Below are 57,671 nucleotides of genomic sequence, written 5' to 3'. Positions count from 1 at the left end.
CTATCTCACCTGAAGCTTGTGCGCTGTGATTTTGGATCACCCGTGAAAAAAACGCACCTCCAATCACGCCCCCGATGGTTCTGAATAGGTAGAAGTTCGCTAAGCCCTCCAAATGTTGTCCCGCTTGAAAATACATAAATACTGAAATGGTTACCGAAACATTAAGTAAACCTACGCCAAAGCCTCTTAGTAGCATTGGTAATAGCAAAGATTCTGTTCCGACAACGCTTGGTAATAGGCTGAATTTGTACACAGAGATTAATATCATCAACACACCAAAAGGCACTGCTGCATCGACTAATGGACGACGGAAATAATATAGCAATACGCTCACTAACATTCCCGCTAGCATGGAATAAAATGAGGGAAGCTGAGCATAGCCAGCATTTAAGCTATTGTAATGCATCGCCATCTTCAGGAAGCTACTAAAGAGTATTGAGCTTGCTATCACAGCGAAACCCGCTAAAAAGGCATTGAACATAAAAACATTGGTTTTCAGCTTACTGTGTAATGCGATTGAAGCTGTATTTAATGATTTGGTTCGTATTAACAGATAAATAACTAACAAGCTAAATATGGCTGCAATCATGGTTAGTTGAGATAACCATGTTGAATCAAACCAATTGTAATACCCCCCTCGCATTAAGATAAATACGATCAGGCTCATCGTCACCGCTAATAGTAAATAAACGAATATACTGGACTTCGCTTTGGCTTCTATTTTTATCGGGAGTGGTTTAAATATGATCACCATTATTAAGGCTGAAAAGTACAACCAAGCTGAGACTGCATATAATAAAGACCAATCGTATTTTTCCACAATAGCGGCCACTAGCCATGGGTAAGCCCCCATAGGTAACAATGCTGAAAATATTAAGATTAAGGCAATGAGTGCAGGTAACCAGCGCTGTTCAAAGGTATGAATCAAATAAACATTTATTATCACGGACAGTGAGCTCATGAAAAACCCACTAACTAACCAAGTGATGATGAATAAAGCCTCGTGATTCTTTAGATAACCTAGTAAAAGGCTACTTGCCAACCCAACTATTAACGAAGCATTTAACGATGTTTTTGTTCCTAATTTACGAGCTAAGATTGGTGTAAATATGAAACCGAGTACTTGGGTTATCATGAAGCCTATTTTCGTTAACTCGATTTCATCGGTCGATAAACCAGAACTTGCAGCCATTTCATGAGATAACTCAGTAAACATCACCGAATTAATGCCAAAAGCTGCGATCGCAAATAAAGAGATAATTAACAGTGGAGAATTAGTTTTCATTGGCTGTTAACCTTGTTTTCTTGTATCAATAGAGACTTCTGCTGACAATCCAGGGTAAATACGTAGCTTTAATTCAGCTGGAATATCTAACTCAATACGGACAGGTACACGTTGCACTACTTTGACGAAATTTCCTGTCGCGTTCTGTGGAGGGAGTAAGCTAAATTGAGCCCCGGTCGCTGGAGTAATGGAAGCGACACGACCATGCAAGATGAGGTCTGGGAACATATCCAGAACAATGTCAACGTCTTGTCCCTGCATCACATTTTTTAACTGAGTTTCTTTGAAGTTTGCTTCTACCCAAACATAGTTTGGAACCATTACAATTAGCCCCATTCCTGGCTGTACAAATTTGCCGACCTGCACTTGTCTATCTGCAATATAACCATCAAATGGTGCTCTAACGATCGTTCTTGCTAAAGCGGTATCCATTAAATGTAATTTAGCTTCTGCTTGTTTTATTTGAGCGGAGATCTGTAATTTTTCCGTAACTAAAGAACTTAATTGTTTTTGCTCGGTTGTTAATGTTAATTTTGCCGTCTCTAAGGTACTTTTTGCTTCAATCGAGCGTGTTTTTTGCCCTTCAAATTGATTTTTGCTTACTGATTGCTTTTGTAGAAGACGTGAAATACGTTTGAATTCAGCGAATTGGTACTTTGAATTTGCAGCAACGCTGTGGATGTTATGTTTAGCTTGCTCTATTTTTACTAACTGTATTTCAGTTTTTATTTGATTGGCTTTTAGTGCTGAATTTGCCACATTTAATGCTGATTTAGCGATTTCTTGGTTTGCAACAAAGTCATTATCATCAATTGAAAACAACGGCATCCCTTTCTTGACCCATTGATTGTCTTTAACAAAAAGTTGATTCACTTGTCCTCCTACTTCTGGAGAAATAGCGGTGACATCTGAGTGAATATAAGCATTATCTGTTGTTATATTATGAGGTAAATAGAAGTGCCAACCAGTAGCAAGTAATGAACCCATAATGAGTGATAATGCGATGACTTTTTTTTTCATTTGTTGTACCTCATGCTAAACATGAAACAACTGTACCGTACAGTACAGCTTTGGTAAAGGTAATTTAATATTTATTAATAATCAGTATTTCATAAATAATAAAAACCTCATGGTGTTATCTGTGAGGTTTTTATTAATGATATTTTTCCAATCGTGAGCGTAATATCAATGCGTAAACAAAAAAAAGCCCCTGAAAACAGAGGCTTTGAATATTTATCATCGATAATGAGTATTGTAATAAATATTACTCAATGTTCTGAATTTGCTCACGCATTTGTTCGATAAGCACTTTAAGCTCAACGCCAGAGGCTGTTACATCGGTGCTGATAGATTTAGACGCTAGCGTGTTTGCTTCACGGTTAAATTCTTGCATCATGAAATCAAGTTTACGGCCACAAGCACCGCCTTTATTCATCACCTTAGTGGTTTCTTTTACGTGTGAATCTAAACGGTCTAGCTCTTCAGCCACGTCAGATTTTTGAGCAAGAAGAATAAGTTCTTGTTCAACACGACCTGAATCTAACTCAATTTTCGCATCTTCAAATTTAGTTAGAAGACGGTTACGTTGCCATTCTAAAATCTCAGGCATACGAGCGCGAACTTTTGCTGCTTCTGTCGTGATCGCATCTAAGCGCTGAACGATCAGTGCTTTCATGTTCTCACCTTCGTTTGCACGTGCTTCAACGAAATCATTTACAGCCAGTTCAAATTCCGCCAATAGTTCTTTATTGATTGAATCGAAATCTTGCTCAGGCGCTTCCATCACACCTTGCCATTGCAGAACTTGGAAAGGATTAATACCACCTTCGCCAGATTCAGTTTTTACCCACTGCGCCGCTTTAATTACTTGGCGAGCTAGGTCTTCATTGATTCTTAATTCGCTGCTTGCTGCATTATTTGCTTCAAAGCGTAAGTGACATTCCACTTTACCGCGAGCAAGACGCTTACGAAAACGCTCACGTAATACAGGTTCTAAACCACGGAATTGTTCTGGCATGCGGAAATACGTTTCTAAATAACGTTGGTTTACTGAGCGGATTTCCCACACAGCTGTTCCCCAATCGCCTTTTACTTCGCGGCGTGCGTAAGCTGTCATACTGTAGATCATGTAAGCGTCCTCAAATCATCAATAGGAAGGATGATGAATAAAATATTAGGCATACTATAACAGATAAGCGCTTTAGGAAGTAAGTGGCGCTTATCAAAGAAACAGATGCGGTATCGGATACAGACGACTCATCCTGATTGGTATTATTCTTGGACTTGGGTATAATCGCCGACAATTTGTCATAATCAAGGTATCTGCCATGCGTCCTAGCGGAAGAACAGCTCAGCAAGTCCGTCCAATTACTATTACTCGTAACTTTACTGCTCACGCAGAAGGGTCTGTATTAGTTGAATTTGGTAATACAAAAGTAATTTGTACTGCAAGTGTTGAAGAAAATGTTCCTCGCTGGTTAAAAGGTAAAGGTAAAGGTTGGGTAACGGCTGAATACGGCATGCTACCTCGCGCTACTCACACACGTAACCGTCGTGAAGCAGCAAGTGGTAAGCAAGGTGGTCGTACAATGGAAATCCAACGTCTGATCGCTCGTAGCCTACGTGCTGCTGTTGACCTAGAAGCGCTAGGTGAGCAAATGATCACTGTCGATTGTGATGTTATCCAAGCGGATGGCGGTACACGCACAGCGTCTATTACTGGTGCAAGTGTTGCATTAGCGGACGCAATCAACCACATGATCGCATCAGGTAAGCTGAAAAAGAACCCAATGAAAGGGCACGTTGCTGCTGTTTCTGTAGGTATCTATAAAGGCGAAGCGATTTGTGACCTTGAGTATTTAGAAGATTCAGCCGCTGATACCGACATGAACGTCGTAATGATGGAAGACGGTAAGATGATTGAAGTGCAGGGCACGGCAGAAGAAGCGCCGTTCTCTCATCAGGAATTGTTAGACATGCTGGCTCTGGCGCAACAGGGCATCAATGATATCATTGAGCAGCAGAAAGCGGCGTTGGCCGAATAATTTATTTTTTAATGGCTCCTGATTCAGGGGCTATTTTTTTATCTACATATTATTAAATTTTAAATATATACATAAAGAGAGAATGAAAATGAAAGCATACCAGCGTGAGTTTATTGAATTTGCCCTTGAGAAAGAAGTCCTAAAGTTTGGTGAGTTTACTTTAAAGTCTGGCCGTATAAGCCCATATTTTTTCAACGCTGGTTTATTCAATACCGGCCGTGATTTAGCACGTTTAGGTCGCTTCTACGCAGCCGCATTAGTAGAATCAGGTATTGATTACGATGTGCTATTTGGCCCAGCATACAAAGGTATCCCAATCGCAACGACGACAGCAGTTGCATTGGCAGATCACCACGATACAGATAAACCATACTGCTTTAACCGTAAAGAAGCGAAAAACCACGGTGAAGGCGGTAACTTAGTTGGTAGCGCACTTGAAGGTCGTATCATGCTCGTTGATGACGTGATCACAGCAGGCACCGCGATCCGCGAATCAATGGAAATCATCCAAGCGAACGGTGCAGATTTAGCAGGTGTTCTTGTTGCGATTGACCGTCAAGAGAAAGGCAAAGGCGAATTATCAGCGATTCAAGAAGTAGAGCGTGACTTTGGTTGCTCTATCATCTCAATCGTAAGCCTAACGGACTTAATTTCTTTCTTAGAAGAGAAAGGCGAAAATGCAGAACAACTTGAATCGGTTAAAGCGTACCGTGCTGAATTTGGTATTTAATTCCAAATTAGTGTAATGCATTAAGGTCTGATGTTAATAACGTCTCTTAAGTAAAGAATGATAAGTGGTTGGCTTCGGCTCAGCCACTTTTTCTGTTTCTGGTTCCGTGATTACTGGCGTCATATCGACATCTAACCACTGCTTCACCTTCTGCCATAAAGGGTTATCTAATTCTGGATGGTTAATCAAAAAGCTGTTCTTTTCCGAAAACATATCTTGATAAGCTTTATCTTCAGACATGATCCCAAGTAAGGGGTATTTCATGTGTTGTAATACTTTATAAACAAACTCTGTTCCTTGCTTATTTTCCTTGCAACGAGTGATCACAAACGCCAATTCTACTTTCGTATTTTTAAAAGCTGGTGACTTGATGAGATCCTTAATGAAACCTAACATCGAATGCACATCAATCGGAGAGGGTTGGATAGGAAAGATAATTTTATCTACCATCGAAATATATTTTTCCATCTCGAATTGACTAAAGTTAGACGGTGAATCAATCACGGTAATTCGAGTATCCGCTTCTAATCGCAACGCTAAAGAAAAAGGCACGTTGGATGACGGTAAAAACTTGGTTGTTCTAACTCCCTCGGTTTTATTACCCCAGAAATGACTAGTACCTTGAGGGTCAAGATCAATAATTTCGGTTTTCACGTTTTGATGGGCATAGAAAGACGCCATTGCAATTGCAAAAGTTGATTTGCCAGCCCCCCCTTTACGGTTGATGACAAGAACCTTTTTACACTGTGCTCGTTTATATCCAACTAACATACTTAACTCACTAACTCGGCGGACCAATTATCACTTATTGACTAAGCAATCAATATGCCATGTAAATAACCTGTAGAACTGCATTCTATACGTAAAATTTGAAGCTGTTACATAAAAAGTAACAATTTAACCTCTCATTATTTATGAAATAGCACTTCATTTGCCTAAAGTTACGCGTAAACTGAAATAAGTTCTATATTGAGGTTAAGCCCATGCAAGAAAAGCATAAGATTATAGTTGTTGATGATGATGCTCGTTTGCGTTCGTTACTGGAACGTTATTTATCAGAGCAAGGCTTTCAAGTACGTAGTGTTGCAAATAGCGAACAAATGGATCGTCTATTAGCTCGAGAAACCTTTCACTTAATGGTATTGGACTTAATGCTACCGGGTGAAGATGGATTATCTATCTGTCGTCGTCTGCGCAGTAACAATAATACGCTACCTATTTTAATGCTAACGGCAAAAGGCGATGAAATTGATCGCATTGTTGGTTTAGAAGTCGGTGCAGACGATTACTTACCAAAACCATTTAACCCACGTGAACTGCTGGCCCGTATTCGTGCAGTTTTACGTCGTCAAGTAACAGAAGCACCAGGTGCACCAAGTGCAGAAGATAAAGTGGTTGAGTTTGGTGAGTTTCGCTTAAATTTAGGAACACGTGAAATGTTCCGCAATGAAGAGCCAATGCCGCTAACATCGGGCGAATTTGCGGTACTTAAATCACTTGTGACGAATATGCGTGAACCAATGTCGCGTGATAAGTTGATGAACATGGCGCGTGGTCGTGAGTATTCAGCAATGGAACGCTCGATTGATGTTCAAATTTCTCGTCTTCGTCGTATGCTTGAAGTTGACCCTAGCCGCCCTCGTTATATCCAAACGGTATGGGGATTAGGCTACGTGTTTGTACCGGATGGTGCCGAAGCGTAGAGCAAAAGCGGAAGATCTAGAATTTAGATCGTCGTGATTGAAGCGTGTAAAATACAGTTCCCTCCCCTTAATAAGGGGAGGGCTAGGGAGGGGTTATTGCGATAAAGGTAGAATTGAGTTCATAGTTAACTTTATTTATTTGCTGTTAGTTCTAGACCCCCTCCCAGCCTCCCCCTTAGTAAGGGGGAGGAGCTAAAAGCCAAAAGCCAAAAGCCAAAAGCGAGTATATCTGGAACCTAGAATTCACCACACCAACCATACTTGCTCTTACTAGTTTCTAGCTAGCGCAGCGTATAGCCTCTAGCTCTCTTCAAATTCATCATCAAACAGAGAACTCCCATGAAAAGTACCTTCGCCAGAACACTTTTACTCCTTGCCTCACTCCTAATCGCCAGTCAAATATTCTCTTACCTTGCGGTATTTAACTACGCTTTATTACCAAGCTTGCAGCAATTCAACCGTATTCTCGCTTATGAAGTGCGCTTAATGTTAGCAGAAGATGTCACTCTAGAAGATGGCGAAAGTGTGCAGTTAGGCCAACCATTGCGTCGTCAGCTATTAGAACAATTAGGCGTAAGCATTCATGATGAACATGATCCTGAAATGAGGGAGTTTTTCCAAGCAAGTCCGGTTGAATTTTTAAGTGAAGAGATGACGCGAGAGCTAAATTCACCAACAGAAGTGCGTTTGATTCTAGGAGCAGACAGTTACGTTCTATGGATGAAGACGGAAGCAATGCCTGAGTTTTATATGCGGATCCCGCTTTCGGAACTGCAAGAAGAAGATTTTGCCCCCTTATTTAGAAACAGTTTATTCATCGCTTTGTTAGTGATCTTGGGTGGGTGGGCATTTATACGCATTCAGAACCGGCCATTGATGGCATTGCAAACCGCCGCACGTAAAGTAGGTAAAGGAGAGATCCCAGAACCACTACCAGAAAAAGGTGCCTCAGAAATTCAAGCCGTGACTCGGGCCTTTAATCAGATGGCGAAAGGAATTCAGCAGCTAGAGCAAGATAGGGCCTTACTAATGGCAGGGGTGAGTCATGATATTCGAACCCCATTGACTCGCATTCGTTTAGCAACTGAAATGATGTCGCCACAAGACGATTATCTCGCAGAAAATATGATTAAAGACACCGAAGAGTGTAATGATATCATCGGTCAGTTCATGGATTATCTCAAACCAGTAGCAAAACAAGATTTTATCGATGTAGACATCAACACCATCGTTAACGAAGTGATTTTGGCTGAAGGCGGTTATGAGCGTGAGATCAAGACGAACTTAGCTGATATACCTCAATCTGTGCATGGTAATGCGATTGCGATTAAACGGGTGATCACTAATTTAGTCGTTAATGCGATCCGTTATGGTGGTGATTGGATTGCAGTATCCACTCGCGTTTCTGCTGACCATAAAACCGCATGGATTATTATTGAAGATAATGGCCCTGGGATTGATGAGGCTCAATTAGAATCGGTGTTTGAACCTTTTACGCGAGGTGATACAGCACGAGGAAGTGAAGGCACAGGTTTAGGCTTGGCGATCGTAAAACGTATTGTCGGTCAGCATCAAGGTGAAGTGAGTTTAGCGAATCGCCGAGAAGGTGGTTTGACGGTTCAAGTGATGTTTCCGCTTGGGAAATAGAGACTATACGCTACGCTAACTAGACCGCTTTGCTTGCAGCGTGCGCAATACAGTTCCCTCCCCTTACTAAGGGGAGGGTTAGGGAGGGGTCATTGCGATAAAGGTAGAGTTGAATTCATAGTTAACTTGATTTATAAGCTGTTAGATCTTCGCTTCTTCCTTCTCCTCCTCAAACACTTCACAGCTTGGAAGAATAATATTCAGAAGAATCGCGGTCACACCACCCGCCGTTACACCTGATGAGAAAATGTTTTTAATCATCTCCGGCATAAACTGAAGAATTTCAGGTTTCTGTGCCAAGCCAAGTCCCATAGAGAAAGACATCGCCATGATTAAGATTGCGCGACGATCTAATTCAACACGAGAAATAATACGCACACCAGCAGCAGCAATCGTACCGAACATCACAATCGTAGCACCACCAAGAACAGGCTCAGGAATGATTTGAACCATGCTTGCCACTCCTGGGAATAAACCAAGGATAACTAACATACCTGCAATGAAGTAACCAACGTAGCGGCTTGCGACACCGGTTAGCAAAATCACGCCGTTGTTTTGGCTGAATGTTGAGTTAGGGAAACTGTTAAACGCTGCGGCAATGGCTGAGTTAATGCCATCGGCTAATACGCCACCTTTAATACGCTTCATGTAAACCGGGCCTTTTACTGGCTGACCTGATACTTCAGAGGTTGCGGTAATATCACCAATCGCTTCCAAAGCGGTGATTAGAAAAATGAGAACCAGAGGAATAAACAGAGACCAATCAAAGCTTAGGCCATATTGCATTGGAATAGGTAGGGCGATTAAGTCAGCCTCATGATTCATACTGGTATTTAACATCCCCATAGCCCATGCCGCTACTGTACCTACGCCCATAGCGATAACGATTGATGCCATGCGCAAGTAAGGGTTAGTCGAACGGTTAAGTACCACAATAATAAGCAGAACCGTACCAGCAAGCGCTAATTTATCTAGGCTACCAAAAGTACCATCACCCATTGCAGAGTAACCACCACCCATCGACACTAGGCCAACTTGGATAAGCGTTAAACCTATCAAGGTAACTACAATGCCAGAAACCAGTGGAGTAATGATTTTTTGAGCGTATTCAAGAACGCGAGATAAGAAGATTTCCGCAGTTGAAGCCACTAAGATAGTACCAAAAATGGCAGCCATCATGGTTGGAACATCAGCGCCACCCGCTTTAAGCGCCAGACCTGCACCAATGATTGGACCTAAGAAGTTAAAGCTTGTGCCTTGAACAGAAAGAAGACCTGAACCAATTGGGCCAAAGGTTTTGATTTGAATAAAAGAAGAAATACCAGAAGCGAATAAAGACATACTAATGATGGTATTAGTTTCAGCAGCAGGAACACCAAGCGTCTGACAAATGATCAGAGAGGGCGTAATAATAGCGACAAACATCGCCAATAAATGCTGAAGAGCAGCAAATAAAGTGTGCGGTAGCGGTGGGCGCTCATCTAACTGATAAATAAGTTCAGATGGTCTTGTAGTGCTGTTTTTAACGGTCATGGCCGATATTCCTAATTGTCTAACGTTGTCTTCATGGTTCGCTGAATGGGAGCATGAAGTGAGAAGGCGTCAATCTGTGATTGCTGTTAATCAGAACCTGTCTCGATAGGGGTTGATTGATTAAAATGAGTGATTAATCAATTGGGACAGGATTCTATAGATAAAAAACCAAAAAGCAATCGTTTGCTAATTATTTTTACTCCGCCCCGTTCGACAAATCGTATACACATCAATTCGCTCAACGCCTGCTTTTCTTAACTCCACACACAACAAATTAATCGTCGCGCCAGTTGTCACAACATCATCCACAATCGCCACGTGTTTTTCCTTAATCGGCTTCATTACCTTAAAAGCACCAAGAAGATTCGTTTGGCGAAAAGATCGTGATAATCCCTGTTGAGGACGAGTGGCTTTGATCCGCTTTATGATTTTTGTATCACAACGAGTGAGGTGTTTTTTATCGCTCAATTCCCTTTCTAATGTCCATCCTAAATGATCGCTTTGGTTATAAGAACGCCACCACAATCGTTTCCAGTGTAAAGGGACAGGGATAATCAGCGGAGCGGGTTCAGCAATGTGTTTACTGAGCAATACACCCAAATCTTGAGCTAACCAAAACTGTTGGGCATATTTCAATTTACCGACGTATTCCCTTAATGGGTCGATATAATCACTAACGCAAAACAAGCGGTCCCATTGTGGTGGATGGGTTAAACACTCGCCGCACACTTCAGTGTCGTGTTCAGTTTGCAAGCCACATTGCTGACATCGGGGAGGGGTTGGAATTAAAGCAATACAGCGTTGGCACCAAATCGTTTCAGAGGGCGGCATAGCGAGACGACAGTGATCACAATGGCTTACGCTGAAACTTTGCATTGACCTTCTTAGTAACCTGATGAACACTTAACCACCCACTATTAATTAAATACGAATAGGCAGTGTAGATGACAGCCCCTCTTTATTGGCAAACGGAAGGCGAAGGTTCCGATCTGGTTCTCATTCATGGATGGGGAATGAACGGAGCAGTGTGGCAGCCGATTGTTGAGAAACTAAGCTCGCAGTATCGAGTTCATACGGTTGATTTGTCAGGTTATGGATACAGTGCCGAGTTAGGCAGTGCTGATTTTGATGAGATGGTGCAGCAAGTTCTCTCTCAAGCGCCTAAAAAAGCCGCGTGGTTAGGTTGGTCTTTAGGTGGGTTAATTGCGACTCAAGCCGCGTTAGTTTCACCAGAACGAGTCAGTCAGTTAATTACGGTTGCGAGTTCACCACGTTTTGCTGCTGAGAAAGGGTGGCGAGGTATTAACCCAATAGTGCTGTCTCAATTTACCGAGCAATTAAAAGCAGATTTCACACTAACCGTTGAACGCTTTATGGCGTTGCAAGCGATGGGCAGCCCAAACGCCAAGCAAGACATTAAACAAGTTAAACGCGCCGTGTTTTCAAGACCAGCCCCAAATCAGAGTGCCTTAGCTACAGGTTTAACGATTTTGGCCGATATAGACCTACGAGAGCGTCTATCTCAATTAACAATGCCAGTATGCCGAATGTATGGTCGTTTGGATGGATTAGTGCCGATTAAAGTCGCACATGATATGGATGAGTATATCCCTCATTCAACCAAAGTCGTATTTGAACAAGCCTCGCATGCCCCTTTTATTTCGCACAGTGATGAATTTATCGCTGAGTTACATCGTTTTTTGCAGCGGGAAGATGAGTGTTTAATTTAACTTTCTGCTCAGTTTTACGATAAGGAAACGCTTTATGAACTTTTCACTTAACAGTATTAGTGTGCCGCTTATTGCACCCTCTGTTAACTTGCCAACAGAACAAGTAGCACGTGAAAATCGTATAAAAAAACCGGTTACGCCAACGACAAAGATGAGTAAAACCACGTCTGAAAAAGCAATTAAAGGTGATGATAAGCAGCATAAGCGTGATTCATGGGAGCCATCAGATCATCCCGGTTATGATGTGATGGAAGAGAAAAAAGAGACTAAACCTCACATTGGTACACTGTATGATATTGATGATAATTTGGCACGGTTAGCACGCTTATTATCAATTGATACCTATGCACAAGGCCAAGAAACGGGTTACACCATGCGTTTTAATTTGCCAAAAGAGTTATTAGATAAATTGGCAGAGATGGGAAGAATGGTGCGCCGTAGGAGCGTGATCAGTTTTCATTATGATAAAGCGGTGGTGCCGAATAATCCGTCAGATATATTGGCGGTGCTTTGAGGTCAGAGACCAGAGACCAGAGACTATACGCTGCGCTAACTAGAACGCTTCGCTTCTATAAGAGCAAGAAGCGAAGGGGCCAGATTTCAGAGGTGATCGCTGAAATAACAGCGATTATGATACTGTTCCCTCCCCTTAATAAGGGGAGGGTTAGGGAGGGGTTGTTGCGATACAGGTAGAATTGAATACAAATCTACCTTGATCGTACGCTCTTACTTCTTCGCCTTCGCAAACGCCGCAGCAAACGCTCCACCCATCGCCGCATTACCAGCATCATTATTTGAATGTTGCTGTCTTGCAGGAGAAGAAGATCGTGGCGCTTGAGTGCGTTCATTGTGTTGCTGTGGTTTATTTGATTGGCGTTGAGGACGATTATCTTCCCCTGGAGTATCATTCAAGCGCATAGTTAGAGCGATACGCTTACGTTGAGCATCAACTTCCATCACTTTCACTTTCACGATATCGCCGGCTTTAACTACTTCACGTGGGTCAGAAACAAACGTATCGCTCAATGCTGAAATATGAACCAAACCATCTTGGTGCACACCGATATCAACGAACGCACCAAAGTTTGCCACGTTCGAAACCACACCTTCCAATATCATTCCTAATTCAAGATCTGATACCGTGTTAACGCCTTCAGCAAACGTCGCTGTTTTAAACTCAGGACGCGGATCTCGACCCGGCTTATCAAGCTCTGAAATAATATCTGTTACGGTTGGTAAACCAAAATCGGCACTGATGTAATCGTTCGCAGCAACAGAGCGTAAAAACTCGGTATTACCAATAATCGCATCAATTGCTTTGCCATTTTTCTCAGCAATGGTTTTTACTACAGGGTACGCTTCAGGGTGAACCGCTGAAGCATCTAATGGATTTTTACCATTCATAACACGTAAGAAGCCCGCACATTGTTCAAACGCTTTTGGCCCTAAACGCGCTACTTTTTTCAATGTAGTACGGTTTTCAAAGCGACCATGTTCATCACGGTAATCAACAATGTTTTGCGCTATTGTCGTCGATAAACCAGCAACTCGCGTCAATAGTGCAGAAGATGCGGTATTAACATCAACACCGACGGCATTTACACAGTCTTCAATTACCGCATCTAGCTTCTTCGCTAATTGGCTTTGGCTAACATCGTGTTGATATTGGCCCACACCGATCGCTTTTGGATCGATTTTAACTAACTCCGCCAGTGGATCTTGTAGACGACGAGCGATAGAAACCGCACCACGAATAGACACATCTAAATCTGGGAACTCTTTTGCGGCTAGTTCAGAGGCCGAGTACACAGATGCACCGGCTTCACTCACGATAATTTTGGTTGCAGACAAGCCTGATTTTTTCAGTAAATCACCCACAAAGGCATCGGTCTCACGAGAAGCAGTACCATTACCAATCGCAATCAAATCGACATTGTGACGTTTGATTAAGGTTTCGATAATCTGTGCAGATTGCGCTATTTTGTTATGAGGTTGGTTTTGATAAATGGTATCTGTTGCTAACACTTTACCCGTTGCATCAACCACTGCGACTTTAGTGCCGGTACGTAAACCAGGATCTAAACCTAGTGTGGTTTTAAGACCCGCAGGGGCGGCCATTAATAAGTCTTTAAGATTGGTAGCGAATACATCGATGGCTTCGTTTTCAGAGCGCTCTTTAAGGCCGCCCATTAACTCAGTTTCCATGTGCATCAGGATCTTAATGCGCCATGCCCAGCTGATCACTTGCTTACGCCATGCATCCGCAGGTTGAGAACCTAAGGTAATACCGTAATGGTTAGCAATAATGATTTCACAGTAAGAACCACGAACGCTTTCTTCTTGAGTCGGATCGGCATTGATAGCCAATTGTAAGAAGCTTTCGTTACGACCACGCAGCATGGCTAAGGCTCGGTGCGACGGTATTTTAGTTAATGGCTCATGGTAATCAAAGTAGTCTTTAAACTTCTCGCCAGCGAGCTCTTGGCCTGCGACCATTTTAGAGACAAGCTCGGCATTGTGGGTTAGGTAGTTACGAACTTTCTCTAGAAGGTTAGCGTCTTCCGCCATACGTTCCATCAAAATAGCACGAGCACCGTCTAATACCGCTTTAGTGTCTGCGAAACCATTCTCTGCATTGACATAAGCGTGAGCAGCATCTTCAGGGGTATTTTCAGGTTGAGTCCACAACAAATCAGCCAGCGGTTCAATACCTGCTTCAATCGCAATTTGCCCTTTAGTACGGCGCTTACGTTTGAAAGGTAGGTATAAATCTTCAAGACGAGTTTTACTGTCAGCGGCAAGGATCTCACGCTCTAGTTCAGGCGTTAATTTTTCTTGTTCTTTGATCGATTTTAAAATTGATTTACGACGGTCATCCAACTCTCGTAAATAAGTTAGACGAGTGTCTAGGGTACGAAGTTGAGTATCATCGAGCCCTTCAGTTACTTCTTTACGGTAACGAGCAATAAATGGAATCGTGCTGCCTTCGTCAATCAATTTAACAGCAGCGGCAACTTGTTGAGGGCGAACGTTAAGTTCTTTAGCAATTATATTTATTATCATTTTGATTCTTTTATTTGTTAAAAATTTTTAAGAGTAAAGCGAGGTTTCAGGAAGAGCGTAGAAGTGCTGCTTTCAGCTCCTCCCCCTTAATAAGGGGGAGGTTGGGAGGGGGTCAAAGCTCACAACGTATGATCAAGTTAACGATGCACTCGATTTACCTTCATTGTAATAACCCCTCCCTAACCCTCCCCTTATTAAGGTGAGGGGACTGTATATTGCTCGCTGTAATTTCAGCATTCACTTCTGAACTATGGTATTCGCTTTTCCTGAAACCTTTAGGCGAAGCCGTCCTGCTCTTCCTTGTCTCTGCTCTTCAATACCTAATCGAATTTACAAACCACTCTTTATCTCCCTCAGGCGTTTTTACTACCGCTTCTTCATCGACTTCTTTCTTGATGAGCGCACGAGCCATTGGAGAATCGATTGAGATGTAATCATGACGACCAAAAATTTCATCGGGGCCGACAATGCGAAAAGAGAGGGTATCGCCTTGTTCGTTTTCAATTTCAACGAACGCACCGAAAAAGATTTTCCCATCTTGCTGAGGAGAGTAATCGACCACTTTGACTTGGTCTAAACGCTTACGCAAATAGCGTACACGACGGTCGATTTCACGCAGACGTTTTTTATTGTATTGGTAATCCGCATTTTCACTGCGATCACCCAAGCTCGCCGCCCAAGTCACTTTTTTTGTGACTTCGGGGCGATCTTCTTTCCATAGAAACGTGAGTTCATCTTGCAGCTTATTGAAGCCCTCACGTGTGATTAAATTGGTTTTCATTAATCTATCCTGACAAACAATTATTCGTAGCGAATGCCTTTTCTGATGCTTGGGTCTTCCATGGTTTTAAACCGTTTGTGTAGCCACATCCATTGAGGAATACCACGGAGAATGACACGCTCAACGGCTTTATTCATTACCGTTGCAACACCCGTGGGATCTTTCTTCGGAAATTGATCGCTGATGTCATGATCAATTTGCAGATGATAATTATTGTAGGTTCTGAATCCAGATACAGTAACGACAGCGCATTGACTGGCACTGACCAAAATATCAGAGCCAATAGTAGTACAAGCATCTGGAACGGCAAAGAAAGGCACAAATACCGATTTATTGCGATTGTAGTCGTGATCTGGCAAATAACAAACTCGCTCACCATTACGTAATTTGCTAATCATGCCTTTTACGTCTTTACGATCGATGGCTTGATTTCCGTGACTCGTACGGCCCCAATACTGAATAAAATCGTAAGCTGGGTTGTTGTGAGGTCGATAAACGCCGTAGCCCGGAGAGACTCCAGCCATTGCTCGACAAGTTAACTCAAGGTTGAGTGCGTGAACAATAACGACCAATACGCCTTTGTTTTGTTTTTCAAAATCTAATAGATATTGAACATTCTCATAGCTAAAGTGCTTTTCTATACGCCAATCTGGCCATACCCACGCCATGCCAGTTTCAAAAATCGCTAATCCTGAGTTTTTGAAATTCTCAATAACAATGGTTTCTCGCTCAGATGGCGTCATTTCAGGGAAAGCTAACTCAAGGTTACGACGAGCGATATGAGCACGAGATTTACTCACGGTTAATCCAAGAAATCCTAATCCTCGAGCTAATTTATAGGTCGCTTTATAAGGAAGAATTGTAACGATAGTGAACAAAAGTCCAAAGCCCAACCATACCCCCCAATATTTAGGATGAAGAAGAGAGTAAGAGAATATAGGGGCTTGATATTTTGACATCATGAACCTGAGTTATGTAAAAATTATTGGATTTGAGCACTTAATAGCGCCCAATATTCATTAAAATTAGCGGTGGGTTGATATTTAAAATCAGAACGAACGAAACGACAGAAGCTACCTTCGATTTGACCAACAAGTTGTGCCGCTAAAATAGCCTCATCAACAGGGAATGCTTTGCCTTCTCGAAGCATGCGCTCACGCAGTATTTGTTTGAATTGCAGCTCAATACGTTCAAAAATTTGATTAATACGCTCGCGCAGACGTTCATTTTCAAACATTAATGCGTGACCTGTCATAATTCGAGTTAACCCCGGATTACGCTCAGCAAACGCCAGTAACAGCTTTAATAATAGCTCAATGCGTTTTAGGGTATCTTTTTCGTCTTCGATAATGCGATTGATGCGAGAGAAGAGTGATTCTTCAATAAACTCAATCAAACCTTCAAACATTTTCGCTTTACTTGGAAAGTGACGATACAACGCCGCTTCCGATACGCCCACTTGCTTAGCGAGTTTAGCCGTTGTGATGCGAGAAGCCCCTTCATTGGACTCTAGCATTTCGGCTAGCGCTTGTAATATTTCATCACGACGATTTATTTTTTTTGTTGTCGTCATTGTGGTTCCTTTGTTTTTTTAATTTGATGGTTCTTAATTATTTTTTGAAACTAGAAACTAGAAACTAGAAACTAAAAGTGCATGTATGGCTGCTTTGGTTATGCATTCTATCAATTTTAGCTCTTTTGCTCTTATAGGAGCGAAGCGGTCTAGTCTCTAGTCAGCACAGCGTATAGCCTCTAGCCTCTAGTCTTTCAACTATCTCTAACATAATCGCCTTACCCAACTCCGATTTCATCGCTAACGGTAAAGCTTTATCGCCATCTTTCCAATACAGATGAAGCGCATTGTCATTACTATTAAAACCTTGCCCCTCAATAGAGACATCATTGGCGCAGATCATATCTAGATTTTTACGCTCTAATTTACCACGCGCATACTTTTCTACTTCTTGCGTTTCAGCAGCAAAACCAACCGTAAATGGGCGCTGCTTCGTCATTGCAGCAACAGACGCGACAATATCAGGGTTTTTCACCATTGTAATGGTCATACCATCTTCATCGGCCGTTTTTTTCATTTTTTGAGTCGCAATCTGACTCGGTCGGAAATCAGCAACAGCGGCACACGCAATAAAAATAGAATGTGACGCTGAGTGACTCATCACCGTACTGTGCATTTGCTCTGCGCTTTCAATATCAATACGCTCGACATTAGCAGGCGTGGCTAAATTGACAGGGCCACTAATTAGAGTGACTTTTGCGCCCAATTTTGCAGCGGCATCGGCAATCGCAAAGCCCATTTTTCCTGAACTGTGGTTTGAGATATAGCGAACCGGATCAAGCGCTTCGCGAGTCGGACCTGCCGTGATTAATAAAGAGTGACCATAAAGTGATTTATCCGCATCTTTTTGAAAAAAATCTTCACATAAATGCACAAGCTCCATGGGTTCAAGCATTCTGCCCATACCCACATCACCACACGCTTGTTGACCAGCCGCTGGCCCCCAAATATGCATACCACGGCGAGATAAAGTCGCAATGTTCTCTTGAGTCGCTAGATTGGCGTACATTTGTTGATTCATCGCAGGAGAAACGGCAATAGGAGAGTCCGTCGCTAAAACCAAGGTTGATAACAAATCGTTACCCATGCCAGCCGCCATTCTTGCGATTAAATCCGCAGTGGCTGGTGCCAGTAAGACAATATCAGCCCACTTAGCTAATTCAATGTGCCCCATTGACGCTTCTGCCGCAGGATCTAATAAACTGTCAGCAACGGGATGACCCGAGACGGCTTGCATCGTTAATGGCGTAATGAATTCTTTTGCTGCGTTTGTCATTACAACACGAACTTCCGCTCCATGTTCAATAAGTCGACGGGTTAACTCTGCGCATTTATAAGCAGCAATACCGCCACTAATACCAAGAAGGATTCGTTTCCCAGAGAGAGATGCCATGACACTAATAACCTTATATAAGTGGATTCACCGTAATGGCCTAACCATATCATAATTTTTTTTTATAGTGATGTACTTCAATCGGGAATTAGCATGAGTAAATAGGTAAATGAGAAAAAACATAATTGCAATCAAGCTTTGAACTCAGCCGAAGGGTAATGAATCAAAAGGGCGTAAGGGAAGTATTGATCGTAACCTATTTGGCTATTCCACAATACGAGTGCCTATGTCTTTAATGAATTTACCGCAAGAGTCACGTCCTAGAGAGAAGTTACTCGCACGAGGGCCAAAGTCATTAACCGATGCCGAGCTATTAGCTATTTTTTTAAGAACAGGCATTAAAGGCATGAATGCCATTGAGTTGGCGGATACGTTATTAAAAGAATTTGGGTCATTAAGGAAGATCTTAGGGGCGAATGAAAGTGAATTTTGCAGTCATAAAGGGTTAGGCTCAGCAAAATTTGCCCAGTTACAAGCCGTGGTGGAAATGACGGAACGCTATTTGTTTGAAAAAATTGAGAAGCAAGATGCTTTAACGAGTCCAGAGCATACTAAACGTTATTTAACCCGAATATTAAGAGACCGACATCGAGAAGCGTTTTATGTTCTCTTTCTCGATAATCAACATCGGGTACTTAAAGGAGAGGTGTTATTTGAAGGAACAATTGATGCTGCCGCGGTTTATCCGAGAGAAGTTGTAAAAAGATCGATAGATTATAATGCAGCCGCCATCATTTTAGCGCATAATCACCCTTCCGGCGTTGCCGAACCAAGTCAAGCTGACCGAAGGATAACAAAACGTATCTCAGATGCAGTAGAATTGGTAGATATTCGAGTCCTTGATCATTTTGTGATCGGTGATGGAGAAATAGTCTCTTTTGCCGAAAGAGGCTGGATTTGAGTGTTTTTTTAAGCGATTGAATAAAAAAAACACAAAAAACAGTAAAAATGATCCATTAGGGTCTTGAGCAATGCGCATTCAGTTAGTATAATGCGCGACCTTTGATAGCCTTGAATTAGTTATTTCATAATGGAATTCCTAGTGGTTTTTTGCCACCAAGGTGATATCGAGCTGAAACGATTTGGAGAAGACAGCAATGTCCCGAGTATGCCAAGTAACTGGTAAGCGTCCTGCAGTTGGTAACAACCGCTCACACGCAAAAAATGCCACCAAGCGTCGTTTTCTGCCGAACCTACAAACTCATCGTTTCTGGGTAGAAAGCGAAAAACGCTTCGTTAAACTTCGTCTTACCGCTAAAGGTATGCGTATCATTGATAAGAAAGGCATCGATGTCGTTCTTTCTGAAATGCGTGCTCGTGGCGAGAACGTTTAAGAGGATCTAGAAAATGGCTAAAGGCGCACGTGAGAAAATCAAGTTAGTATCAACTGCTAACACTGGTCACTTCTACACAACTGATAAGAACAAGCGTAACATGCCTGGCAAAATGGAGATCAAAAAGTTTGATCCTGTTGTACGTCAGCACGTTCTTTACAAAGAAGCTAAAATCAAGTAATTCGATTACTGATTGCAACTTTGACAATATTAAAAACCCAGCCTTGTTGCTGGGTTTTTTTTTGCGTGGAAAAGCAGGGAAGAGCAGGATTTAGGACGCTGCGCTTTCAGGTTTCAGAGGCATTTACTTCTAGCTCCTCCCCTTTATCGTTATAATTACTTGGTTGATAATGTTAATACAAGGGGAGGGGGTTGTTAGTAGATAGCTAGAGCAAAAATTCAGTTTACTACGCTTGATAACAGCGTATACAAAACAGTTCCCTCCCCTTAATAAGGGGAGGGTTAGGGAGGGGTTATTGTGATGAAGGTTGAATTGAGTCTCTAGTTAGCTTGATTTACTCGCTGTTAATCTTTTACCCTCTTCCAACTTCCCTCTTATTCAGAAGGGGAGGAGTTAAAATCACAGGTTGCTGCTTCTTCTTCATAAGGATATAAAATGAGAAAACCATCACGCCGTAAATACAACAACATGCTAATGCTAGCCGTTTTAGTTTTTATTGGCGTTCTACAAGCCCCACAACTGATCAAAACCTATTTATTGGAACCAGAGCAACCAGTAGAAATGGCGACAGGCGTACAAGCCTTATTTAAAGGTGCTAACGCCATTCAAAAAATGCACTTTGCAGATTATGATGTCGCTTCCGATACGTCAGTTCAAGATACACAATTCATTGAAGGCTGGTTTGTTCTGCAAGGTACAGTACTGAATGAAGAATCAGTGAAAGTACTAAAAACCAAATTACCAGCACCAAGCACGGTAGAAGTATGGCTTGAAGATCAAGAAGAACCGCAACGAATTACCATTTACCAAGCACCTAATTTCTGGATGATGCAGAACTGGCAAGATGAATGGATAGCGGTGAGTGCGGAAGCAGGGTATTTGTTTAGGTAAGAGCAGGATTAAGGACGCTTCGCGCAGAGGTTTCAGGGGCACTTGCTTTTAGCTGCTCCTCGCCATAATTCGTTCACATTTTAGGCCGTTAATATGTTTTAATGCTTGCCTAGGATCTTCATTAATAATATTGAATAAGAGATAAAGTAATGGCTCGAAAGATAGCATTGTTTTTGTGTGTGTTAGTGGCAAGTATCTATGGTTTAAACACCTTTGTAGAAAGTAAACTAGCAAAACTAACCCACGATGATATTTACAACGACTGCCATAAAGTATGGTCAGCTCGCGGGATATACAACAGCAAAGCAGAAGAAAACACTCTGTTAAGCATTGGCCGAGCGGCGGATGCGGGCGCAAAAGGGGTGGAAGTCGATTTCTTCTATTACCCAGAAGATGACCGTTTTTATGTCGATCACGATTTCCTTTCTCGTGATGAGAATGGTGTATTTTTAGATCGCGGTGAAAAACCATTAACACTCGAAACCCTCTTTGCTGAAGAAAGTGAACTACATTACTGGTTAGATTACAAAAACGTCGGCCGAATGAGTGATGCAGAGACACAAAAAGCCATTGCACGATTAACCAAAATCAGCCAAGTGAATAATATTAAAGAGCGTTTATACATTGAAGGCTCAAATCCTCTTGTTTTGGGTGAATACACACGAGCAGGTTTTAAAACTATTTTAGCGATGGATTTATTACCAATGGAAAACCCATTATCAGAATATTTAATCAATCTGTATAAAATGGTGTATTACTTTTCCGATATAAGTGGTGTTGCCAGCCGTCATGGTGCATTAAGCAGCCACAGTTACAATGCAGCAGATACTCATTATGATCCAAGTATTGCTGACCAACTGTCGGGTATTCCATACTTCTTGTTCCATACTCCAGATGATGCAGACACATTGGAAGCATTAGCTAACGATCCAACCGTTCGAGTGATGTTGGTAGGTCGTGATGACAGTATTAACCGTTTTGATTTAAGTGCGTGTGAAAAATAACGAACACAGAAATTTCGTGTGTTTAAAACTCAATTTTAAAGTGTGAATAAATGAATAATATAAAATCTAGGCTAGGGGTTCTTTATCCTATCGTAGCCGCATTTACTGTCTGTTTAGCTATTTTAACCATTTCAAGGTTGCTATTAGTTGTATGGCAATGGGATCGTGTTGCCGATGCCGATGGATTCTTAGACGTAGCCATTAGTGGTTTACGCATCGATATATCCTCTCTTTGTTACCTATTTATTTTGCCAGGTCTGCTTTCCGCCCTCGTATCGAGCGATACCGTAGTAGGAAAAGTGTGGCATGCCATATTAAGAGTGTGGATCACCTTTGGTATCTGGCTTCTTGTTTACATGGAAGCCGCAACAGCGCCGTTTATTCTAGAATACGATTTACGTCCTAACCGTTTATTCATTGAATACTTAATTTACCCTAAAGAAGTCATGAGCATGCTATGGGGTGGCTATAAGCTTGAATTATTCCTTGGTACGGTTGTAAGTATCCTGAGTGTGGTTTTAGGCTGGAAAGCAAGCCGTCATATGGTGTCTAACCTAACGTATCAGAAATGGTATTGGCGTCCAGTGCTAGCACTTGTTGTGGTTGCACTTGGTATCATGGGGGCGCGTTCATCTTTTGGTCACCGTCCGATGAACCCAGCGTTAGTCGCTTTCTCAACCGATCCTTTAGTGAATGATTTAGTGCTTAACTCTTCTTATTCTGTGCTATTTGCTTATAAGCAGATGGGGTCGGAGGCTGATGCATCTAAGTTTTATCCACGTATGGATAGAAAAGAGATCATCTCTGAAGTTAGAAACAGCATGAATGTGGCACCGGAAGATTTTGTATCAGAGACTCAACCGTCAATGGCTTATCATGAAGCGGCAAACCAAGGTAAACAAAAGAACATAGTTATCTTGCTGCTAGAAAGCCACGGTGCACGATACGTCAGTGAATTAGGCGGTCTTGATCTTTCGCCAAACCTAGATAAAGCCATTAATGAAGGTTGGGCATTCACTCGTTTATACGCATCAGGTACTCGTTCTGTGCGTGGTATTGAAGCGGTAACCAGTGGTTTCTCACCAACACCCGCTCGTTCAACGGTTAAGCTTGGTAAGAGTCAAAATGGCTTCTTTACTATCGCTGATTTACTACAAAAAAATGGCTACCACACACAATTTGTTTATGGTGGTGAAAGTCATTTCGATAACATGAAATCGTTCTTCTTGGGGAACGGCTTTACTGACATGCAAGATCTACCAACTTTTGAAAAACCGAAGTTTGTGGGTTCTTGGGGCGCATCAGATGAAGATTTGTATGATCATGCAGATAAGCAGTTCACTCAGCTAGAAAAAGAAGGCAAGCCATTCTTTAGCCTAGTGTTTAGCTCATCAAATCACAGCCCATTTGAATACCCAGACAATACGATTGAACAATATAACGAGCCAAAACAAACGGTAGAAAATGCCGTTAAATATGCCGATTACGCATTAGGTCAGTTTATAGAAAAAGCGAAGAAATCGAATTACTGGAAAGACACGGTGTTTGTTGTTGTTGCTGACCATGATGCAAGAACGTGGGGCAATCAAGTGATCCCAGTTGATCACTTCCGTATCCCTGCGATTATCTTCGGTGATGGCATTGAAGCTCAAAAAGACAACCGCTTAGTAAGCCAGTTAGACCTTGCTCCGACGCTATTGTCATTGGCAGGTATTAGCGCAAAAACGCCAATGCTAGGTCATGATTTAACTCGTGAAATTCCAAAAGAAAAGCAACGAGTAATGATGCAACGAGATAAGACATTTGCATGGATGACAGAAGACAATCAAGTGGTTGTATTCTTACCTGAGCAACCGCTTCAAACCTACAAGTATGATTTTAAGAATGATCACTTAATCAAAAGCGATGTAGATGCAGCGGTAATCAAACGAGCGAATGCTAACGCGTTATGGGGCAGCATGGCTTATCGTGACGGTTATTATAAGCAGTTAGAAAGCTATAAATAACTCGAACCAGAATATAACGTAATAAAAAAAGCCCTTATTCTACAATTAAGTATGAATAAGGGCTTTTTTGTTGTTGATGATAAAGTTTGTTGTTGATGATAAAGAAAGTAATTACTCGCCTTTAAATCCCTTAACTTGAGAGTTAATGAAAAGGGAATACAGCAGGCTGCGGTCTGTTGCTAAATCTGGAGTCGTGTTTTTAACTCCCTTAGTTGATAGTGTTAGCGCTTGTTCATCAGCCCAAGGGTACAGAATATGAGGACTTGAATTACTAAAGGCCCCTTGTTCCGTTATAGTGACATTCCCTCTAAATCCAATAAATGGCTTATTGGTATTAGCGGTTAAAAGGTTACGACCACCTAAAGAGTAATAGTCAACATTAGATAAACTGAATGAATAAAGCGTTGGAAAAATATCTTGATGAGAGCCAATGCGTAGCGGTTCATATTGATAGTTCTTATTCGCTAATATTGTTTTAGGGATATAAAGATAGAAAGGAACCCCATTACCCGTTAATAGGTCTTTTGGCGCATTGATAGCGTAGTCTCTAATACCATGATCTCCGGATGCCGAGATAATCGTATTTTCACCCAAAGGAGAGGCTTTAATATTATTAATGAAAGAGCCTAATGCATTAGCAGCATACTGATAGGTTTCATACACTTTTCTAACTTCTGTTTCTGGTCTTGCCATTTTAGCCAAAGAAGTTGTTGATACTGAAAGTGGTAACACAGAGTAATCACTTGGTACTTGATAAGGCGTGTGATTAGTTTGTGTTTGAATAAACATCATTATTGGTTGTGTTGTATTTTGTAATAACGTTTCAGCAAGTTTGAATGCGTACTCGTCAGGCATTCCCCAAGCCGCTTTATATTTAGAAGACTCAGGAAAAACACGTTCAATGTCTTTTTCACTATAGAACTCATCAACGCCTTGGCGCTCAAAATACGTTTTAATATTACGCCAATTAGGGCTGCCACCCGTAATATAAATAACCTTATAACCTGCCTTTTTATAAGGTAAAAATACAGAGCCAGAAAGTAGTACATTTTGGACTGGACTGTGGCTAATTGAATTGATGTTACTATGATAAAGCATCATAGCAATGCTGTTCATTGTCCCACCAGTGCTCGATAAGAAGCGAGTAAAAACAAAATCGTCTTGAAAGGGTTGGCGTAAAGCACCTAATAGATCATTTGTAGGATAATTGTCTTCGATAAGTATATTTAATCCCATGCCTTCCATCATGGCATAGACAATATTGGGTTTGTTATTCTCTAAGTATTGATTGGATTCTGTACTATGTATAACAGATGTAGTCCCTAATACTTTTTGTACCTGATTTTGATATTCACTTTTAGAGACTGAATGAAATTTAGCAGCACGCTTATGCTCACTGTTTGCCCAGCTTAGCGCAAGGAATCCATTTGGGGTCACCTTGTTTAATACTTCATAATCAGACACGTACGCATGGTATTGTTTTAAAGGAAAAGTGCCGATAGAACCACGGGCAAGTACAAAGTAAACCGCAATAGTGATAACAATAGACAAAGTGGTGATATACCAAGGGCGAGCTGACCATTGCCATTGTGTTGAACGTTGCAGTGCTTTTTTGATAACAACAGTCGTTAATGCAGCGCAAGCCAAACTCGCAATGGCGGACCAAAGGATAGGGTAATCAATCCACATTGATTTTAGTACGGAGACCGTATCGTCTTCTGCCAGACCAAAAATAAACAGATCAAAGTAATTATTGTAGGTTTTAAAGTAATAATAATTAGCAATAGAGACGCCAGCGGCTAAAAAGTAAATAACAAAGCTATAGGTAGGTATCGCCTTAGTAAAGCCTTGATAATAGCGAGAGGCAGACAAACACAACCCAATTAACAGCAGTGGCGCAAAGGCCATGGTAGCCACACGTAAGTCAAAGCGTAAACCGATGATCAATGAGTCTAGATAATCAGAGGGAAGAGTCTGTAAAATAGATAAATCGCCCACTTGAAGTAAAAAGACCTGACGGCCTAAACCCAAGACTACAGTGAATAGAATGACTTGAAGCCAAATTATTCGTATTAATTGGCGAGAATGTTGCTGAAACATGAGACGCTTCCTCTAGATAATCACAAAGACATTTATAATATCGCGAATGATAACATAAGACGCGATGTAACCTCAGAAGCAGATAATTACAAAGGAAAGGTCATGCCAGAATTACCAGAAGTAGAAACCAGCCGCTTAGGGATAACACCGCATCTACAAGGCCAAACAATTAAAGCCATTGTGACTCGTGTAGACAAATTGCGTTGGCCGATACCGACAGAATTACAAAAGCTAGTGGGTCAACGTATCCAATCTATTCGCCGTCGAGCAAAGTATTTATTAATTGATACACCAACTGGCAGCGCAATGATTCACTTGGGCATGTCGGGTAATTTACGTGTACTTGATGAGATGATCCCGGCGGCGAAACATGACCATGTAGATTTAGTATTAGAGAACGGCAAAGTGCTGCGCTACCATGATCCACGCCGATTTGGTTCATGGCTATACTCGGGTGTCGGTGAATCGCACGCACTGCTTGAAAAACTAGGACCAGAGCCTCTAACTGATGAGTTCAATGCGGATTATTTACAAGAAAAAGCAAAAGGCAAAAAAACAGTCACCAAGCAATTTATAATGAATAATGCCGTCGTCGTTGGCGTAGGTAACATTTACGCCAGTGAATCCTTGTTTAATGCTAAAATTCATCCAAAAATGCCAGCTGGTAAATTAAGTGAAGTACAACTGTCTGTATTGGTTGATGAAATAAAAACAGTATTAGAAAAAGCGATAAAACAAGGTGGCACAACACTGAAGGATTTTAATCAGGTTGATGGTAAGCCCGGTTATTTCGTCCAAGAATTAAATGTATATGGCAGAGCAGGCAAAGCGTGTTTATTGTGTGCGACTAAGATACAAGAAGAGAAAATAGGGCAGAGAAATACGTTTTGGTGTGAATGTTGTCAGGTGTTGTCAACCACCTGACAAAAAAGCGTTAATCGACGGTTTTATTTATGATGGCTTGATAAACAACCGTCGGCACAAATTGTTGAACATCTCCCCCATGTAAAGCAACTTCTCTCACAATGGTTGAAGATAAAAATGCATACTCTTCAGAAGGCGTAAGAAACACACTCTCTAATTCAGGCATTAACTTACGATACATACTGGTTAAGCCAAACTCATACTCAAAATCCATGGTTGTTCTTAAACCACGAACCAATAAATTAGCCTGTTTTTGTTTGGCAAAATCAACCATCAAACCAGAGAAACCGTCTACAGAGACATTATCTAGACCTGCGATTGATTTTTTAACTAAGTCAACGCGCTCTTCAAGAGTGAATAAGGTTTTTTTACTCGGACTTGCCGCCACCGCCACAATGATGTGATCAAACATTGCTGCTGAGCGTTTAATTAAATCCAAGTGGCCATTGGTGATGGGGTCAAAAGTGCCCGGATAGATGACGTTAGTTTTCATTTTGTAGTATAGTCATTAATTATGCATGGGTAATATTAATAATTATATGATAAATACAACGATTATACATATAAACTTAGCGTCAGGATTTGGTGGCGGTGAGGTTCAAACCTTAAATCTAATTAAGGAATTATCAGATTATAATCAATTGATAATAACAAAAAATCGATCGCCATTTAGTAATCGAATTAATGAGTTATCCCAAAATCAAGGGAATATATCTCAAGTTAGCATTACAAAAGCCATTAAATTTTGTTGGAAAAATAAAAAAGTCATTATTCATGCTCATGATGGTCGAGGTGCTCATGTTGCTCGATTAATAGGAACCGTAACAAATAAAAAATACGTTATTTCTCGTCGTGTTGATAAGTTATTAAAAGGTAAGTCATCAGAAAAAAGTTATCAAAAGGCCGCCGCAATTGTTGCTGTTAGCGAAAAGGTTGCAGGGAATGTACGTGAGCTAAATGAAAATACTCATGTGATTTACGACAGTTATTCACGATTACCTTATCATCCGAGTATTTTAACAAAGTTAAATTCGTTAGAAGGCAAATTTATTGTTACTCAGTTGGGTAGTTTGTTAGATATAAAAAATATTCCTTTTACGATTGAGCTAGCTAAACGTCTTGAGACCTCTCATCCTTTTATTCATTTCTTAATTGTAGGTGAAGGTAAGGAAGAAGAAAAACTGAAAGAAATGGCGGAAGGGTTAACTAATCTGACTTTTTTTGGTTTTACACCTTATGTTGCGAGTATTTTAAAATTAACGAATCTATTATGTATGCCGTCTAAAAGTGAGGGGTTAGGCTCAGCGATTTTAGAAGCTTATCAGCATAATATTCCAGTTATAGCGTCTAATGTTGGAGGAATGCCTGAGATCGTTATTCATAATGAAACCGGTTATCTAATTGAGCTTAATGATCTTGATACTGCAGAAAAAGACGTTATCACGCTTGCTACGGATAAAGATATTTACCGTAAATTTGTAGAAAATATAAGTCAAAATAAAATGAAATATAGCCCAGAACACATGGCTCAGAGCTATATTAAATGCTATCGACATATTCTCTAAATCGATAGAGAAACGATAGAATTATTGTTTGTTTTTTTCTTGATAAGCGCGTAGCCATAAATCAGCATAGCGATTAAATGTGGCACTCGCGCTTAATGTCGCAAGCAATAGGCCATGTCTGCCATCCAAAAAGCCACGTTTTAAAATATACATACGAATAAAGCAGAAAAAGCCATGGAAAAAAGCCCCACCTAACGAGCTTTTCTTTTTGCCTTCTCGTTGGTCAACCCAAGATTTAATGTATATTACGCTTTTTTCATTGTATTGCTGTAATGCATCGTAAGTAAAATGCAATAAGCGGCCATTTAATGACGCTATTTGGATATGTTTTGGAACAGAGACACTTTCATGAACTAAAGAGTCATTGTATTGCATATCCGTAGTTTTATATAAACGTACCACCCAATCTGGCGACCAGCCAGAATGCTTAATAAACTTACCAAACGCAGAGCTTAGGCGATTTATTTTATAAGCCACATTCGGTTTATTCGCTTTCACCGCCGCTAAGATATCGTCTTTTAATTCAGGCGTAATACGCTCATCCGCATCTAACCAAAGTACATAATCAGCCGTTACGTATTGTTGTGCTAATTGGCGCTGCTTGCCAAATCCCGGCCATTCATTATTAACAAAAAATTTATCAGTAAACTGGTGTGCAATGCTTTCAGTTTCATCGGTGCTGCCTGAGTCGAGAATGACGATTTCATCAACCCAACCTTGTACTGTTTCTAAACAGGCTTGCAAATGTTTTGCTTCATTTTTAACGATAAGCGCGACAGCTAACGTTGGCGTAGACGAGTGGCTCATGAATTATCCTTATTGATGGCGTAAGCGTAGAAAGGTCTCAGTAACCATATCAAGCGTAATATCTTGCATTATATGATCCCCTTTAACACGCGTGCTCCATTTTAAATCATCAATGGGTTTGTTTTGCTGTTGGGTAACATGGTGTTCATACACACTAACCACATAAGGTAAGCTGTTATAAGGCCCAGTTCGTTTTGGATTACTGTGACCATACAACCCAATAACGGGCGTGTTTTGTGTTGTCGCAATATGAGCTGGCCCTGAGTCTGGTGCAATCACAACTTGTGCTTTATTTAATATCGCCGTTAACTGTTTTAACGAGGTTTTACCAATTAAATTAATGATAGGTAACTGCGTTAAAGATTCAATATGTTCACCAAGTTGTTTTTCACGATCACTTGGAGACCCACATAATACCACTTGGTAACCCTGTTCATTTAACCAATCCGCCAGTTGAGCATAGCGCTCGGTTAGCCAATTACGCTCATCTTTACTTGCGGCAGGAGAAATTACAACATACGGATTTTCTGAGGGAATATGTGAATTCACAAACGCAAAATCATCGTTAGATAAAGGGATGTTCCATGTTGGTTCACTTTTAGGTACACCAAGATATTCAACAAAAGAGTAGAAACTATCTAATACATGAGCCGACGCGGTATCTTCAATTTTTCGATTAGTAAAAAGCCATTGGCCTTCTTTCGCACGTTTGCGATTAAAACCGACCTTATATTTAGCGTTGATACCAGCGGTTAACACACTTGCTCGTAGGGCTAATTGCATATGTACTAAGGCATCAAATTTTTGATCCTTTAATAGAGTCCAAATCGCTTTCATGCCTTTGAATCCCAATTTTTTATCAAAAGGGATCACTGTGATACCAGGTAGATCATGGATAAGTTGCGCTTCTATTTTTCCGACAATCCAAGTAATTTTGGTACTTGGCCACTCTTTTTGAATTGCCTGAACGGCGGCAATTGCATGGCAAACATCACCAATGGCAGATAAGCGCAAAATACAGAGAGAGCTAGGGGCAGAAGTGAATAAAGCCATAGAGATGTTAACCCAAAAAGAATAAGGTAGAATTATGCTATTAACGGTGATAAATGTAAAATGGCTGAGTGAGAAAGAGACTAGAAACTATACGCTGCGCTAACTAGAGACTATAAGATCAGAATTTAGATCGCTGCGCTTGCAGAGTTTAGAGGCATTTGCTTCTAGCTCCTCCCCTTTATCGACATAGCTACTTGGCTATAAATGTTGATATAAGGGGAGGTTGGGAGGGGTTGCTAGTGAATGACTAGAAACTATAAGAATACTTAGCTTTTGCCCTTATAGTTTCTAGAAGCGAAGCGTTCTAGTTAGCGCAGCGTATAGTCTCTAATTATTTAATATTGGAGTCTTTGTGTGAAAAAAATTCAAACCCAAAAGCAAACCATTTGGTATGACGACTCAATCCTGAGCGAATCACCAGAGCAGTGCTGTGATCCAGATTTCTGGCAACAGCAAAATAAAGTAATCGGTTCAGCTCAAGGGCGAGGAACAACATGGTTTGTCGCGCTTAATAAGATGGATGCCGCATTACGTCATTATCGTCGTGGTGGCTTATTTGGCAAAATAGTTAAAGACCACTATATATTTACAGGGTGGGAAAAAACACGCAGCTATCAAGAGTTTCAATTATTGAATACCTTAATAAAAGCGGGTGTAAATGTCCCTAAACCTATTGCAGCGAGAGCAACCAAACGAACGTTTTGCTATCAAGCTGATTTATTAAGTCAAAAAATTCCGAACGCACAAGATCTTGTTTCTATTTTGCAAGAAAAGTCATTATCAAAAGAGATATATCAAAAGATAGGCGCTGAGATTGATAAGATGCACACAGCACAAGTCAATCATACCGACTTAAATATACATAACATTTTGATTGATGATAACGACAAAGTTTGGATTATCGATTTTGATAAATGCCATCAACAAGAAGGTCGCGATTGGAAAAAAAGCAACTTATCCCGTTTGAATCGCTCTTTTCATAAAGAAGTAAACAAAAGACAGATAAAGTGGTCGGAAGATGAGTGGCAACACCTGATTTCGGGCTACAACACCATTTAACCCTTTTTTATTCACCCATTACAGCTGGATTCATTATTTTGAATACATTGACATTAAAACAAAAACTTCATAGCCATGGTTGGTTTATTTTAATCAACAGCCTTATCGCTATGGCCATTGCCACACGTTATTTTGCTTTCTTGCCAGAGATCCCAACCGATTTACTTGGTTTTAGTTTTATAACGTCAGGCACCTTTAGCCAAATGGTTTTACTGGCCAGTATTATTGGCTTAATCGCATTACCCGCTATTTTTATTAAGAATGCAAAAGCACGTAATGGCATTCAAGCGTTTGTAGCGTCATTAGGTATCGCGGTACTATTTATAGATACCCTAGTGTTTGCTCAATACCGATTCCATATTAATGCGGTTGTGCTTGAGTTAGTGCTATCAGGCCAAGTCGTCAGTTTCCCATTAATCACTTGGGTCACCGTTATTGGTGGCGTTATTGCCTTAGTTGTTGGTCAATATCTATTGGTTTCATGGCTAGAAAAACCAGCAGCAATAACACAACATAAATTGGGTCGTAAATTTGCCATCATTACCTTTTTTGCGTTATTAGCGACGCACGGTATTCATATTTGGGCTGCCGCTAATGCATATCAACCCGTAACAACAGTAAAGCGTTATTTACCTGTCTTTTATCCTGCTACCTCAACAAGCATGATGAAAAAATACGGTTGGGTTAATGAAGAAGCGATTGCTCGTCAAGATGCGATGAAATTAAATCGTAAGAGTGATTTAAATTATCCGCTAGCGCCATTACAAAAAGAAGCGGTTGAGAAGCCACTTAACATCATGATCTTAGCGGTAGATTCATGGCGTGCAGATACCTTTAATGCAGAAAATACCCCAAACATGTGGAAATACGCACAAGAGGGGATGATCTTCAATAATCACATAGCAACGGGTAACGCGACCCGTACCGGCATCTTTGGGTTATTTTATGGTATCCCAGGTACGTATTGGCATGGATTTCTAGCAAACCAAAAATCACCCGTGTTGATTGACCGTCTGCAAGAGCTTAATTATGAGATGGGTATTTTTACCGCCGCTCAACTTGAGAAGCCGGAATTTAACCAGACCGTATTTAAAAACATTCCTAATCTACGCATTAAATCGGAAGGTAACTCGCCATCAGCGCTAGATAAAGACTTAACTAAAGATTGGTTAGCGTGGTACAGCAAGCGTGATACCTCAAAACCTGCGTTTTCATTCTTATTTTACGATGCACCGCATGGTTATGATTTCCCGAAAGATTACCCACACCGTTATGAGCCAATGCTAGATAATATTAACTATTTAGAATTGAATAATGACAGTGATCCAACGTTATTCTTTAATCGCTATAAAACCAGTGTTCACTTTGTTGATAGCGTAGCAAAACAAGTACTCGATAAATTAAAAGAGACAGGTGATTTAGATAATACAGTCGTGATTATTACAGGTGATCACGGTCAAGAAATAAATGATAACCGCATGAATTTCTGGGGACATAACAGCAACTTTACCGATGCCCAAGTCAATGTGCCTTTTATTATAATTGCACCGAAAGTAAACAATAAAACAATAGATTGGACAGCAGATGAATTAACCAGTCATCAAGATGTAGTTCCAACCTTGATGAAAAATTACTTAGGCGTAACTAATGACATAAAAGATTATTCAGTGGGTGAAGATTTACTGGGTAAGCATGTAGATCGCAATTGGATCATGTCGTCTAACTACAGCGGTTATGCGATTATCGATAAAGAATCAATTTTAGAGATTGGTGCAACAGGCCAATACCAATTGCTTGATAAGAAAAATCGACCACTGAAAGATGCTGAGTTGAATTATCAGCACCTTCAAGAAGCGCTAGATCAGATTAGTCGATTTAGTAAGTAACCCATAAACAATCCCCTCTTTTATTCATATCATATAAAAGAGGGGAAGCAACATGCCACTAGATTTTTTAATGGTGAGTTTTCAGGCTTTTTTCTTTAGTTGTTTGTCTCTTAATGATGTTAACCCTAGTTTCATTTTTTTACTTAATGGCTTCTCTAGATAGTGAGCAATAATAAAGGCCAAGAGCAACATACTCATCAATACCACGCCAAGTTTACTAAGCGATGATGCCGAGTCAGGCAATAAATTAAAGAAGACAATCCCCACATTTTGATGAACTAAATAAAGAGGATAAGTCATTGCACCACCAACCACCGTAATTTTGGCGAACATTGGATTAGGCTGCCATGATGAGGTATAAAGCACGATGGCCGCAAAGAGACAATAAGCCATAAAAATAATAGCCATCGCCGTTGATTGAGATAAATCCCCTTTTGTGTAGTCATAAGCTTGATATAACGAGCAACACAGGGCAATAGATAAAGGCACAAGGCGTTTTAGCGCAAGGCCATGCTTATAAATGTAATAAAAATAAGCACCAGAAATAAAATAAGATCCCCAATATAACAATTTAGATGGGTTTTCTTTTGTCGCAAGAGAAAATGCACACACCAAAAGCCACAAGTTCAAAAAAACAGGCAGTTTATCGAGTTTTTTTAGCCAGATAAATACACCAATCAATAGATAAAAACGCAACTCAATCGTTAACGTCCAATACACACCATCAAGATGAGACTGTGAAAATTGACGGTGCAATAAGGTTAAGTTAGCAAGGTATTGAGCAATAGAAACCTCATATTTATCATTGGCTATCAATAACGCAGAAATCGCAGTGATTGATGCGCATATCCACAGTGCTGGATAAATACGAGTAACGCGAGAAGTAAAAAATGACCAAGTAGATGCCCCTTCTGCACTCATCAAAATCACAAATCCACTTATCATAAAGAAGATCTCAACGCCAAAATAGCCATATTGAAATGGCGTGAGCCAAATCGGTAATGTATCTTGATTAAGCAATGGAATATAATGATAAAGAACCACTGCAATCGCGGCGATAACTCTAAGCCAGTCAAGAGCATACAATCGGTTACTAATATAAGGTTTCTGAGCGGTGTTTAAGTTATGCATAGTAAGGCTATATAGCGAGTAGAAGATATAATGATATCGGCATTTCTGGTGAAAACTTAAACGAACACAGGCGATACTTGAAGAAGAAATAATTACTTAGGCGCAACCCATGACATTAAAGATTATTCAGTAGATGAGAGTTTACTTGGCAAGTATATAGACCACTGAAAGATGCTTATTTGAATTTTCAGCACCTTCAAGAAGCGCTAGATCAAATTAGTTGATTTAGTAAATAAACGAATAAATAAAAGTAATTATTATTAATTTAAGAGAATATTATGAATATAAAAAAGATCACACGTATCTATCATTTTATACGTTGCATACCAAAAACAATATTATTTAACTTTAACTACTTCCCTTTTAAGCAAGCGATAAAAATCCCAGTGATTATCAGTCATCGCACAGCATTTATATCTCTAAAGGGCAAGGTCTACATACCTAAAGATGCCAAGTCAGCTAAAATAAAACTGGGTTTTGGAAGAGTGCAAATCGCAGATAATAAATATTCTAGATTTATTTGGAACGTAGAAAAATCAGGTGTTATCACATTTGGTAAAAATGTACGGATAGGGACAGGATCGCGTTTAGATGTTTCTGGAGATCTGGAATTTAAAGATAATTGCAATTTTTCAGGTGAATCTACAATTATTTGTAAAAAGAAAATTTTGTTTGGCGAATCGTGCCTAGTATCTTGGCAAACATTATTTATGGATAGTGATTTACATAAAATAACAAATGAAAAATCGGAACAAACTAATAGCGATAAAACTATTCACATAGCCGATCATGTTTGGATTGGTGCAAGAGCCTCCGTAATGAAAGGGGTAGAAATCGGAGAAAACTCTGTAATTGCAAACAGTTCTGTGGTGGTAAAATCATTTGATGGAAATAGTGTTGTTGGTGGAAATCCGGCTAGTTTAATTACTAGTTTTAAAGGAAAGAAATTCCACCATTAAATGCTATTATTTATGCAGTATCACTTTTTGAAAGAATCTTTAAACATGGGTAATAATAAATCTGCACCAAATATACTTAAATGATCGTCATCTAACTATTTAAAAGCAGTGACTTAATTTGATAATGAGGGGCAGTTACAGTTTGTTCTGGTGTTGGCTTTGTTATAACCAATGAGCCCGTTAATGTCGGTTCTAAATGTCATTGTAATTCTTCATTTATAATTGATATGGTTTTTGCAATAGCTCCAAGCTCATTGTTTATAAATCCTTTATAAATACACGTTAACTTAGCTCTAGACTCTTCTGTTGTGAATAATTCAGTAATGTATTTTTTAATTTCGTTATGTGATGAAGCGACTTTTATAGCTTCTTGGTTTAAAAGTTTTTCAACAATGTGAGTAAAATTAAAATAACTAGGCCCTGTTATCACCGGTACACCTAATGCGACAGGTTCTAATACATTGTGCCCACCGACTTTATCGCCAAGTAAGCTACCGCCCATAAAGCATACATCAGCCGCGCCGATCAGAACTAGCATTTCACCCATGGTATCGCCAAGATACACTTGAACATCTGAAGTCATTGGTTGATGTGATGTGCGTTTAATAGTATTTAAACCTGACGATTCACATAAATCAAAAATAGAATTAAAACGCTCAGGATGGCGAGGTACTAAAATGAGCAGAGCATCAGGAATAGTTTTCAGCAATTCTTGATGGGCAGTTAATACTTGCTCATCCTCACCTTTATGAGTACTGGCAGCAATCCAAATTGGGCGATTAGCTCCTAATGTATGGCGAAGTTGCTTTCCTGACTCAATAACCTCATCGGTGATCTCAATATCAAACTTAACAGACCCAGTAACATGTACTCGCTCTTTATCAATACCTAAAGCAATAAAGCGATCTGCATCATCTTGATACTGGCAGCAAACATGCGTTAAATGCTTTCCTAGCAGGTTAAAAATTGGTTGTATTTTTTTATAGCCTAAGTAGGACTTCTCAGATAATCGGGCGTTCAATATAGAAATAGGAATACCAAATTTAGCAACGGTATGCAGAGTGTTTGGCCACAGTTCCGTTTCCATGGTCAGCATTTTTTCAGGTTTTGTCGCTTTTAAAAAACCACGAACCGCAAAGCAAAAATCAATCGGCATGTATCTATGCTCAACCAATTCGCCTAGCTTTTCAATTTGTTCAGCACCTGTACTTGTCGTCGTCGTAACAAGAATAGGTTGCTCAGGGTTGTGCTTTTTTAATGCCTTAATAATCGGGGTAGCAGCAATAGCCTCACCAACAGAAACCGCATGAATCCAAATTGGAGGGTGTTTACTCTTTAACTGTGGAGTGCAACCAAAATGTTCTTTCCAGCGAGCCCCAAAAGCCGGTTTTCCTTCTTTTTTCTTGTAAAGAGAATAGAGAAGGAAGGGAGATAGAATCACTAAGATTATTGAGTAAATTAATTTCATAATTATATCTGTTTTACGATTTCAATTATTTCTGTTGTAGATATCGAAGGTGTTCTTGGAAAATAAATCACATCGCAAATATCATTAAATTCATCAAATTTTCCTTTCCAATCATCTCCCATCGCTAAAATATCTGCTTTATAATATTCTATATACTCTCTCTTTTTTTCTAATGAGTTTTCAATAAATACTTCATCAACAAAGCTAAGTGATTGTATTATTTTTAATCTGCTTTGTTGGTCATAAACAGGTAGGCGATTTTTTTTCGAAAAGTTAAGGTCATCGCTTGAGATGCCTACGATTAAGGTATTACCTAAAGAAGCACTGCGTTCCAATATATTTAGGTGACCAATATGAAAAATATCAAAGGTTCCAAATGTAATTACTCGCTTTCCCATAATATATTCCATTTTATAGTAAATTATATTTTCTCAAGTAAGCGATTAAATGCTTACTTTCACCACAATATGTAGCAGATGATATCTCATGAAATTGGTAATTATTGAAATCAATAAAATTTTCCGTTTTAGGAACATTCCAATCATGGCCATAATGCTTTTCAAAAATAGAGACAGGATCTTTAGGTATCCATAAGTTTAATTCAAATGATTTTTCTAATTCGATTTTAGGATAAGTTACAGAAAAGTGACTAGGGTAAGTTCTAACTTTAAGATTAGATTCAAATGATTTTTCTGATTTACTTTGCCTAAAGTTTGGACATAGATGAATGCTTTCATCTATGTTATTTTTTATTAAGAAAAAATCAACACTTACACCTTTATATTTGAAGCTTAATTCGACTAATTCATTATTTGCTATAGAAAAGCTACTTAGAATTAAACCATAGCTTTCAATGTCATTAATTAATTCAAAGTTAAAATATGATTTGTCATTAAGTGCAAAATCATAATCATCAGCATATAAAAAAGCATTATCTCGATGAATAGATAATAAGGTTCCAAACATAGGGTAAATAGGTTTATTTAAAGATGATATAATATCTAATATTTCACTAGATAAATACGAGTAATCCTTAGTCATAACCGTGATATGTTTATTGTTTTTACTTTTTACATAATTTCTAATCATTGAAATTAATGCGGTTTTTTTAAAGTAATGTTCAATTTGTTTAAGAATCATTATTATTACCACTATAATATAATGTTGAATGCAAGTAGCTAGTATATAATCCAGCTAGTACTATATTTATGATATATTCGCCGCTTTTCCAAAAGAAAAATGATTCGAAATTATTAATTACTAACCAATAAGTTATCAATAGGATAGAAATAAACATAATATCATTGTAATTTATATGCTCTGACTTTATAGCCGTTTTAATTATCCAAAAGTAAGCGAAATATATGATAAACAACCCAATAAATCCATAAGAAACAATCGTTTCAATATGGGAATTGTGCAGATGCCAGAATTTATTTTTTACCCATTGTGGTAAGCGAGGAGATTCTGAGATTACCAGCTCTCTTGCATCTTCACCAACACCTATTATAGGCGATTCTTCTATCCAAGGTATTGATTCAAGCCAGAAGTTAACGCGAATACCTATACTGGTATAGGGAATATGTTGGTAGTTACCATGAGTAATGGCTTGTAGTGTATTCGATTCTGAATTTATTCTGTTTTCTATTACTTGGTTTTGAGATAATATAAATAGAGAACTAAAAATAAACATTATAGATAATGTTATAGATTTTATATTTATTTTATTTTTCAAGTATAAATATACAAAGGGAGAGATAATTAAAACAATAAATAGTGATAACCAAACTTGTCTTGATTGACTGAAAATAGCGGTACTTAAACAAAACAGTGAGAGTGTAGTAATTGAAATAAGTAATGGGATTTTTATACTTAATCTACGTGAGAAATGATTTATGTTTGCGAGTAGATATAATGAAATTAAAAATAAAAAACCAGAAATCATGCCTGTATGCTGAGCATTATGGACATTGTAATCAATTCGTTGACCATTTAGGCCAAGAACAAACTCATGAATGAATGCATCACTTTTAACTATACAGGCGAGTAAAAAGCCAATTAGTGCGCAAAACCAATAAATTAAAATTTTCCTTTGATTACCACCTAACCAAAATGCAATGATGATGAAGTAAAAAATATTAAAAAATTTAAATATGTTAGGCGTGTCTTTTGCAAATTCAGGTATTTTATATAAAGAGTTAATCCAGCTTAATAATGTAATAAAAGATAATAAAAAAAACGAAATAACAATTTTATCTTTCATTAAACTTTTTCTATGTACATAGATAAAAGGGATACTACCTAAGAAAAATAGTGTTTGAAAAATATCACCTACTTCGCGAATTGAGTATTTAAAGATTGCAGCACCGCAAATGCTAACAAACATGAGATTTAAAAATGTTTTATTTACTATTAAGTTATTAATTTTATTTTCGTTCATAATAATTTTTTCAAAACTAACGTAGGTTCTAAATCTTTCAAACACTTCAAATGACCAAGAGGACACTCGCGCTTAAAACAAGGGCGACACTCAATATCAGTACCAACAATATCGACTTTTTCCGCTAACGGTGGCGTATATTTTGGTGATGTCGAACCATATACACCAACTACATGACAACCTACAGCAGCTGCAACGTGCATTAAGCCGGAGTCATTACTTACCACCGTTTTACAAGCTGCAAGTAGGTCAACTGCTTCAATTAAGCTTGTCTCTCCAGCAAGGTTAAATACTGATTTTTGATTGTCATAATTGACCAAAGACTTAATCGTCTCAGTTGTTTCTTTATCTTTAGCAGAACCAAATAACCATACTTGATGGCCTTGGTTAATCATCTCATTAGCAACGGCAGCATAATGATCAACAGGCCATTGTTTTGCTGGGCCAAACTCAGCACCAGGACATAAGCCAAGAACTGGCTTATCTGTCGTTAGATTAAATTTATCTAAAGTACTTTTCTGAATATCAGAATCAATGAAAAGTTTAGGCTTTGGTAAATTGTCTAAGCCACCTAACGAACTTGAATCAATCATGTCAATTTTTGAATGAGCTAAAGCAACATAACGCTCAACCATATACTGGAAAGCTTTTTTATTTGAGCGCAAATCATTTAGTAAGCCATAGCGCATTTCGCCTTTCCAACCTGTACGAGTTGGGATCCTTGCGAACCAAGGAATAAGTGCTGATTTTGCAGAGTTAGGGCAAATATAAGCGTGCGTATAGTTATTGTTTTTTAATTCTTTACCAAGTGCTCGACGACCTAAAATATTAAAATCACCATGGCCAAGTGGCATTTCAATTGCTTTATTAACTTCAGGCATTCTTTCTAGAATTGGTTTACACCAAGCAGGAGCCATGACATCAATAATAGCTTCTGGGTGTTGTTGTTTTAGCGTGATATACAGTGATTGCGACATCACCATATCACCCACCCATGATGGGCCAATAATTAGTATTTTCATTATACGTTCACATTAATAAGGTGGTTTTACTAAAAAATCTCGTATTTGTTCATATAATCGAAAGCATTCAATATAAATTTTATTTGCGATGGTAACGCCTGTTTTATCTTTGCGTGATGAGCCAATAGTTGATTCTATTTTTGCTCTTGCAACAAGATCTGGGCTTATACAATAAGTAATGACACCATGTTTATAGGGTTTTTCCATATAATCATCGACAGGCTCAATAAAAATATTAGCTTGTTTAATAAATAAACACGCAGCTTGAGGGCTAATAATATACCCCATAGTACCACAGGTACGACGAAAATAACGTATAACAGATAAATCTGTATTTATGCGTTCTATGGTTTTATATGCTTTCGGTTTTGTAGCACAAAGCTTTAAAAAATTATATTTTTTAGACAGTAATGATAATGTATTAAAGTAATGGAAAAATGCGTCAGTTAGACCGCAATTATCTTCTAATATTAAAATAGGTTTATTGGATAAAATACATTGCTCCCATGCTAATTTATGACTAGAAAAACAAGCAACTTCAGAATCGAGTAATTTATAGCCAAAGCGTTTCCGTGTTAATTGCTCATTGCGGAGTTCACTATTGGTAAAATCTGGAGTTAAAGCATCAACGGCGTCAATGAATTTAAATTCAATACCCATACCATCTAATTGTTTTTTAATGCGCTCACGACGGTCAACAGAACGTTTTAAGCTGATGATAAATATTTTCATATAACTCGGATACCCGAAAAAAATTGGATAATTTTAAAGAGACTAGTCTCTAGTCAGTAAAGCATATAGCTTCTACTTATTCACAATCGCCATATACTCAGCAACACCATCAGCTACTGACTTAAACTCAACATCACAACCCGCAGCGCGCAACTTAGTTAAATCGGCTTGCGTAAACTCTTGGTATGCCCCTTTTAAATGCTCAGGGAACGGAATACTTTGAACTTCGCCTTTACCGTGGTGCTTAATAACTGCATCTGCCACAGCACGGAATGGTTCCGCACGGCCAGTACCACAGTTGTAAATACCAGAGACGCCATTTTCCAAGAACCACAAGTTAACGGCTGCAACATCACCCACGTAAACGAAATCACGTTTAAATTGGTCACTGCCTTCAAATAATTTAGGCGCTTCACCTGCATTCATTTGGTTGTTTAAATGGAAAGCAACTGATGCCATAGAGCCTTTATGTTGCTCACGAGGACCATACACATTGAAGTAACGGAAACCGGTAATTTGAGAAACCGTTTCACCGTGTGCTTCTGCATCAGCCCATAGGCGACGAACGTAGTTATCAAACTGCTGTTTAGAATAACCGTAGACGTTTAATGCGCCTTCGTATTCACGCTCTTCAATGAAGGTATCGGTATCGCCATAAGTTGCCGCAGATGAAGCGTATAAGAATGGGATCTCACGTTCGATACAAAAATGAAGCACTTCTTTCGAGTATTCATAGTTGTTCATCATGATGTATTTACCATCCCACTCAGTCGTTGCAGAGCAAGCGCCTTCGTGGAAGATAGCATCAATCGTACCAAAGTCATCACCCGCCATGATCTGCGTAATGAAATCTTCTTTATCCATGTAATCAGTGATATCAAGATCAACTAGGTTCTTGAATTTTTTGCCATCTTTCAGGTTATCAACCACTAAGATATCGTTAAAGCCGTTGTCATTTAAAGACTTAATAATGTTGCTGCCAATCATGCCAGCGCCGCCAGTTACAATGATCATTTTGATACCACGATTAAATAAGATAATTGGTTGAATTGTAGCAAAGAAGAAGAAGAGGCGCTACGCTTGCGACCGCTCTTCACCCTAATTAACATTTCAGTTATACTTTCAGCTCGACGTAACTAAAGTCAAACCAATCAAATAAGGCGCACAAAGAGCTATGAAAACAAAAGATAGAATAATCCTCGGTGCCTTAACCCTCTTTAACCAAAATGGTGAACGTAGCGTTACTACCAATCACATTGCGGCACATCTTGAGATCAGCCCTGGTAATCTTTACTACCACTTTGGCAACAAAGAAGCGATCATCAACAGTATTTTTGATAACTACGCACAAGATCTAAAAGAGCGATTTCAGCCGATGGCGGAAGAAGAACAATCCTCGATGCCAAGTGTTCAAATAATGATGAGTTACCTTGATTCTATTTTTGAATTGATGTGGAACTACCGTTTTTTTTATGCCAATTTGCCGGATATTTTAAGCCGAGATGACGCATTAAAATTAAAATACGTAAAAGCGCAAGCAGCATTAAATGATAACTTAATTGCTATCATGAATAGCTTTCGTGATTCTGGTTTAATAGCTCTTGAAGATGATGAACTTAAATCACTGACCAAAACACTGCATTTGGTGGCTTCTTGTTGGATTAACTACCAAACGGCCTTGCTATCAGATAAAGAAATCACCGAAAACCTTATTTATCAAGGCGTGCTGCAAATGCTAAATGTCGTAAGACCAATGGCGACAGAGCAGGGTAGAGCGCAGATATTAGAGTTAGAAGCGCATTATAAGGGTAGATTATAGAATTCAGATCGGTCGAAAGCTCTCTTGCAGAGTTCAGAGGTATTCGCTGTAATTCCTAGATCTCAAGAATAACCGACACACTTAAAGTGAGTGTCTCGAAGTTATATACTTATTTTTATAGCATCTAGTTATGTACACTCGTATATAATTTACAAACAAAAACAAAATTTGGAATAATATGAATAATCAATCACCACAACAGTTTCAGCAATACCCTCAGCCGCCATCATTTCAGAATGATGAAATTGACTTAAAAGAGCTATTTTTAGCTCTATGGGCAGGGAAATTATGGATAATTGGTTTAACACTGTTGTTTGCTGCGGGCGCAACGGTATTTGCTCTAAGTCAACCAAATGTATATGAATCAAAAGCTGTGTTGGTGGTTGATGCGGATCCATATTCGGTCGGGTTAGATATTGGGCCAAAAGAAAATGAAGCGTTAATGGCTATTTCTGGAAAACCAGTCAAAGAGCGAATTCAAAAGGCCACAGATGTCTCTCTTGATCAATTGAATTTATTATCTATCAGTGGAAATGTTACGATCTCACAACAAGGACAAGACCCAGATTTTATCTTTAATAATGTTCAAGTGTTTACTCAACATATTAATAAAGCATTAGTGCAAATAGAATTAGAGAAAGCTGAACTTGCCTTATTGCCATTGAAAGATCTGATTAAAACAACCGATAGTATTGCGGTTAAAGGTGTTTTAGCTGAAAAATATGCACAACAAGTGTATAAGATTGCACTACTAAAAAGTCCAAATACAGATCTGATTCATGTAATTCAAGAGCCAGTAAAAGCCACTAGTCATATTAAACCAAAACGTGCATTGATCATTGTATTAGGCACTCTGCTTGGCGGTATGTTAGGTGTTGCGCTTGTTTTAATTAGATTCGCGTTTAGAAAAGAAGAAAGCGAACTAGAGACTGAAAACTAGACACTAAATAAGATCAAGAGCGGTAGTGACACTTCCGCTCTTGATCTTGCTTTTAGCGTTTCTTAGGCAACACTCCCCCCGTCAAATACAACCCAACCGCCGCCAACACCGGATAGCCAAACGCATCATTGATCATCACCCCAACATGCTGCCAATCATACCCATGCAAACTGCCCATAATAACCAAGCAATGCAACAACACATAAGGCACCGTAAACCACAACACAATATAACGCTGCACCAATTTAAACGGTTCATAGGCTTTCAACAGCGCCAACTTGTGCGTCGCTTTCTCTTCATTAGTAAATATGAGAGCATCCCCCGTATTGATAATGGACTCTATCCCTTTTTCAATCGCAGATTGACTCCCAAACAACCGACCAAAAAAACTCATCACTCCCTCCTAATTGATCACCATCACCGGACACGCTTTTCTGCTATCCCATTCGTTATGGCTCTTTACATTGCCATCCTTAATCTTAAATTTCCGTTGCAACTTAGCAATCAAACCAAAGAGCGCCTTACGCTGCACAAGAGTAAAGTTGTCTTGCGCTTGCAATGCCTCATCATAACCACCGATTAAACAGATCCCGATATTGCCTTTATTATGCCCACGCACATGAGCCCCCATTTTAGAGAGCGGCCTCCCTTGTTGAACCACACCACAACGACGGATAACAAAATGATAGCCGACATCACTCCAGCCTCGTGCCAGATGCCATTGACGGATTTCATTCACCCCAATATCAACGCCAGCTTGGGTAGCACTGCAATGCACCGTAATGTGGCTTAATGGTGTATTACGCATTTTTAGTGCCCTCGATAATGTCACCCATATCGCTATCAAGCGCCTCTTCAAAGGCAACGTAATGTTGAGCTAACCACGCATATTCATCAGTCACCGAGGTGATCAACGCCGCTTCAAGAACATCGCAAGAATAAGACGCACCATAACAACGTATCGCCTCTGAGATAGACACCGCCCGAGATAACTCCGCCTTATTGTGTTCACTGTTTAGCACCGCATCGGTTAGCAAAAAATAGAGCGTTGCCAGCACCACGGCATGCTGGTTTTTCTGATGAAAAGGCAAAAGAACATACATATGTTGATGAACAGCCCGGACCAATGCCGAGAAATAGCAAGGTTCGGTATCTACCCAACGTAAATACGCCACATAAAACCCAAGAGGGTAAGCGCGCTTCACATCACTCAAGTGGTTTAAAAAATCATCACGAGTAGGGGAAAAAGCCGGACCATCTTGATGAGAGAAAAATGGGTCTCCTTGATGAGTTTCAATACTGGCAGACGTAGCAGAATAAAGAGCAATGAATCTGGGTATCGCTTTGGTCATAACACCTCCTTTGGTGTGGTTTCACTGTAAACACGTACAGCAGCAGACCCACTGTATTGTGATATTAACGAGAGGGGATAAATAAAAAATAAAATTTTAGCCTGATGAAAAACAGAGCATGTGCATAAATAAAAACAGAAAAAAGGGATGTGTAAAAAGTGTTGCATTGTGTGTTTTATGAGTGACTAGAGGGTTTTCTATGTGACGGTGTTAACTAAGTAACACCAAATGAGAAGTGCGCACCAAAACAGTCCGAAGCAGATAAAAAAGCAATCCCTCATTGGAGTATCTCCCGTTAAGTCATGAGTCATGATTTATATGAGGAGCAACAGATGAGTCACCATTTAGTCTCGGCGTGCATGGCGCTAAAAACCGGGTCACCCATTAGCAAGTTGGTGTTGTTAAAGCTGGCAGACAACGCCGATGTGCACGGCATGTGCTTTCCTTCCTACGATTACCTCGCACAATATTGTGAGCTCTCTATCCGTACCGTAAAAAATCACATCAAACAATTAGAAACGCTAGGGTTTGTCGAACGAATAAAACGCTTCGATAACAGAGGGCGACAACGAAGCAACTTGTATCAATTACGCATTCCCAAAGACAGCCACATTGAGGTGTGCAGCTTACGCACCAAGGAGGAGGAAACTCTCGCACCCACAGAGGGGGCAGAAATGGCACCCATAAGCAATCAGAAAGAAAAAAAGAAAGAGAAACAGAAAGAACAACAAGTATCCCCCGTTATCAATTTGCCAACCACACAAGGAGAACAAGCCATTTACGATGAGTTTTATCAGGTATTAGTACAAAGCTATTCTACGATTAATGTAATGGATGAGCTCAATGCCATGCGCGCTTGGTTATTCGTTAACCCTAAAAAACAGCGTCCGCCGGAGCATTTAGGACATTTTGTTAATAACTGGCTACGCCGCAGTGCTAAAGCAAAACAATCCCCCACGGTAAAGACTCGTTATCCGCCGACCAACATTTTAGCGCCAACCACGGACCTACCAATAAGAGCCATTGATACCTTAGTGGAAGCGCACAGACAAAGTGGCATGAAAGAGCCGATAGAGCAGCGTATTCAAGCCATGTTGGAGAGAACATCAAGTAAGAAAAGACAAAAATAAGACCGAATAAATAAGCGAGGGACCGCGAATGAAAATGCTAACACAATATGAAAAACAACAAATTTTAGCGAGGCATATTACATCGGCGAATGGCCGTCCAAGGGAAATGTTAGAGGTAATGCAGGAAGCCTACCCGACACCCATAAGCAAAGCGTACATTTGTCATCAACTATCAATGAGCGGTGAATACGCATTTCGCTCTGTATTGAGAAATGCAGGTATTTTTATTGATATAGAAGTCATTAATGAGCCAGATAAACCCACAATGTATCGGTTAGGAAGCCAATGCATACAGAGCGCGCAAATACGCATAATATTACAAACAATGGCGAATTAAAGAATAATGTTAATAAATAAAACAAGGTGAATTATATGAAGAAATAAGATAAAATTCAGCGCTAAAATGCAGAAGACTAGAGATTAGTTCGCTTCGCTACTATAAGAGTAGAAGCAGTGTCTCTGGTCTTTTTTTGCCAAAACACACATCAATGAATTACATGCGCTAGGGATGCGCGATAACCTGCGGGCGGTAGCGTGTCTGGATACCCTTATTCTTGCATTAGCTTCATACTCTTCTATATGCCATAGCGTCCATTCTAGTAAATAGTACTGCTGCTAGATAATTATTGTTTTTGGCACTTTATTCACTGGATTTTTCAGCATTAGGGAAACTGTAATGAGCAATATTTTACCGTTAATTGGCCGTAATAAAGATTTATTTGCATTAGATATTAATAGCCATAATGAAGAGCTAAAAAATATAGTCTCTCAATCTAGCTTCCTTGTTCTTGGTGGCGCAGGCTCAATCGGCCAAGCTGTGACAAAAGAGATCTTCAAGCGTAACCCTCAAAAGCTACATGTTGTTGATATCAGTGAAAATAACATGGTTGAACTGGTTCGAGATATTCGCAGTTCATTTGGTTACATCAATGGTGATTTTCAAACCTTCGCGTTAGATATCGGTTCTATTGAATATGATGCGTTTATCAAATCTGACGGTCAGTATGATTATGTATTGAATTTGTCTGCACTCAAGCATGTACGTAGCGAAAAAGATCCATTTACCTTAATGCGCATGATTGATGTAAACGTATTTAATACAGACAAAACTATTCAACAATCGATTGATGCAGGTGCTAAAAAATATTTCTGTGTATCGACCGATAAAGCGGCAAATCCTGTCAACATGATGGGCGCTTCAAAGCGTATTATGGAAATGTTCCTAATGCGTAAGAGTGAAGACATTACTATTTCTACCGCTCGCTTTGCTAATGTCGCTTTTTCTGATGGATCTCTGCTTCACGGTTTTAATCAGCGAATTCAAAAGAACCAACCGATTGTGGCGCCAAATGACATCAAACGTTATTTTGTTACTCCACAAGAGTCAGGTGAACTGTGTTTAATGTCGTGTATTTTTGGTGAAAACCGAGACATCTTCTTCCCTAAATTAAGCGAAGCACTGCATTTAATTTCGTTCGCAGATATTGCGGTAAAATATCTTAAGCAAATTGGTTATGAACCTCATTTATGTGAAAGTGAAGATGAAGCTCGCAAATTAGCTAAAACATTACCTGCTCAAGGTAAGTGGCCATGTTTATTTACCTCTAGTGATACTACTGGTGAAAAAGATTTTGAAGAGTTTTTCACTGATAAAGAAACACTAGATATGGCGCGATTTGATAATTTAGGTATTATTAAAAATGACCCACTTTATCAACAAGAACTACTTGAGCTGTTTGAACAAAAAATAGGTCAAATGAAGACAGATCGACAGTGGACTAAAGAAGAAATCGTACAGTTATTCTTTACCATGATCCCTGATTTTGGGCACAAAGAAACAGGCAAGTACCTTGATAGCAAAATGTAATTAAGAAAGTAGAGATCTGAGTAATGAGTAAAACACCACTAGTTGAGTTTGTGCGAGATATTTATCAAACTAATGACTTTATTCCACTGCATGCCCCAACGTTTGATGGCAATGAGCAGAAGTATGTTCTAGAAACCATTCAAAGTACTTTCGTATCTAGCGTTGGTAAATTTGTAGATGAATTTGAACAGAAAATAGAATCCTATACAGGAACAGCAAAAGCGGTTGCGACGGTTAATGGAACCGCTGCGCTTCATGCTGCCTTGTATATGGCAGGCGTTCAGCATGGTGATTTTGTTATTACTCAAGCGCTTACTTTTGTCGCAACCTGTAATGCATTACATCACATGGGCGCAAAACCAATATTTGTCGATGTATCACCTGTAAGTTTAGGGCTTTGTCCTAAAGCGATGGATGAGTATTTAACTCAACATGCGCAAGTAACGGATAGCGGCTGTATTCATACACAAACCAAACGTCCAATTCGTGCGGTTGTACCAATGCACACTTTTGGTCACCCTGTTGAATTGGATGAATTGATTGCTGTTTGTCATAAATGGAATATTACCTTAGTTGAAGATGCCGCTGAAAGTTTAGGCTCTTTTTACAAAGGTAAACATACGGGTACGTTAGGCGATTTTGGTGCGGTTAGTTTTAATGGTAATAAAATCATTACAACTGGTGGCGGCGGCATGGTGCTATGCAAAACAACAGAGCTTGGTGCTCGAACAAAGCACGTGACGACAACTGCAAAAGTACCGCACCCTTATGAGTTCTATCATGATGAAGCAGGTTTTAATTATCGAATGCCAAATCTAAATGCGGCATTAGGCTGCGCTCAGATGGAAGTCTTGGATCTATACTTAGCTCAGAAGCGAGTATTGGCAAATCGCTATCAAGAATTTTTTGCGAAAAGTGACTTTCAGTTTGTAGTTGAGCCTGAATATGCGCAGTCTAATTACTGGTTAAATGCAGTGATTTGTCCGTCAGTAGCAACTCGTGATGAACTTTTAAAACAAACCAATGAATCTGGTGTGATGACTCGTCCAATTTGGCAATTAATGCATCGTTTACCTATGTTTAAAGATGCCCCTCGTGGTGATTTAACTCAGTCTGAGCATATTGAAGCACACTTGATTAATTTACCTAGTTCACCAAGAGATATAAATAGATGAGAAAAATAGCCATTTTTACTGGAACTAGAGCTGAATATGGACTGTTGTATTGGATTATTAAAGGGATCGCAGAGTCAGAGCAAGTTGAGCTTCAACTTTATGTCGGTGGCATGCATTTATCACCTGAGTTTGGTAAAACAGTACAGCAAATTGAAAATGATGGTTTTCCTATAGCAGAAAGATTAGAATTTTTATTATCATCAGATACAGCGGTTGGTATAACAAAATCGATGGGCTTAGCTTTAATTAGTGCAGCTGATGCATTTGAAAGAACAAAACCTGATTTATTGGTTGTTTTAGGCGATCGATTTGAATCAATGGCTATTTGCCAAGCTGCGATGGTTGCTCAAATACCTATTGCTCACATTCACGGAGGGGAAACTACTGAGGGGTTGATCGATGAAGCGGTTAGGCATTCTATAACTAAAATGTCACATTTACACTTTACCGCGACAGAGGAATATCGTCAGCGGGTTATTCAACTCGGAGAGCAACCGGATAAAGTTTATAACGTTGGTGCACCAGGTATCGATAGTATAAAAAGGTTAAATTTACTTTCACTTAATGCTCTTTCGGATTCAATTGATTTTGATATTGTCTCGTCACCTTATATGGTTGTGACATATCACCCAGTGACCTTAAGTAAAGATGGAGCGGTAACAGCATTAAAAAACCTTTTAAGCTCGTTACGAGATTACCCTAAACATAAATTTATTATTACATATCCTAATGCAGATACTCATGGACGTGTATTAATTGAGCTGCTCGATGAGTTTAAGAAAGAATTTCCTGATAGGGTGTTACTTGTTCAATCATTGGGGCAATTACGTTATTTAAGTGCTCTTCAATATTGTGACTTAGTTATTGGTAATTCTTCTAGTGGTTTAATTGAAGTGCCTACATTTAAGGTTCCGACGGTTAATATAGGGAATCGGCAAAAAGGGCGTATTGCTGGTGATACGGTGATTCACTGCAAAGGAGACGAGAATTCTATTTTATCTTCAATCCAATTAGCATTATCAGCAGAGTTTAAGCAGCAATGTGATCTAACTAATAATCCATATGGTTCTGGGGAGGCATCTGATCGTATATTAGATGTTATTCTTAATGTCGAATTAGAAAATTTAATATATAAAAAATTCTATGATATCAAGTAGGTATGGTATGAAAGTTGGGCTAATTGGTTGTGTAGATTCGAGTGAAATGGCTTTAAAAACACTTTTAAGCATTGACGGTTTGGATGTTGCAGCTGTTGTTACTCGCGAGCAGTCAGCAGTTAATGCTGATTTTTGTGATTTAAGTAAAATATGTAAAGTAAATCAGATCCCTTATCATTTTGAAAACCCTAAAGAGCGGTATTTATCAATAGAGTTTTTACAGAAGTATGATTTAGATGTGGTTTATTGCGTTGGTTGGAGTTATCTATTAAATGAAGATTTATTGTCTTTACCAAGAATGGGAGTAATTGGTTTTCATCCAGCTAAATTGCCCCAGAATCGCGGACGTCATCCTATTATTTGGGCTCTAGCTTTAGGGTTAGAAGAAACGGCATCAACATTTTTTAAAATGGATACTGGGGCCGATTCAGGCCCGATACTTAGCCAAGTAAATATTACGATTGATTCTAGTGATAACGCTAAATCTCTTTATGCAAAAATATTAAATGTTGCTGAGGTGCAAATTAAAAAAATCTCCTTAGATTTAATGCGAGGATCTGCTGTTTTTAAAGAGCAAGATCATATGAAAGCGACATATTGGCGAAAAAGAAGCCGAAAAGACGGTAATATAGATTTTCGTATGACTGCTGAGGGAATTCATGATTTAGTTAGAGCATTAGCACCCCCTTACCCTTGTGCTGAGTTTTTATTAGTAGATGAATATATTTTGGTACCTAAAAGCACTCTTGTTTTGACGGAGTTTCCTCAGAATATTGAACCGGGAAAAGTGTTGGATAAGAGTGATGATGGGATCTTAGTAAAAACTCACAATAAAAGTGCGATTTGGCTTCAAGGGTTTGATACGGAAAAAATTGAGATTGGACAATTCCTATGAAAAAAGTACTTGTTGTAGCTCCTCATGCTGATGATGAAACGCTAGGGTGTGGTGGAACAATACTTAAGTTTATTAGCTTGGGCTATGAAGTGCATTGGCTTCTTGTTACAGGAATGAGTATTCAATCTGGTTTTTCCCCATCTCAAATTGAAAAAAGAGATTGTGAAATTAAGGACGTTGCAAAAGCATATGGATTTACAGGGGTTCACCAATTGATGCTCCCTCCTGCTCGTTTAGAAACGTTACCCATGGGGGATATAATTGGTCCAATATCTAAGATCGTTTCTGATGTTAAACCCGAGCAAGTATTTTCGGTTTACCGTAATGATGCACATAGTGATCATGAAATCGTATTTGATGCCGTTATGTCGGCAACTAAATCTTTTCGCTATCCGTTTGTTAAACGAGTTTGTGCTTATGAAACTATCTCTGAAACGGATTTTGGAATGAAGCCTGAAGATGGTGGTTTCAGACCAAATGTATATGTTGATATTGATGGTTTTTTAACTAAAAAATTAGATATTTTAGAAATATTTGAATCAGAAGTGCATAAGTTTCCATTTCCTCGTTCACGTAAAGCTTTAGAATCTCTTGCTTATGTTCGTGGTTCTCAATGTAATGCAGAAGCAGCGGAAGCATTTATGTTAATTAAGGAAATTTTATGACACTAATTATTGCAGAAGCTGGCGTTAACCATAACGGTGATGAAACCCTTGCCTTTCAACTTGTAGATGCGGCATATCATGCTGGCGCAGACATTGTTAAATTTCAAACATTTAAAGCGAAGAATTTAGTAACGGAAGATGCAGTTCAAGCAGAATACCAAGTAACTAATACTCAAAAGCAAGAATCACAATTAGCGATGTTAAGTCGATTAGAGCTTTCGTATGATGTTCACCATCAGCTAGTTAAGCATTGTGAATCGTTAGGTATTGAATTTCTTTCAACCGCGTTCGATTCTGAAAGTTTAGATTTTTTAGTGAATGATTTAGGCTTAACGCGTTTAAAAATTCCATCGGGTGAAATTACCAATGCGCCATTGGTTTTAGAACACGCTCGTACCGGGTGTGATTTGATTGTATCGACTGGTATGGCAACCTTGTCAGAAATTGAAGCGGTATTAGGTGTTATCGCCTTTGGTTATATAGCAGATAAAGCAGCAGAGCCAAGTGAGTTAGCTTTTCAGCAAGCTTATGCTTCAGAGCAAGGTCAAAAAGCACTAAAACAGAAAGTAACGATCTTACATTGCACAACAGAATACCCAGCCCCAATGGCTGAAATTAATCTCAAAGCAATGGATACTTTAGGTCGTGCATTTGAGTTACCTGCTGGATATTCAGATCACAGTGCAGGGATCACCATTCCAATTGCTGCTGTTGCTCGTGGTGCAGTCTTAATTGAAAAGCATTTTACGTTAGATCAAAACATGGAAGGCCCTGATCATAAAGCCTCTTTAGAGCCTCAAGAATTAACGGCGATGGTAAACGCAATACGCCAAGTTGAAGTGGCTTTAGGTGTTGGGGTGAAAAGCCCAACCGTATCAGAAGTAAAAAACAAAGCCGTTGTACGTAAAAGTTTAGTGGCAGCGAAAGCTATTCAACAAGGTGAGCTTATTACAGAAGATAACCTCACAATTAAACGTCCAGGGTCAGGCATGTCTCCTTATCGTTACTGGGGGCTATTAAATAAATCTGCAAGTAAGAGTTATCAAGTTGGTGATTTAATTGTTGAGTAATCCTGAGGTAAAGCCTCTTGTTATTATTGGCGGAGGAGGGCACGCAAGTGTCTTAGTCGATATCCTTCGCTCACAACAGCGTAAAATTCTTGCTATTGTTAGCCCCGAGGATATTAGTCAGCGTCGTGTTTTTTCTGGCCTAACACATCTTAAAAATGATGACGATGTACTTGGTTTTTCACCAGACTCTGTACATTTAGTGAATGGCGTAGGTATGCTCCCTAAGTCAGGACTAAAACGCAAACTGAATGAGTATTTTATATCTCTTGGATATTCATTTGAAACCGTGATTTCTGATAGCGCTCAAGTATCCTCATTTGCTGAGATAGAGCAAGGTGCTCAAATTTTTTCAGGGGCTATCATTCAAGCGGGGGCAGTGATTGGTGCCCACACTATTATTAATAGTGGTGTAATTATTGAGCATGACTGCATGATTGGTCAGTATAACCATATTGCTCCTAAAGCAATATTATGTGGTCAAGTGACGACTCATAATAATGTTTATATTGGAGCAAACGCGACTGTGATTCAAAACATTACGCTTGAGCAAGGTTCGATTGTAGGTGCGGGTGCTATAGTGACTAAAAATATATCTTCTGAACAAATCTGCTATCCAAGCCGTTCGGTATTGAAATAAGTAATAAGGTAAGTCATGAGTTATTCTTGGAAAAAAATATTATTACAACCAGAATCTACCGTTGTTGATGCTCTTAGAGTCATTGATAGCGAAGCATTACGAATTGCGTTAGTTGTTAATGATGAACAGCAACTATTAGGTGTGGTAACTGATGGTGATATTCGTAGAGGTATCTTAAATAACTTACCTTTAGATACTTCTGTTGTAGATATCATGAGTTGTTCACCTATTACTGCCCCTGCAAGCACAGCAAAAGAGCAATTGGTCAAATTAATGGAGAGCAAAGGCATTCTTGCAATACCATTAATGGAAGACAATAAGGTTGTAGGCTTAGAAACATTACATAACTTATTTGAAGAAAAAACCTACCATAATCCTGTTTTCATTATGGCTGGTGGTTTTGGTACACGTTTGCGCCCTCTAACAGATACTTGCCCTAAACCGATGCTTAAAATTGGTAATAAGCCAATTTTAGAAACGGTGATTCGTAGCTTTATTAAAGCCGGTTTCGTGAATTTCTATATATCTACACACTACATGCCTGAACAAATTCAGAACCATTTTGGTGATGGATCTGATTTAGGCGTAAAGATCAGCTATGTTCATGAAGATTCACCATTAGGTACTGGTGGGGCGCTTGGTTTACTTCCTGATGACTTACCACAAGATTTACCGTTAATAATGATGAATGGCGATGTACTTACCAAGGTCGATTTTGAACGTCTATTGGATTTCCATACAGAAAACCAAGCGGATGCAACCATGTGTGTTCGTGAGTATGATTATCAAATACCTTATGGGGTGATCAATGGTGAAGGAAATAAAATCACCAGTATGGTAGAGAAGCCAATTCAACGTTTCTTTGTTAATGCTGGTATTTATGTCGTGTCGCCACGTGTGATCCAGTCGGTTCCTGAAAATTACCATATTGATATGCCAACATTGCTAGAACAGCATATGAATGAGCGCGATAACATTCTTATGTTCGCTATTCATGAATATTGGCTAGATATCGGACGTATGGATGATTTTAATCGTGCACAAGCGGATATTCATACTTTGGGACTGGATTAATTATTATGCATCACACCATCATGAGTAAAGTTGCCGTTATTGGATTAGGGAATATAGCGACTCGCCACCGTCGTAATTTGAAGAGCCTATTTCCGAATGTTGAATTATTGGTTATGTCGGCAAGTGGACGTATACCGAGAGAAGAAATTAGTGATAGCGATGGTATTGTAACTAGCATTGAGGCTTTAATTGAAGCTAATGTTGAGTTAGTTATTGTTGCATCACCAGCCCCTTTTCATGCTCAGCATTCAATACCCTTGATTAAAGCAGGAATTCCGACCTTAATTGAAAAGCCAGTAACGACTACTCGTGAAGATGCTAATGCAATTAAAAAAGCGATAGATGAATATGGAACACCTGTGGCTGTCGGTTATTGTTTACGTTATCTTCCTTCGGCTCAGAAGCTGAAAATATTATTAGATAATAAAGCTATCGGTACCTTATATAATGCGCATATCGAGATAGGGCAATACCTTCCTGATTGGCGTCCAAGCAAAGACTATCGAGAGTGTGTTTCTGCAAATGAAAAGCTTGGTGGTGGTGCTTTATTTGAGCTTAGTCATGAGCTTGATTACGCCCAATGGTTGTTAGGTCCATTAGATCTCCAGCATGCTATTTTACGCTCATCTGATGAATTAGATCTTCAAGTCGAAGATATGGCTGATATTTTAACGTTAACAGAGTCAGGTGCCGTAACAAGCATTCATCTTGATTTTCTACAGCGTAAAGCGCATCGCCAATGCAGCTTTGTTGGTAGTGAAGGACGTATTGATTGGGATCTTATTAAGAATCAATTAACGCTTATAACAGCAGCAGAAACAAAGGTTCTTTATAGTGAACCCGAGTGGGATAAAAACCAAATGTATCTGGCAATGGTGACTGATTTCATTCAAATGATTCAGCAACAACCTCATAATTGTATTGCAGTGAATGAAGCTTCATTAACCGTCGATTTCATTAGTCAAATAAAACAGAAAGCTTGTTAATAATAGAGAAATTAAATGAAAAATTTTGCATTCATTTTTGCTCGTGGAGGCTCAAAAGGCCTACCAGGTAAAAATATTAAGCCGCTAGCAGGCAAGCCGTTATTACAATATTCTGTTGATACAGCGATTGCTTCTCCGTCAATTGATAAAGTATTTGTCTCAACGGATGACAGTGATATAGCAAAAGTTGCGGTTGAATCAGGCGCTATTTTAATTGAAAGACCTGCTGAACTCGCTACAGATACAAGCCCTGAATGGCTCTCTTGGCGTCATGCCATTGAATGGGCTGAAGAGCATTACGGCAAATTTGATGGTTTTGTGAGTTTGCCAGCGACAAGCCCTTTACGTGCTGTTGAAGATGTAGAAGCTGCAATAGAAAAGCGTAGCAAAGTAGATGCCGATATTTGTATTTCAGTGACACCAGCAAGCCGTAGCCCTTTCTTTAATATGGTAAAAGAGACACAAGATGGTTTTGTTGAATTAGTAAATAAACCAAAATCAGATGTCACTCGTCGTCAAGATGCCCCTGAAGTATTTGATATCACAACTGTTGTTTATGCAACAACGCCAGGTTTTGTATTAAATAACTATGGATTGTTCACAGGGAAAGTAATTAGCATTGAAGTACCTAAAGTACGAGCTGTGGATATTGATGATATTTATGATTTTAGAATGGCGGAAGCAATTATTTCTGAGCTGGCTATTAATTAAAAAGAACTTAAAATGAAAATACTAGTAACTGGCGGTGCCGGATTTATCGGTTCTGCAGTAATAAGACATATAATAAACAATACAAATGACTCTGTTGTTAATGTTGACAAGCTTACTTATGCAGGGAATTTAAACTCATTGGTTGACATTGCAGAAAGTAGTAGATATAGCTTCGAAAAAGTTGATATTTGTGACCGAGCAGAATTAGACCGTGTTTTTTCTGAGCATAAACCAGATGTGATTATGCACTTAGCTGCAGAGTCTCATGTTGATCGTTCAATTGATGGTCCTGCAGCTTTTATTGAAACAAATATAGTAGGTACTTACACATTACTTGAATCTGCCCGTCAGTATTGGTTAGGGTTGAGTGAACAGAAAAAATGCTCTTTTCGTTTCCATCATATCTCGACAGATGAGGTTTATGGTGATCTAGAGGGAACAACCGATTTATTCACTGAAACTACCGCTTATGAGCCAAGTAGTCCCTATTCAGCGTCTAAAGCATCAAGTGATCATCTTGTTCGTGCTTGGTTACGCACTTACGGGTTACCAACCATTATTACTAACTGCTCTAACAATTATGGTCCTTACCATTTTCCAGAAAAGCTTATTCCGCTTGTTATATTAAATGCATTAGAGGGAAAGCAACTACCGATATATGGTAAAGGTGAGCAGATACGTGATTGGCTATACGTTGAAGACCATGCTCGTGCACTTTATAAAGTCGTTACCGAGGGAGATGTAGGTGAAACCTATAATATTGGTGGGCATAATGAGAAACAGAATATAGAAGTTGTAGAAGCTATTTGTGATCTACTCAATGAATTAGTTCCTCAAGAACAAGATTACAAAGAGCAAATCACATTTGTTAAAGATAGACCTGGTCATGATGTTCGTTATGCTATTGATGCAAGTAAAATTGAGCGAGAACTTGGCTGGAAACCCGTAGAAACATTTACAACAGGATTACGTAAGACTGTTGTATGGTATTTAGAAAATATGGTATGGGTCCAAGGGGCGTTGTTGACTAAATCAGGGAACCTTTAGTAAATCTTGTGATCAGATCATTATCACTGATTTTAAAAGGTTCATTAGATGGGAAAGTCGAAGAATAAAATCACAAATTGGCCAGCGTATAACCGTGCGTTA

General features: G+C 39.4%; 57 protein-coding genes and 1 pseudogene (1 of these 58 running past the window's edge). 32 read left to right on the top strand and 26 right to left on the bottom strand.

Annotated features, from left to right (window positions below; translation table 11 throughout):
* From Q1K78_RS00290 to Q1K78_RS00280, 3 genes are all read right to left on the bottom strand, one after another.
* A protein-coding gene (locus Q1K78_RS00290) for an MFS transporter (RefSeq protein ID WP_300173130.1) crosses the window boundary here: on the bottom strand, positions 1-1,285 show its 5' portion. 251 nt of this gene lie to the left of the window's left edge; the window shows 1,285 of its 1,536 coding nt (coding positions 1-1,285); it begins with the start codon at positions 1,283-1,285; its stop codon lies beyond the left edge, outside the window.
* 6 nt (positions 1,286-1,291) lie between these two features.
* The gene (locus tag Q1K78_RS00285) at positions 1,292-2,305 is read right to left on the bottom strand and encodes an HlyD family secretion protein (protein WP_300173127.1); all 1,014 of its coding nucleotides are present in this window, start codon (positions 2,303-2,305) and stop codon (positions 1,292-1,294) included.
* Positions 2,306-2,549: 244 nt separating this feature from the next.
* Positions 2,550-3,413, bottom strand: coding sequence for a YicC/YloC family endoribonuclease (locus Q1K78_RS00280; protein WP_300173124.1), 864 nt, complete (start codon positions 3,411-3,413; stop codon positions 2,550-2,552).
* A 199-nt stretch (positions 3,414-3,612) separates the two neighbouring features.
* On the opposite strand from Q1K78_RS00280, the gene rph reads away from it, so the two are divergent.
* Positions 3,613-4,329, top strand: coding sequence for a ribonuclease PH (gene rph / locus Q1K78_RS00275; protein WP_300173122.1), 717 nt, complete (start codon positions 3,613-3,615; stop codon positions 4,327-4,329).
* Positions 4,330-4,417: 88 nt separating this feature from the next.
* Positions 4,418-5,059, top strand: coding sequence for an orotate phosphoribosyltransferase (gene pyrE / locus Q1K78_RS00270; protein ID WP_300173119.1), 642 nt, complete (start codon positions 4,418-4,420; stop codon positions 5,057-5,059).
* Positions 5,060-5,092: 33 nt separating this feature from the next.
* Here the strand turns inward: pyrE and Q1K78_RS00265 are convergent, their stop codons facing one another.
* Positions 5,093-5,830: a ParA family protein gene (locus Q1K78_RS00265; RefSeq protein WP_300173115.1), complete on the bottom strand. Its 738-nt coding sequence runs from the start codon at positions 5,828-5,830 to the stop codon at positions 5,093-5,095.
* A 212-nt stretch (positions 5,831-6,042) separates the two neighbouring features.
* Here Q1K78_RS00265 and ompR point away from each other — a divergent pair, with 212 nt between their 5' ends.
* Together ompR and envZ are read left to right on the top strand one after the other, a co-directional pair.
* Complete coding sequence (gene ompR / locus Q1K78_RS00260) at positions 6,043-6,762, top strand: two-component system response regulator OmpR (RefSeq protein ID WP_300173112.1); 720 nt, start codon at positions 6,043-6,045, stop codon at positions 6,760-6,762.
* Between the two features lie 321 nt (positions 6,763-7,083).
* A complete protein-coding gene (envZ, locus tag Q1K78_RS00255; RefSeq protein WP_300173499.1) occupies positions 7,084-8,409 on the top strand; it encodes a two-component system sensor histidine kinase EnvZ in 1,326 nt (441 codons plus the stop codon).
* Between the two features lie 141 nt (positions 8,410-8,550).
* Here the strand turns inward: envZ and Q1K78_RS00250 are convergent, their stop codons facing one another.
* Both Q1K78_RS00250 and Q1K78_RS00245 read right to left on the bottom strand, forming a co-directional pair.
* Positions 8,551-9,942, bottom strand: coding sequence for a nucleobase:cation symporter-2 family protein (locus Q1K78_RS00250; RefSeq protein WP_300173109.1), 1,392 nt, complete (start codon positions 9,940-9,942; stop codon positions 8,551-8,553).
* Between the two features lie 186 nt (positions 9,943-10,128).
* Positions 10,129-10,818: a ComF family protein gene (locus Q1K78_RS00245; protein WP_300173107.1), complete on the bottom strand. Its 690-nt coding sequence runs from the start codon at positions 10,816-10,818 to the stop codon at positions 10,129-10,131.
* Positions 10,819-10,886: 68 nt separating this feature from the next.
* Here Q1K78_RS00245 and bioH point away from each other — a divergent pair, with 68 nt between their 5' ends.
* Both bioH and Q1K78_RS00235 read left to right on the top strand, forming a co-directional pair.
* Positions 10,887-11,672, top strand: a complete 786-nt coding sequence (bioH, locus tag Q1K78_RS00240; RefSeq protein ID WP_300173104.1) for a pimeloyl-ACP methyl ester esterase BioH — start codon at positions 10,887-10,889, stop codon at positions 11,670-11,672.
* A gap of 34 nt (positions 11,673-11,706) precedes the next feature.
* A complete protein-coding gene (locus Q1K78_RS00235; RefSeq protein ID WP_300173101.1) occupies positions 11,707-12,186 on the top strand; it encodes an ATP-dependent Lon protease in 480 nt (159 codons plus the stop codon).
* A gap of 212 nt (positions 12,187-12,398) precedes the next feature.
* Here the strand turns inward: Q1K78_RS00235 and Q1K78_RS00230 are convergent, their stop codons facing one another.
* From Q1K78_RS00230 to coaBC, 5 genes are all read right to left on the bottom strand, one after another.
* Positions 12,399-14,735: a Tex family protein gene (locus Q1K78_RS00230; protein ID WP_300173099.1), complete on the bottom strand. Its 2,337-nt coding sequence runs from the start codon at positions 14,733-14,735 to the stop codon at positions 12,399-12,401.
* Positions 14,736-15,048: 313 nt separating this feature from the next.
* Positions 15,049-15,516 carry a transcription elongation factor GreB gene (greB, locus tag Q1K78_RS00225; protein ID WP_300173096.1) on the bottom strand — a complete coding sequence of 156 codons (468 nt, stop codon included), beginning with the start codon at positions 15,514-15,516 and terminating at the stop codon, positions 15,049-15,051.
* Between the two features lie 20 nt (positions 15,517-15,536).
* Positions 15,537-16,475 carry a Kdo(2)-lipid IV(A) acyltransferase gene (locus Q1K78_RS00220; protein ID WP_300173093.1) on the bottom strand — a complete coding sequence of 313 codons (939 nt, stop codon included), beginning with the start codon at positions 16,473-16,475 and terminating at the stop codon, positions 15,537-15,539.
* Between the two features lie 23 nt (positions 16,476-16,498).
* Positions 16,499-17,089, bottom strand: coding sequence for a nucleoid occlusion factor SlmA (gene slmA, locus Q1K78_RS00215; RefSeq protein WP_300173090.1), 591 nt, complete (start codon positions 17,087-17,089; stop codon positions 16,499-16,501).
* 160 nt (positions 17,090-17,249) lie between these two features.
* The gene (coaBC, locus tag Q1K78_RS00210) at positions 17,250-18,482 is read right to left on the bottom strand and encodes a bifunctional phosphopantothenoylcysteine decarboxylase/phosphopantothenate--cysteine ligase CoaBC (RefSeq protein ID WP_300173087.1); all 1,233 of its coding nucleotides are present in this window, start codon (positions 18,480-18,482) and stop codon (positions 17,250-17,252) included.
* 226 nt (positions 18,483-18,708) lie between these two features.
* On the opposite strand from coaBC, the gene radC reads away from it, so the two are divergent.
* The 6 genes from radC to Q1K78_RS00180 all read left to right on the top strand — a co-directional run bounded on the left by radC (position 18,709) and on the right by Q1K78_RS00180 (position 23,898).
* Positions 18,709-19,383, top strand: coding sequence for a DNA repair protein RadC (gene radC, locus Q1K78_RS00205; RefSeq protein ID WP_300173084.1), 675 nt, complete (start codon positions 18,709-18,711; stop codon positions 19,381-19,383).
* A 196-nt stretch (positions 19,384-19,579) separates the two neighbouring features.
* Complete coding sequence (rpmB, locus tag Q1K78_RS00200) at positions 19,580-19,816, top strand: 50S ribosomal protein L28 (RefSeq protein WP_012549069.1); 237 nt, start codon at positions 19,580-19,582, stop codon at positions 19,814-19,816.
* A 13-nt stretch (positions 19,817-19,829) separates the two neighbouring features.
* On the top strand, positions 19,830-19,997 hold the full coding sequence (rpmG, locus tag Q1K78_RS00195; RefSeq protein ID WP_012549068.1) for a 50S ribosomal protein L33: 168 nt from the start codon (positions 19,830-19,832) through the stop codon (positions 19,995-19,997).
* A 435-nt stretch (positions 19,998-20,432) separates the two neighbouring features.
* Positions 20,433-20,888 carry a hypothetical protein gene (locus tag Q1K78_RS00190; RefSeq protein ID WP_300173068.1) on the top strand — a complete coding sequence of 152 codons (456 nt, stop codon included), beginning with the start codon at positions 20,433-20,435 and terminating at the stop codon, positions 20,886-20,888.
* A gap of 149 nt (positions 20,889-21,037) precedes the next feature.
* A complete protein-coding gene (locus Q1K78_RS00185; protein WP_300173065.1) occupies positions 21,038-21,892 on the top strand; it encodes a hypothetical protein in 855 nt (284 codons plus the stop codon).
* A gap of 50 nt (positions 21,893-21,942) precedes the next feature.
* Complete coding sequence (locus Q1K78_RS00180; protein WP_300173062.1) at positions 21,943-23,898, top strand: LTA synthase family protein; 1,956 nt, start codon at positions 21,943-21,945, stop codon at positions 23,896-23,898.
* A 111-nt stretch (positions 23,899-24,009) separates the two neighbouring features.
* Here the strand turns inward: Q1K78_RS00180 and Q1K78_RS00175 are convergent, their stop codons facing one another.
* Positions 24,010-25,998, bottom strand: a complete 1,989-nt coding sequence (locus tag Q1K78_RS00175) for an LTA synthase family protein (RefSeq protein WP_300173059.1) — start codon at positions 25,996-25,998, stop codon at positions 24,010-24,012.
* 102 nt (positions 25,999-26,100) lie between these two features.
* Between Q1K78_RS00175 and mutM the strand changes: the two genes are divergently transcribed.
* Positions 26,101-26,922 carry a bifunctional DNA-formamidopyrimidine glycosylase/DNA-(apurinic or apyrimidinic site) lyase gene (gene mutM, locus Q1K78_RS00170; protein ID WP_300173056.1) on the top strand — a complete coding sequence of 274 codons (822 nt, stop codon included), beginning with the start codon at positions 26,101-26,103 and terminating at the stop codon, positions 26,920-26,922.
* Positions 26,923-26,932: 10 nt separating this feature from the next.
* On the opposite strand, the gene coaD is transcribed toward mutM, so the two are convergent.
* Entirely contained in the window at positions 26,933-27,415 is a 483-nt protein-coding gene (gene coaD / locus Q1K78_RS00165) for a pantetheine-phosphate adenylyltransferase (protein WP_300173053.1), read from the bottom strand.
* A 25-nt stretch (positions 27,416-27,440) separates the two neighbouring features.
* Here coaD and Q1K78_RS00160 point away from each other — a divergent pair, with 25 nt between their 5' ends.
* Positions 27,441-28,487, top strand: a complete 1,047-nt coding sequence (locus tag Q1K78_RS00160) for a glycosyltransferase family 4 protein (protein WP_300173049.1) — start codon at positions 27,441-27,443, stop codon at positions 28,485-28,487.
* A 21-nt stretch (positions 28,488-28,508) separates the two neighbouring features.
* On the opposite strand, the gene Q1K78_RS00155 is transcribed toward Q1K78_RS00160, so the two are convergent.
* A complete protein-coding gene (locus Q1K78_RS00155; RefSeq protein WP_300173046.1) occupies positions 28,509-29,294 on the bottom strand; it encodes a glycosyltransferase family 2 protein in 786 nt (261 codons plus the stop codon).
* A 9-nt stretch (positions 29,295-29,303) separates the two neighbouring features.
* Entirely contained in the window at positions 29,304-30,347 is a 1,044-nt protein-coding gene (locus Q1K78_RS00150) for a glycosyltransferase family 9 protein (RefSeq protein WP_300173042.1), read from the bottom strand.
* Between the two features lie 354 nt (positions 30,348-30,701).
* Here Q1K78_RS00150 and Q1K78_RS00145 point away from each other — a divergent pair, with 354 nt between their 5' ends.
* Together Q1K78_RS00145 and Q1K78_RS00140 are read left to right on the top strand one after the other, a co-directional pair.
* Entirely contained in the window at positions 30,702-31,406 is a 705-nt protein-coding gene (locus Q1K78_RS00145) for a 3-deoxy-D-manno-octulosonic acid kinase (protein WP_300173039.1), read from the top strand.
* Between the two features lie 47 nt (positions 31,407-31,453).
* Positions 31,454-33,292: a DUF3413 domain-containing protein gene (locus Q1K78_RS00140; RefSeq protein WP_300173497.1), complete on the top strand. Its 1,839-nt coding sequence runs from the start codon at positions 31,454-31,456 to the stop codon at positions 33,290-33,292.
* An 81-nt stretch (positions 33,293-33,373) separates the two neighbouring features.
* On the opposite strand, the gene Q1K78_RS00135 is transcribed toward Q1K78_RS00140, so the two are convergent.
* Positions 33,374-34,423: an acyltransferase gene (locus Q1K78_RS00135; RefSeq protein WP_300173036.1), complete on the bottom strand. Its 1,050-nt coding sequence runs from the start codon at positions 34,421-34,423 to the stop codon at positions 33,374-33,376.
* A gap of 278 nt (positions 34,424-34,701) precedes the next feature.
* Here Q1K78_RS00135 and Q1K78_RS00130 point away from each other — a divergent pair, with 278 nt between their 5' ends.
* Positions 34,702-35,382: an acyltransferase gene (locus Q1K78_RS00130; RefSeq protein ID WP_300173033.1), complete on the top strand. Its 681-nt coding sequence runs from the start codon at positions 34,702-34,704 to the stop codon at positions 35,380-35,382.
* A 199-nt stretch (positions 35,383-35,581) separates the two neighbouring features.
* On the opposite strand, the gene waaA is transcribed toward Q1K78_RS00130, so the two are convergent.
* From waaA to rfaD, 7 genes are all read right to left on the bottom strand, one after another.
* Positions 35,582-36,850 carry a lipid IV(A) 3-deoxy-D-manno-octulosonic acid transferase gene (waaA, locus tag Q1K78_RS00125; protein WP_300173030.1) on the bottom strand — a complete coding sequence of 423 codons (1,269 nt, stop codon included), beginning with the start codon at positions 36,848-36,850 and terminating at the stop codon, positions 35,582-35,584.
* Between the two features lie 2 nt (positions 36,851-36,852).
* Positions 36,853-37,248, bottom strand: coding sequence for an adenylyltransferase/cytidyltransferase family protein (locus Q1K78_RS00120; protein WP_300173027.1), 396 nt, complete (start codon positions 37,246-37,248; stop codon positions 36,853-36,855).
* A gap of 13 nt (positions 37,249-37,261) precedes the next feature.
* A complete protein-coding gene (locus Q1K78_RS00115; protein ID WP_300173024.1) occupies positions 37,262-37,990 on the bottom strand; it encodes a hypothetical protein in 729 nt (242 codons plus the stop codon).
* Positions 37,980-39,290, bottom strand: coding sequence for an O-antigen ligase family protein (locus Q1K78_RS00110; RefSeq protein ID WP_300173021.1), 1,311 nt, complete (start codon positions 39,288-39,290; stop codon positions 37,980-37,982). Before Q1K78_RS00110 ends, Q1K78_RS00115 begins: the two co-directional genes overlap by 11 nt.
* On the bottom strand, positions 39,287-40,312 hold the full coding sequence (gene waaF / locus Q1K78_RS00105) for a lipopolysaccharide heptosyltransferase II (RefSeq protein WP_300173018.1): 1,026 nt from the start codon (positions 40,310-40,312) through the stop codon (positions 39,287-39,289). Before waaF ends, Q1K78_RS00110 begins: the two co-directional genes overlap by 4 nt.
* Positions 40,313-40,324: 12 nt before the next feature.
* The gene (locus tag Q1K78_RS00100; protein WP_300173015.1) at positions 40,325-41,044 is read right to left on the bottom strand and encodes a glycosyltransferase family 25 protein; all 720 of its coding nucleotides are present in this window, start codon (positions 41,042-41,044) and stop codon (positions 40,325-40,327) included.
* Positions 41,045-41,116: 72 nt separating this feature from the next.
* Complete coding sequence (rfaD, locus tag Q1K78_RS00095) at positions 41,117-42,058, bottom strand: ADP-glyceromanno-heptose 6-epimerase (protein ID WP_300173012.1); 942 nt, start codon at positions 42,056-42,058, stop codon at positions 41,117-41,119.
* A gap of 160 nt (positions 42,059-42,218) precedes the next feature.
* Between rfaD and Q1K78_RS00090 the strand changes: the two genes are divergently transcribed.
* Positions 42,219-42,863, top strand: coding sequence for a TetR/AcrR family transcriptional regulator (locus Q1K78_RS00090; RefSeq protein ID WP_300173009.1), 645 nt, complete (start codon positions 42,219-42,221; stop codon positions 42,861-42,863).
* Positions 42,864-43,041: 178 nt separating this feature from the next.
* A complete protein-coding gene (locus Q1K78_RS00085; protein ID WP_300173006.1) occupies positions 43,042-43,803 on the top strand; it encodes a Wzz/FepE/Etk N-terminal domain-containing protein in 762 nt (253 codons plus the stop codon).
* Between the two features lie 52 nt (positions 43,804-43,855).
* On the opposite strand, the gene Q1K78_RS00080 is transcribed toward Q1K78_RS00085, so the two are convergent.
* The 3 genes and pseudogenes from Q1K78_RS00080 to Q1K78_RS00070 all read right to left on the bottom strand — a co-directional run bounded on the left by Q1K78_RS00080 (position 43,856) and on the right by Q1K78_RS00070 (position 45,155).
* A complete protein-coding gene (locus Q1K78_RS00080; RefSeq protein WP_300173003.1) occupies positions 43,856-44,197 on the bottom strand; it encodes a hypothetical protein in 342 nt (113 codons plus the stop codon).
* 9 nt (positions 44,198-44,206) lie between these two features.
* Positions 44,207-44,599: pseudogene (locus tag Q1K78_RS00075) on the bottom strand (N-acetylmuramoyl-L-alanine amidase); the annotation flags it as partial.
* A 4-nt stretch (positions 44,600-44,603) separates the two neighbouring features.
* On the bottom strand, positions 44,604-45,155 hold the full coding sequence (locus Q1K78_RS00070) for a hypothetical protein (protein ID WP_300173000.1): 552 nt from the start codon (positions 45,153-45,155) through the stop codon (positions 44,604-44,606).
* A 302-nt stretch (positions 45,156-45,457) separates the two neighbouring features.
* On the opposite strand from Q1K78_RS00070, the gene Q1K78_RS00065 reads away from it, so the two are divergent.
* From Q1K78_RS00065 to rfbB, 13 genes are all read left to right on the top strand, one after another.
* Complete coding sequence (locus tag Q1K78_RS00065; protein WP_366899209.1) at positions 45,458-46,285, top strand: helix-turn-helix domain-containing protein; 828 nt, start codon at positions 45,458-45,460, stop codon at positions 46,283-46,285.
* Between the two features lie 28 nt (positions 46,286-46,313).
* Positions 46,314-46,622 (top strand): hypothetical protein, encoded by a 309-nt coding sequence (locus Q1K78_RS00060; protein ID WP_300172994.1) that lies wholly within the window; start codon positions 46,314-46,316, stop codon positions 46,620-46,622.
* A gap of 339 nt (positions 46,623-46,961) precedes the next feature.
* Positions 46,962-48,152, top strand: coding sequence for a UDP-N-acetylglucosamine 4,6-dehydratase (locus tag Q1K78_RS00055; RefSeq protein WP_300172991.1), 1,191 nt, complete (start codon positions 46,962-46,964; stop codon positions 48,150-48,152).
* A gap of 23 nt (positions 48,153-48,175) precedes the next feature.
* On the top strand, positions 48,176-49,327 hold the full coding sequence (locus Q1K78_RS00050; protein ID WP_300172988.1) for a LegC family aminotransferase: 1,152 nt from the start codon (positions 48,176-48,178) through the stop codon (positions 49,325-49,327).
* Entirely contained in the window at positions 49,324-50,484 is a 1,161-nt protein-coding gene (gene neuC, locus Q1K78_RS00045) for a UDP-N-acetylglucosamine 2-epimerase (RefSeq protein ID WP_300172985.1), read from the top strand. The genes Q1K78_RS00050 and neuC overlap by 4 nt, the downstream gene beginning before the upstream one ends.
* Before the next feature lie 7 nt (positions 50,485-50,491).
* Complete coding sequence (locus Q1K78_RS00040) at positions 50,492-51,379, top strand: formyltransferase family protein (RefSeq protein WP_300172982.1); 888 nt, start codon at positions 50,492-50,494, stop codon at positions 51,377-51,379.
* Positions 51,376-52,044: a PIG-L deacetylase family protein gene (locus Q1K78_RS00035; RefSeq protein WP_300172979.1), complete on the top strand. Its 669-nt coding sequence runs from the start codon at positions 51,376-51,378 to the stop codon at positions 52,042-52,044. The genes Q1K78_RS00040 and Q1K78_RS00035 overlap by 4 nt, the downstream gene beginning before the upstream one ends.
* On the top strand, positions 52,041-53,114 hold the full coding sequence (gene neuB, locus Q1K78_RS00030) for an N-acetylneuraminate synthase (protein WP_300172976.1): 1,074 nt from the start codon (positions 52,041-52,043) through the stop codon (positions 53,112-53,114). The genes Q1K78_RS00035 and neuB overlap by 4 nt, the downstream gene beginning before the upstream one ends.
* Positions 53,107-53,751 (top strand): acetyltransferase, encoded by a 645-nt coding sequence (locus Q1K78_RS00025; RefSeq protein WP_300172973.1) that lies wholly within the window; start codon positions 53,107-53,109, stop codon positions 53,749-53,751. The genes neuB and Q1K78_RS00025 overlap by 8 nt, the downstream gene beginning before the upstream one ends.
* A 15-nt stretch (positions 53,752-53,766) precedes the next feature.
* Complete coding sequence (locus Q1K78_RS00020; protein ID WP_300172970.1) at positions 53,767-54,825, top strand: nucleotidyltransferase family protein; 1,059 nt, start codon at positions 53,767-53,769, stop codon at positions 54,823-54,825.
* Positions 54,826-54,830: 5 nt separating this feature from the next.
* A complete protein-coding gene (locus Q1K78_RS00015) occupies positions 54,831-55,811 on the top strand; it encodes a Gfo/Idh/MocA family oxidoreductase (protein ID WP_300172967.1) in 981 nt (326 codons plus the stop codon).
* Between the two features lie 15 nt (positions 55,812-55,826).
* Positions 55,827-56,522, top strand: a complete 696-nt coding sequence (locus tag Q1K78_RS00010; RefSeq protein ID WP_300172964.1) for an acylneuraminate cytidylyltransferase family protein — start codon at positions 55,827-55,829, stop codon at positions 56,520-56,522.
* A 12-nt stretch (positions 56,523-56,534) separates the two neighbouring features.
* Positions 56,535-57,569, top strand: coding sequence for a dTDP-glucose 4,6-dehydratase (rfbB, locus tag Q1K78_RS00005; protein WP_300172961.1), 1,035 nt, complete (start codon positions 56,535-56,537; stop codon positions 57,567-57,569).
* The last annotated feature ends 102 nt before the right edge of the window (positions 57,570-57,671 follow it).

The sequence above is a fragment of the uncultured Aliivibrio sp. genome (assembly GCF_946479765.1).
Taxonomy (GTDB): Bacteria; Pseudomonadota; Gammaproteobacteria; order Enterobacterales; family Vibrionaceae; genus Aliivibrio.
Note: the sequence above shows the minus strand (reverse complement) of the source record. Positions and strands in the feature narration are given on the sequence as shown.

Excerpts from the sequence above, each read along its gene's own strand:
- Q1K78_RS00285 (WP_300173127.1), bottom strand. The coding sequence starts at position 2,305 with ATGAAAAAAAAAGTCATCGCATTATCACTCATTATGGGTTCATTACTT.
- Q1K78_RS00280 (WP_300173124.1), bottom strand. The coding sequence starts at position 3,413 with ATGATCTACAGTATGACAGCTTACGCACGCCGCGAAGTAAAAGGCGAT.
- rph (WP_300173122.1), top strand. The coding sequence starts at position 3,613 with ATGCGTCCTAGCGGAAGAACAGCTCAGCAAGTCCGTCCAATTACTATT.
- pyrE (WP_300173119.1), top strand. The coding sequence starts at position 4,418 with ATGAAAGCATACCAGCGTGAGTTTATTGAATTTGCCCTTGAGAAAGAA.
- Q1K78_RS00265 (WP_300173115.1), bottom strand. The coding sequence starts at position 5,830 with ATGTTAGTTGGATATAAACGAGCACAGTGTAAAAAGGTTCTTGTCATC.
- ompR (WP_300173112.1), top strand. The coding sequence starts at position 6,043 with ATGCAAGAAAAGCATAAGATTATAGTTGTTGATGATGATGCTCGTTTG.
- Q1K78_RS00250 (WP_300173109.1), bottom strand. The coding sequence starts at position 9,942 with ATGACCGTTAAAAACAGCACTACAAGACCATCTGAACTTATTTATCAG.
- Q1K78_RS00245 (WP_300173107.1), bottom strand. The coding sequence starts at position 10,818 with ATGCAAAGTTTCAGCGTAAGCCATTGTGATCACTGTCGTCTCGCTATG.
- bioH (WP_300173104.1), top strand. The coding sequence starts at position 10,887 with ATGACAGCCCCTCTTTATTGGCAAACGGAAGGCGAAGGTTCCGATCTG.
- Q1K78_RS00235 (WP_300173101.1), top strand. The coding sequence starts at position 11,707 with ATGAACTTTTCACTTAACAGTATTAGTGTGCCGCTTATTGCACCCTCT.
- Q1K78_RS00230 (WP_300173099.1), bottom strand. The coding sequence starts at position 14,735 with ATGATAATAAATATAATTGCTAAAGAACTTAACGTTCGCCCTCAACAA.
- greB (WP_300173096.1), bottom strand. The coding sequence starts at position 15,516 with ATGAAAACCAATTTAATCACACGTGAGGGCTTCAATAAGCTGCAAGAT.
- Q1K78_RS00220 (WP_300173093.1), bottom strand. The coding sequence starts at position 16,475 with ATGTCAAAATATCAAGCCCCTATATTCTCTTACTCTCTTCTTCATCCT.
- slmA (WP_300173090.1), bottom strand. The coding sequence starts at position 17,089 with ATGACGACAACAAAAAAAATAAATCGTCGTGATGAAATATTACAAGCG.
- coaBC (WP_300173087.1), bottom strand. The coding sequence starts at position 18,482 with ATGGCATCTCTCTCTGGGAAACGAATCCTTCTTGGTATTAGTGGCGGT.
- radC (WP_300173084.1), top strand. The coding sequence starts at position 18,709 with ATGTCTTTAATGAATTTACCGCAAGAGTCACGTCCTAGAGAGAAGTTA.
- rpmB (WP_012549069.1), top strand. The coding sequence starts at position 19,580 with ATGTCCCGAGTATGCCAAGTAACTGGTAAGCGTCCTGCAGTTGGTAAC.
- rpmG (WP_012549068.1), top strand. The coding sequence starts at position 19,830 with ATGGCTAAAGGCGCACGTGAGAAAATCAAGTTAGTATCAACTGCTAAC.
- Q1K78_RS00190 (WP_300173068.1), top strand. The coding sequence starts at position 20,433 with ATGAGAAAACCATCACGCCGTAAATACAACAACATGCTAATGCTAGCC.
- Q1K78_RS00185 (WP_300173065.1), top strand. The coding sequence starts at position 21,038 with ATGGCTCGAAAGATAGCATTGTTTTTGTGTGTGTTAGTGGCAAGTATC.
- Q1K78_RS00180 (WP_300173062.1), top strand. The coding sequence starts at position 21,943 with ATGAATAATATAAAATCTAGGCTAGGGGTTCTTTATCCTATCGTAGCC.
- Q1K78_RS00175 (WP_300173059.1), bottom strand. The coding sequence starts at position 25,998 with ATGTTTCAGCAACATTCTCGCCAATTAATACGAATAATTTGGCTTCAA.
- mutM (WP_300173056.1), top strand. The coding sequence starts at position 26,101 with ATGCCAGAATTACCAGAAGTAGAAACCAGCCGCTTAGGGATAACACCG.
- coaD (WP_300173053.1), bottom strand. The coding sequence starts at position 27,415 with ATGAAAACTAACGTCATCTATCCGGGCACTTTTGACCCCATCACCAAT.
- Q1K78_RS00160 (WP_300173049.1), top strand. The coding sequence starts at position 27,441 with ATGGGTAATATTAATAATTATATGATAAATACAACGATTATACATATA.
- Q1K78_RS00155 (WP_300173046.1), bottom strand. The coding sequence starts at position 29,294 with ATGAGCCACTCGTCTACGCCAACGTTAGCTGTCGCGCTTATCGTTAAA.
- Q1K78_RS00150 (WP_300173042.1), bottom strand. The coding sequence starts at position 30,347 with ATGGCTTTATTCACTTCTGCCCCTAGCTCTCTCTGTATTTTGCGCTTA.
- Q1K78_RS00135 (WP_300173036.1), bottom strand. The coding sequence starts at position 34,423 with ATGCATAACTTAAACACCGCTCAGAAACCTTATATTAGTAACCGATTG.
- Q1K78_RS00130 (WP_300173033.1), top strand. The coding sequence starts at position 34,702 with ATGAATATAAAAAAGATCACACGTATCTATCATTTTATACGTTGCATA.
- waaA (WP_300173030.1), bottom strand. The coding sequence starts at position 36,850 with ATGAAATTAATTTACTCAATAATCTTAGTGATTCTATCTCCCTTCCTT.
- Q1K78_RS00120 (WP_300173027.1), bottom strand. The coding sequence starts at position 37,248 with ATGGGAAAGCGAGTAATTACATTTGGAACCTTTGATATTTTTCATATT.
- Q1K78_RS00115 (WP_300173024.1), bottom strand. The coding sequence starts at position 37,990 with ATGATTCTTAAACAAATTGAACATTACTTTAAAAAAACCGCATTAATT.
- Q1K78_RS00110 (WP_300173021.1), bottom strand. The coding sequence starts at position 39,290 with ATGAACGAAAATAAAATTAATAACTTAATAGTAAATAAAACATTTTTA.
- waaF (WP_300173018.1), bottom strand. The coding sequence starts at position 40,312 with ATGAAAATACTAATTATTGGCCCATCATGGGTGGGTGATATGGTGATG.
- Q1K78_RS00100 (WP_300173015.1), bottom strand. The coding sequence starts at position 41,044 with ATGAAAATATTTATCATCAGCTTAAAACGTTCTGTTGACCGTCGTGAG.
- rfaD (WP_300173012.1), bottom strand. The coding sequence starts at position 42,058 with ATGATCATTGTAACTGGCGGCGCTGGCATGATTGGCAGCAACATTATT.
- Q1K78_RS00090 (WP_300173009.1), top strand. The coding sequence starts at position 42,219 with ATGAAAACAAAAGATAGAATAATCCTCGGTGCCTTAACCCTCTTTAAC.
- Q1K78_RS00085 (WP_300173006.1), top strand. The coding sequence starts at position 43,042 with ATGAATAATCAATCACCACAACAGTTTCAGCAATACCCTCAGCCGCCA.
- Q1K78_RS00080 (WP_300173003.1), bottom strand. The coding sequence starts at position 44,197 with ATGAGTTTTTTTGGTCGGTTGTTTGGGAGTCAATCTGCGATTGAAAAA.
- Q1K78_RS00070 (WP_300173000.1), bottom strand. The coding sequence starts at position 45,155 with ATGACCAAAGCGATACCCAGATTCATTGCTCTTTATTCTGCTACGTCT.
- Q1K78_RS00065 (WP_366899209.1), top strand. The coding sequence starts at position 45,458 with ATGAGTCATGATTTATATGAGGAGCAACAGATGAGTCACCATTTAGTC.
- Q1K78_RS00060 (WP_300172994.1), top strand. The coding sequence starts at position 46,314 with ATGAAAATGCTAACACAATATGAAAAACAACAAATTTTAGCGAGGCAT.
- Q1K78_RS00055 (WP_300172991.1), top strand. The coding sequence starts at position 46,962 with ATGAGCAATATTTTACCGTTAATTGGCCGTAATAAAGATTTATTTGCA.
- Q1K78_RS00050 (WP_300172988.1), top strand. The coding sequence starts at position 48,176 with ATGAGTAAAACACCACTAGTTGAGTTTGTGCGAGATATTTATCAAACT.
- neuC (WP_300172985.1), top strand. The coding sequence starts at position 49,324 with ATGAGAAAAATAGCCATTTTTACTGGAACTAGAGCTGAATATGGACTG.
- Q1K78_RS00040 (WP_300172982.1), top strand. The coding sequence starts at position 50,492 with ATGAAAGTTGGGCTAATTGGTTGTGTAGATTCGAGTGAAATGGCTTTA.
- Q1K78_RS00035 (WP_300172979.1), top strand. The coding sequence starts at position 51,376 with ATGAAAAAAGTACTTGTTGTAGCTCCTCATGCTGATGATGAAACGCTA.
- neuB (WP_300172976.1), top strand. The coding sequence starts at position 52,041 with ATGACACTAATTATTGCAGAAGCTGGCGTTAACCATAACGGTGATGAA.
- Q1K78_RS00020 (WP_300172970.1), top strand. The coding sequence starts at position 53,767 with ATGAGTTATTCTTGGAAAAAAATATTATTACAACCAGAATCTACCGTT.
- Q1K78_RS00015 (WP_300172967.1), top strand. The coding sequence starts at position 54,831 with ATGCATCACACCATCATGAGTAAAGTTGCCGTTATTGGATTAGGGAAT.
- Q1K78_RS00010 (WP_300172964.1), top strand. The coding sequence starts at position 55,827 with ATGAAAAATTTTGCATTCATTTTTGCTCGTGGAGGCTCAAAAGGCCTA.
- rfbB (WP_300172961.1), top strand. The coding sequence starts at position 56,535 with ATGAAAATACTAGTAACTGGCGGTGCCGGATTTATCGGTTCTGCAGTA.